At 69.9% G+C, this 44774-nt stretch carries 28 protein-coding genes and 2 pseudogenes; 21 read left to right on the forward strand and 9 right to left on the reverse strand.

Going from position 1 to position 44774, the window contains the following annotated elements; translation table 11 throughout:
- Positions 1 to 697, reverse strand: a pseudogene (locus K228_RS0117300) (right-handed parallel beta-helix repeat-containing protein); the annotation flags it as partial.
- Between the two features lie 635 nt (positions 698 to 1332).
- On the opposite strand from K228_RS0117300, the gene K228_RS0117305 reads away from it, so the two are divergent.
- The 5 genes from K228_RS0117305 (at position 1333) to K228_RS0117325 (ending at position 5598) form a co-directional block, all read left to right on the forward strand.
- Positions 1333 to 1716 carry an RNHCP domain-containing protein gene (locus tag K228_RS0117305; protein WP_025619566.1) on the forward strand — a complete coding sequence of 128 codons (384 nt, stop codon included), beginning with the start codon at positions 1333 to 1335 and terminating at the stop codon, positions 1714 to 1716.
- Positions 1717 to 1736: 20 nt separating this feature from the next.
- On the forward strand, positions 1737 to 2168 hold the full coding sequence (locus K228_RS0117310; RefSeq protein WP_025619567.1) for an RNHCP domain-containing protein: 432 nt from the start codon (positions 1737 to 1739) through the stop codon (positions 2166 to 2168).
- 161 nt (positions 2169 to 2329) lie between these two features.
- A complete protein-coding gene (locus K228_RS0117315) occupies positions 2330 to 3478 on the forward strand; it encodes a cytochrome P450 family protein (RefSeq protein WP_033777039.1) in 1149 nt (382 codons plus the stop codon).
- A 125-nt stretch (positions 3479 to 3603) separates the two neighbouring features.
- On the forward strand, positions 3604 to 4431 hold the full coding sequence (locus K228_RS0117320; protein WP_025619569.1) for a helix-turn-helix domain-containing protein: 828 nt from the start codon (positions 3604 to 3606) through the stop codon (positions 4429 to 4431).
- A gap of 243 nt (positions 4432 to 4674) precedes the next feature.
- On the forward strand, positions 4675 to 5598 hold the full coding sequence (locus tag K228_RS0117325) for an alpha/beta fold hydrolase (RefSeq protein WP_025619570.1): 924 nt from the start codon (positions 4675 to 4677) through the stop codon (positions 5596 to 5598).
- Between the two features lie 87 nt (positions 5599 to 5685).
- On the opposite strand, the gene K228_RS30425 is transcribed toward K228_RS0117325, so the two are convergent.
- The gene (locus tag K228_RS30425; protein ID WP_025619571.1) at positions 5686 to 7815 is read right to left on the reverse strand and encodes a cellulase family glycosylhydrolase; all 2130 of its coding nucleotides are present in this window, start codon (positions 7813 to 7815) and stop codon (positions 5686 to 5688) included.
- A 241-nt stretch (positions 7816 to 8056) separates the two neighbouring features.
- On the opposite strand from K228_RS30425, the gene K228_RS0117335 reads away from it, so the two are divergent.
- Positions 8057 to 8692: an ABC transporter ATP-binding protein gene (locus K228_RS0117335; RefSeq protein WP_025619572.1), complete on the forward strand. Its 636-nt coding sequence runs from the start codon at positions 8057 to 8059 to the stop codon at positions 8690 to 8692.
- Positions 8689 to 10221, forward strand: coding sequence for a DUF6297 family protein (locus K228_RS0117340; RefSeq protein WP_025619573.1), 1533 nt, complete (start codon positions 8689 to 8691; stop codon positions 10219 to 10221). The genes K228_RS0117335 and K228_RS0117340 overlap by 4 nt, the downstream gene beginning before the upstream one ends.
- A gap of 118 nt (positions 10222 to 10339) precedes the next feature.
- On the opposite strand, the gene K228_RS0117345 is transcribed toward K228_RS0117340, so the two are convergent.
- Positions 10340 to 11581: a phosphodiester glycosidase family protein gene (locus tag K228_RS0117345; RefSeq protein WP_025619574.1), complete on the reverse strand. Its 1242-nt coding sequence runs from the start codon at positions 11579 to 11581 to the stop codon at positions 10340 to 10342.
- 391 nt (positions 11582 to 11972) lie between these two features.
- On the opposite strand from K228_RS0117345, the gene K228_RS0117350 reads away from it, so the two are divergent.
- The 9 genes from K228_RS0117350 to K228_RS0117390 all read left to right on the forward strand — a co-directional run bounded on the left by K228_RS0117350 (position 11973) and on the right by K228_RS0117390 (position 31824).
- A complete protein-coding gene (locus K228_RS0117350; RefSeq protein ID WP_025619575.1) occupies positions 11973 to 12182 on the forward strand; it encodes an MbtH family protein in 210 nt (69 codons plus the stop codon).
- Between the two features lie 337 nt (positions 12183 to 12519).
- Positions 12520 to 17658, forward strand: a complete 5139-nt coding sequence (locus K228_RS0117355; RefSeq protein ID WP_025619576.1) for a non-ribosomal peptide synthetase — start codon at positions 12520 to 12522, stop codon at positions 17656 to 17658.
- Positions 17655 to 19016, forward strand: a complete 1362-nt coding sequence (locus tag K228_RS0117360; RefSeq protein WP_025619577.1) for an FAD-dependent oxidoreductase — start codon at positions 17655 to 17657, stop codon at positions 19014 to 19016. Before K228_RS0117355 ends, K228_RS0117360 begins: the two co-directional genes overlap by 4 nt.
- Before the next feature lie 5 nt (positions 19017 to 19021).
- A complete protein-coding gene (locus K228_RS0117365; protein ID WP_025619578.1) occupies positions 19022 to 19756 on the forward strand; it encodes a DUF6875 domain-containing protein in 735 nt (244 codons plus the stop codon).
- Positions 19753 to 23067 carry a non-ribosomal peptide synthetase gene (locus K228_RS0117370; RefSeq protein WP_025619579.1) on the forward strand — a complete coding sequence of 1105 codons (3315 nt, stop codon included), beginning with the start codon at positions 19753 to 19755 and terminating at the stop codon, positions 23065 to 23067. Before K228_RS0117365 ends, K228_RS0117370 begins: the two co-directional genes overlap by 4 nt.
- Positions 23064 to 27563, forward strand: a complete 4500-nt coding sequence (locus tag K228_RS0117375) for a non-ribosomal peptide synthetase (RefSeq protein ID WP_025619580.1) — start codon at positions 23064 to 23066, stop codon at positions 27561 to 27563. Before K228_RS0117370 ends, K228_RS0117375 begins: the two co-directional genes overlap by 4 nt.
- Positions 27556 to 28935, forward strand: coding sequence for an MFS transporter (locus tag K228_RS0117380; protein WP_025619581.1), 1380 nt, complete (start codon positions 27556 to 27558; stop codon positions 28933 to 28935). Before K228_RS0117375 ends, K228_RS0117380 begins: the two co-directional genes overlap by 8 nt.
- A 13-nt stretch (positions 28936 to 28948) precedes the next feature.
- A complete protein-coding gene (locus K228_RS0117385; RefSeq protein ID WP_025619582.1) occupies positions 28949 to 30013 on the forward strand; it encodes a methyltransferase in 1065 nt (354 codons plus the stop codon).
- 62 nt (positions 30014 to 30075) lie between these two features.
- Entirely contained in the window at positions 30076 to 31824 is a 1749-nt protein-coding gene (locus K228_RS0117390; RefSeq protein WP_025619583.1) for a galactose-binding domain-containing protein, read from the forward strand.
- Here the strand turns inward: K228_RS0117390 and K228_RS0117395 are convergent.
- A complete protein-coding gene (locus K228_RS0117395) occupies positions 31746 to 32243 on the reverse strand; it encodes a helix-turn-helix domain-containing protein (protein ID WP_025619584.1) in 498 nt (165 codons plus the stop codon). The genes K228_RS0117390 and K228_RS0117395 overlap by 79 nt on opposite strands.
- Positions 32244 to 32449: 206 nt before the next feature.
- Here K228_RS0117395 and K228_RS0117400 point away from each other — a divergent pair, with 206 nt between their 5' ends.
- Complete coding sequence (locus tag K228_RS0117400; RefSeq protein WP_033777037.1) at positions 32450 to 34459, forward strand: ABC transporter ATP-binding protein; 2010 nt, start codon at positions 32450 to 32452, stop codon at positions 34457 to 34459.
- Positions 34460 to 34477: 18 nt separating this feature from the next.
- On the opposite strand, the pseudogene K228_RS0117405 reads toward K228_RS0117400, so the two are convergent.
- Positions 34478 to 35140: pseudogene (locus K228_RS0117405) on the reverse strand (hypothetical protein); the annotation flags it as partial.
- Between the two features lie 101 nt (positions 35141 to 35241).
- Here K228_RS0117405 and K228_RS0117410 point away from each other — a divergent pair.
- Complete coding sequence (locus K228_RS0117410) at positions 35242 to 38004, forward strand: penicillin acylase family protein (protein WP_025619587.1); 2763 nt, start codon at positions 35242 to 35244, stop codon at positions 38002 to 38004.
- A gap of 57 nt (positions 38005 to 38061) precedes the next feature.
- Here K228_RS0117410 and K228_RS0117415 read toward each other — a convergent pair whose 3' ends face one another.
- Complete coding sequence (locus K228_RS0117415; RefSeq protein ID WP_025619588.1) at positions 38062 to 38820, reverse strand: SAM-dependent methyltransferase; 759 nt, start codon at positions 38818 to 38820, stop codon at positions 38062 to 38064.
- 242 nt (positions 38821 to 39062) lie between these two features.
- On the opposite strand from K228_RS0117415, the gene K228_RS0117420 reads away from it, so the two are divergent.
- The 3 genes from K228_RS0117420 (at position 39063) to K228_RS0117430 (ending at position 42182) form a co-directional block, all read left to right on the forward strand.
- Positions 39063 to 40475: an alpha/beta hydrolase gene (locus K228_RS0117420; RefSeq protein ID WP_025619589.1), complete on the forward strand. Its 1413-nt coding sequence runs from the start codon at positions 39063 to 39065 to the stop codon at positions 40473 to 40475.
- 154 nt (positions 40476 to 40629) lie between these two features.
- Positions 40630 to 41040, forward strand: coding sequence for a YciI family protein (locus tag K228_RS0117425; RefSeq protein WP_025619590.1), 411 nt, complete (start codon positions 40630 to 40632; stop codon positions 41038 to 41040).
- Positions 41037 to 42182 (forward strand): RNA polymerase sigma factor, encoded by a 1146-nt coding sequence (locus K228_RS0117430; RefSeq protein ID WP_025619591.1) that lies wholly within the window; start codon positions 41037 to 41039, stop codon positions 42180 to 42182. Before K228_RS0117425 ends, K228_RS0117430 begins: the two co-directional genes overlap by 4 nt.
- A gap of 16 nt (positions 42183 to 42198) precedes the next feature.
- Here the strand turns inward: K228_RS0117430 and K228_RS0117435 are convergent, their stop codons facing one another.
- The 3 genes from K228_RS0117435 to K228_RS0117445 form a co-directional block, all read right to left on the reverse strand.
- Positions 42199 to 42669: a Dps family protein gene (locus K228_RS0117435; RefSeq protein WP_025619592.1), complete on the reverse strand. Its 471-nt coding sequence runs from the start codon at positions 42667 to 42669 to the stop codon at positions 42199 to 42201.
- A gap of 109 nt (positions 42670 to 42778) precedes the next feature.
- Positions 42779 to 43801: an alpha/beta fold hydrolase gene (locus K228_RS0117440; RefSeq protein ID WP_025619593.1), complete on the reverse strand. Its 1023-nt coding sequence runs from the start codon at positions 43799 to 43801 to the stop codon at positions 42779 to 42781.
- Positions 43802 to 43991: 190 nt separating this feature from the next.
- Positions 43992 to 44774 (reverse strand): alpha/beta fold hydrolase (locus K228_RS0117445; RefSeq protein WP_025619594.1); only part of this gene is annotated, 783 nt, incomplete at its 5' end.

Below are 44774 nucleotides of genomic sequence, written 5' to 3' on the forward strand. Positions count from 1 at the left end.
TGATGTTGCGGGTGATGGTGCTGTGGTTGGTGGTGAGGTTGCCGCCGGGGTTGACGAGGATGCCGCCGCCGTTGTCGTCGGTCTGTCCGCCGGTGATTTTGAGTTTGTTGAGGGTGAGGTCGCCGCCGGTGTTGATGGTGAGGATTCTGAATCGGTCGGTGGCGGCGGCGCGTTCGATGGTGGTGTGTTTGCTGCCGTTGAGGGTGATGGGGGTGGTGATGGCGGGGAGTCCGGCGCCGTCGATGTCGGCGGTGAGCAGGTAGGTGCAGTCTGTGGCCAGGTCGAGGGTGGCGCCGCCGCGGGCGTTGGCGAGGGTGATCGCGGCGATCAGGGCGTCGGCGTCGCAGGGCACCGGGGTGCCCGGCGGCTTCTTCTCCTTCTCTCCCTTGTTCTTGTCGTCGCGCTTGCCCTGGTCGCGCTTGCCCTGGTCGCGCTTGCCTTGGTCGTTCTTGCCTTGGTCGTTCTTGCCTCGGTCGTCGCGGGAGGGCTGGTGGAGTTTCTTCCCCGCGCGGTCGTCGGTGGTGAGGGCGCGTCCGATGGGGTCGGTGGCCGGGGTGGCGGCGACCCCGATGGCGGTGAGGGTCAGGCCGGTCACGCCGACCAGCCCGACGGCCCACCACCGCCGCCGGGACCAGGCCCGGTGTCCGCCAGGGCGGTGGTCCGATTCAGGTTCGTGAGTGTGGTCCTGATGGTTCATCGCGGTGTCGGTGTCCTTCCCCCGTGGGCGGCGAGGAGGCGCCCACCCGAGGACAGGTCAGGCGGTGCTCCTCGGCTACCGGGCCGGCGGTAGCAATCACTCCGCACGGTAAGCCGACATAAGCTGATATTTGAGGGCAAATGCGAAACAACTGCCCTTATCGGGCATGGTGTGGCTGATGATGCTCCGCAGGGGCAGCCCATTTCCCGAGCGCGGCAGGGGGCGCGACAGCGGGTCTTCGCGATACAGCGGGCGCGGCGGCGGTCTCGCTTGCCATAGCGGGCGCGACGGCGGGTCTCCGCTGGTCACGGGGGTGAGGTGGATGCTCGATAATCCGGGTGACAGCGGCGGTGCGGGCTGCCTACCCTGGCGAAGTTCCGTCAAAACTGCTTTGGGCCGCCGCCCAGGAGGGGAGAGATTTATGTTCCAGCCCGCGCCGAGCGCGCCTCGCTGCACCGTCCAGTCGTCCGTCTCCTGACGCCGCTCCCTCCGAGCGGTGAGTGACCGGACGTTTACCTTCCGGTGCCTGACTCAGCCACCCATGCCCGGCCCGCGTGTGCCACGACGGGTGGGGGCGAGGCTTGCTCGGCCTGCTCTTGCTGTCACTTTCGACATCTCAGCAAGGAGCACTCCGGGTGTCCAACACCAAGAAGACTCTCTCGCGTACGTCGCAGAACATCCTGAAGATCGGTACGTTCTCCTGCATTCGGTGCGGCCTCACCGTGTCCGCCGCCGCCGGGGACGGCGTCCGGCGCAATCACTGCCCGTCCTGTCTGCACTCCCAGCACGTTCACGATCACGTCGAGGGTGGCCCCAGTGACTGTCAGGGCCGGATGTCGCCGATCGCCATCGCCGTGCTCCGCACTGGCGACTGGGTGGTCATCCACCGCTGCGTACGCTGCGATGAGCTGACCTCCAACCCCGTCTGCGCCGACGACAACCAGCTCATCTTGATGCGTATCGCCGTGCGCCCACTGGCACAGCCCCCGTTTCCGCTCGAAACCTTCGGCGACCTCTGAAGTGACTGGAGGTATCGACGATGCCAAGGCGTAGCAGAAGCCCGTACGAGCGGGCGCGAGCCAACCGGCGGCCACAGCGACACAAGGATGTTCTGCACCGTCAGGGTGGGCATCGGGCGAACGATTTCCGATGCGTGGGCTGCCGGCTGGACGTTTCGTCAGAGGCGCCCGGCACCACGCACCGCAATCACTGCCCGAACTGCCTGGCCAGTCTGCACGTGGACCGGCGAATCCCCGGCGACCGGGCCGCGGACTGCCGCGGTCGGATGGAGGCGTTGAGCATGTCGGTGCGGCCCGACGGCGAATGGATGATCATTCACCAGTGTCACTCCTGCGGTGAGCTCAGCGCCAACCGGATTGCCGGCGACGACAACGCACTGATCCTCGTACGGTTGGCGGTCAAGCCGTTGCGGGATCCCGGCATCGCCCGGCGCATGTTTCTCGTACCGTGATTGACCGATCGTCAGCTGACCGTTGAGGTCGGTCGGCAGAGTGGGCTCGGCGAGCTGATCCTGACCAGTTCGGCTCGCCGAGCAGCCCCAACCCCAGGTCGACTCGCCGAACGAGCTTCTGCCACTTCGGACTGTCGGCGGATCGCCGCTACTCTGGCATGATGTCCCAAGACCAGCCGATGAGGGCGGAGTTGGCCCCGGTTCCCCGTTCGGGCGCGCGACTCGGGCAGGAGTACGACGAGTTTCGAAAAGCCGGAGACGTGCATCAGGTGCTGCTGCCAGACTCCTCCCTGGCCTGGCTGGTCACCAACCCGGAACTGGTCTCCCGGGCGCTGGCCGACCCCCGCCTGGCCCTCAACCGAAGGCACAGTCGGGGCGGTTGGTCCGGTTTCGCGCTGCCGCCGGCCCTCGATGCGAACCTGCTTAACCTGGACGCGCCCGACCACACCCGGCTGCGCCGCCTGGTCGGTCCGGCGTTCAGCCCGCAGCGGGTCGCCGCACTACGTCCCCGAATCCGGCGAACCGCCGAGCGTCTCCTGGACACCCTGGTCGCCGCGGGTAGCCCCGTTGACCTGGTCACCGGCTACTGCACACCGCTGTCCGTCCAGGTCATCGCCGATCTGCTGGGCGTACCGGAAGCTGGTCGCGCAGACCTGCGGACCTGGACCGACACGATGCTCACCAGCTACCCGCCGGACCGGGCCGCGATCCGGCAAACGGTCGTCGAACTGCACGGCTACGTCGTCAACCTGATCGCCGCGAAGCAGCAGCAACCCGGCGACGACCTGCTGAGTGCCCTGATCACCATCGAGCAGGACGGGGACCGGCTCACCCGGGACGAGCTCACCTCACTGGCCTTCCTGATCTTGTTCGCCGGGTACGAGAACACCGCCAACCTGATTGCCTCGACCGTGCTACGCCTACTCGACCACGGTGGAGTCCGCGAGGTGCAAATTTCCGACGCGATTGAGGAGACGCTGCGCCTCGACCCCCCTGCGCCCGCCGCCATTCGTCGGTTCCCCACCGAGGAGATGACCATCGGGGGCGCCACCATCCCGGCCGGCGACACCGTGCTGCTCAGCATCGCCGCCGCCACCCGGGGGGCGGACGGCAACGCCACGCGGCTCGCCTTCGGCAACGGCCCCCACTTCTGCCTCGGCGCCGCCCTGGCCCGCGTCGAGGCCGAGGAGACGCTGACCGTGCTGGCTCGGCGGCTGCCCGGTCTGGCGCTCGCCGTACCCGTGGCGCAGGTCCGCTGGCGCCCGACCTTCCGCACGCACGGCCCCGCCGAACTCCTGGTCACTTGGTGATGCGCGGGGGCTGACCCCGGTGGCGCGGGGTCGACCGGTGCTGCGGGTCGACCGGTGGTGCGGGGTTGCCCCGGTGGCATCAGCCACTGGCTGGCCAGCAGGAGTATTGTGCTACCTCGCAGGTAGTGGACAGCGAGAAGTCGGCGACGGACGATGCTGGGATGACCATGACGAGACCGGCCGTTGGGGTGATGCTGCGGGACTGGCGCCGTCGGCGCCGACTCAGCCAGCTTGAGCTCTCCATCCGGGCCGACATCTCCACCCGACACCTCAGCTTCCTGGAGACTGGCCGCTCGTCGCCGAGCCGGGAGATGGTGTTACAGCTGGCGGATCGGCTGGACCTGGCGTTGCGGGAGCGGAACCGACTGCTGTTGGCCGCCGGGTTTGCGCCGGTCTATTCCGAGAACGCGCTGGACGCTCCGCCCATGACCGTCATCCGTTCCGCTATTCGGCAGGTGCTCGATGGGCACGAACCGTACCCCGCCGTCGTTGTTGACCGGGGCTGGAACCTGGTAGCGGCCAACGAGAGTCTGTCGGTGCTCACCGACCTGGTGGCACCCCAGCTGCTCGTACCGCCGGCGAATGTCCTTCGGGCGAGTCTGCATCCGGACGGGCTGGCCCCGCACATCGTGAACCTTGGTGAGTGGCGGGGGCACCTGCTACATCGGCTGAGCCGGCAGGTGGAGTTCAGCGGCGACCCGGATCTGGCTGACCTTGAGGAGGAGTTGCGTGGCTACCCCGGCGGAACCCATGTCAACGGCCCGATGGCCAACGACATCGTGGTGCCGGTGCGGCTGCGACGAGGCGGCCGAGTGCTCAACCTCTTTACCACGGTGGCAACCTTCGGTACACCGTTGGACGTAACCCTCTCCGAGCTGGCGATCGAGTCGTTCTATCCCGCCGATGAGGAGACCGCGCGAGAACTGAGAAGCCGGCGCTCGGCTTCCGGCTGAACCGCTCGGCTTCCGGCCGAAGCTGGCCCTGTGGGTGGGAGCGATGGGGTCGGCGACGTTTCGTGGGTGGGGCAGGTCGACAGTCCGGTCGCCGAAAAGGGCTCACTACTTTGCAGGTAATCGACAGGGTGTTGTCGGGCTGTCACTGTCGAGCTATAGCGAGCGTACTGCCGGCGAGAGAGGCGATGCGTGCTCTCCTCCGGTGGCTTCGCCGAGCCACGGGATGTCGACAGGAGTGAATCGATGCCTGATTTTACCGTCGCGCAGGCCGCCGATCTCTTCCGCGCCCGGCCTGACCGCCTTATTGATGTGGGTCAGGGTCAGGTTGCGATCCGTAGTATTGGGGAAGGGCCGGATGTGCTATTCGTGCACGGATGGCCAGTCAGTGGGGCAACGTTCCGTAGCCTGCTGCCCTCTTTCGTTCCGCGCTTTCGATGTCACATTATTGATCTCGTCGGGGCAGGCGACAGTCGCTTCGACCGGACCGCTCGCATCGATGTCACCACGCACGCGGCGGCCCTGCGGCGCGTCGTGGACACCCTTGCCCTGGACGACGTGGCGGTTGTTGGCCATGACAGCGGTGGGCTCATCGCGCGATGTGCCCTGGCGGGGGATCCTCGCGTCCGCTCCTGGGGTCTGATCGACACCGAGCAGCCGCAGGGGGCCCACTGGCGCCTCTCGCTACTGTTCGCCACCCGTCACCTACCCGGATTCGAGCGTCTGCTCACGGCGGCGTTAAACAGCCGACTGCGGCGAAACCGGTTCGTTCTCGGCGACGCCTTTCATGACCGAAACCTGCTGGACGGAGACTTCGCAGAGTTCTTCCTGCGGCCTCTCAAGGAGAATGCTGATCTGCGTTGGGCCTTCGGCCAGTTCCCTCGGAACTTCGACTTCTCGGCTTTCGACGCTATCGCTGACCTGCATTCCCGCATCACCGTTCCCGTCCAGCTGGTCTGGGGCGCCGACGACCCCTACTTTCCGGTGGCCTGGACCCGCGCGATGATGTCCGGTTTTCGGGGTGCCGTTCGCCTGCACGAGGTTCGGCGCGGCAAACTCTTCGTCCACGAGGAGTTCCCCGAAGAAGTAGCGGCCGCGCTGACGCCCACGCTGGCCGTGCCCCGCCCCGACTCAGGAAGAGTCAGCCCTGATCCGACCACGCGCGGGTGACCAGCCGCGGTGGTCGTGGCCGGCGGCGGGAGGCTTTCCCCAGCCTCACCCGCCGCCGGCCACGAGCCAGCCGCAGTCAGGCCGAGGTTAGCTGGTCGGGAAGTTGTCGGGGGTGCTGATCCGGCTGCGGAGAAGATTGCCGGAGGCGGTGAGGTTCGATGTCCCGGAGAAGTTGCCGCTGTTGCAGGTTCCGGGGTTGAACGCTCCGCTGCCCTCGTTGGCGTCGGAGTAGGTCCAGTTCGCGTAGCCGATCTTCAGCTGGTCCAGCAGGTTGATCCAGGCGTTGGTGCTACCCACGTCGACCCCACCATCGCCGGTGTAGTCGACGGTGCCGAATTCGGTGACGAACAGCGGGAGTGTCGCCGCCGCACGCTGCACCTCGGCGCGGTAGAGGTCCTGGTGGGAAGCGGCGTAGAAGTGGAACGCGTACATGATGTTGCTGGCGTTGACCGGATTGTTGATGACCTCGTCGGCGTTGGATCCCTCGGAGACACCGAGCGAGGACCAACCGCGGGTGCCGACGATGATCACGGCGTCCGGATCGTTGGCCCGGATCACCGGGATGACCTGCTCAGCGTAGCTCTTGATGGTGCCCCAGCCGACCCCGTTGGGCTCGTTGGCGATCTCGTAGATGACGTTCTTTTTGTCGGCGTTGCGAGAAGCGACGGAGGCGAAGAAGGTCTTCGCTCGATCGATGTTGTACATCGGGTCACCCGGCGTCAGCGTGTGGAAGTCGATCATCGCGTAGAGACCCCGCTCCTCGGCCTCGTCCACGAGCTCGTTGACCCGGTTGGTGAACCACGGCGGGTTGGTCTCGTAGCCCCCCTCCTGCACGTACATGGCGATCCGGAACAGGTCAGCCCGCCACTCGTCGGCCAGCACGTCGAGCGAGGCGTCGTTGTAGCAGTTGTTGAACCACTGCAGGCCGTGGGTGCTCATGCCGCGCAGCTGGATCGGTTGGTTGTACTGGTTGCACAGGTTCACACCGCAGACGTACAGCTGCCCGTTGACCGCCAACGGGGTCTGGTCGTCGCCCGGGGGCGTGCTGCCGCCGCCGACCGTCCAGACCTGGTTGGGCTGGGTGCCGCCACCACCGAAGCAGTCCCAGATCTGGATCCGGGTGCCGTTGCCGGTGCCCCGCTCCACCGCGTCCAGGCACTTGCCCGACTGCGGGTTGGTGATGGTGCCGTCGCCGTTGACCTGCCAGTTCTGGGCTCCGGTGCCGTTACAGGTGTAGAGCTGCACCCGGGCGCCGTTGGCGGTGGACCCACCGGAAACGTCGAGGCACTTGCCGGTCTGTGGGTTGACGAAGGTGTTGCCGGTGCGGTTCCAGAGCTGGTTCCAGTTTGCGGTGCAGTCCCAGAGCTGGATCGGCGTGCCATCGGTGGTGCCGAGGTCCAGGATGTCCAGGCACCGTCCGCTGTCCTGGCCGACGATCGTGCCGCCGTCACCCGGCGGGGGCGGGGGGCTCGTTCCGATGTTCACATCAGCGGAGAAGTTGTTGACGGCCAGCCCGACGCCGCCGTTCCACGGTTCGAAGCCCGCCTGCAGGCTGGTCAGGTACCAGTCGTTGGTGACCTGGGTCCGCGCGACGACGTCGTTGATGAAGTCCTTGACGTTGAATGACCAGCTGTCGATGGTCGCCGGTGCGAGGTAGGAGACGACGTCGTTACCGCCGTTGTTCCCCTGCCAGACCTCCCAGTTACGTCCCCCCACCGAGGTGTTGCCGACCGGGCCGCCGATCGGCTGGATCGAGCCCTGTCGGTGGAACCAGATCATGATCTCCATCTGGCTCACCCCGTCGGTCTTCGGAGTCGGGTCCATCCAGATGTCGTAGGTGGCGTTGTAGGTGCCGCCCGCATACCCGTAGCTGATCGCGGACGGGACGCTGCTGACCTGGCTCAGCTGCGCGGGCAGGTTGGTCCCGGGTGAGCAGTTTTGGTAGTGACAGCCGAGCACCACCGACGGGTAGGAGAGCGGCGGTCCGGAGGTGGAGGTGGACCCCTGCTGCGAAGTGATCTGGAAGCCACTGTTGGTGGTTTCGATGCACTGCTCGGCGGCGCTGCCCCAGCGGTTGTTCTGAACGATGTACTTGTCCTGGATGGTGGTTGTGCCGTACTGCTCACAGATCGTCGCGGCTTGTGCCGGTGCTGCGGCGACCAGTGCGGCGGTGGCCGTGACCGCGAGTACGGCCAGCGCCTGCAACAGGCGTCTCATGCCTTACCTCCTCGTTTCGGGGGTGCCCTTGGGAGCGCTCCAACCAACGGCACGTACCGATGTAACCATGTCGCGTCGGGATCGAGAAGAGCTGATGAAACTTGTTTCAGGCGTGTGTCGTGCGGGGTCTGGCCGTCATCAACGCTGATCTGTTCCGCTCATCGGACTTCTGCAATGATGTCCGGGCGAATCGCGCGAACTCGCGCGACGGGGGCGGAGGTATGACAGTGGGATCGCGCCGATGACCACGGTGGTTGACGTTCGGCAGGTGACGGTCCGGTATGGCTCGACGCTGGTTCTGGACCGCATCGACCTCCAGGTTCCCGAGGGCGGCGCCGTCGCATTGGTCGGCGAGAACGGGGCCGGAAAGTCCACTCTGCTGCGATGCGTCACCGGTCTGCAGGAGCCAACCGTCGGCGACGTCTCCGTCTTCGCGGCGGTGCCGGGTCGCGGTGCGGAGTTCTGGCGACAGGTCGCCACCACAGTGGAGTCACCGAGCTGGTACCAGGGCCTGACCGTGCGGGAACATCTCGACCTGGTCCGGGTGGTCAACGGCGGCGACCCCGACGATGGACACATCGCCGAGCTCTGCGTAACCCTCGGCCTGGCCGGGCTCTCCGACAGCCTGCCCAGCACCCTCTCCTCCGGGCAGCGGCAGCGCTTCCTGCTTGCCGCGACCCCCGTGCGGCCCAGCCGACTTCTCGTCCTGGACGAGCCCGAGCAACGCCTCGACACCCGGATCAAGGGTGCGGTCGCCGCACACCTGCGCTCGTACGTGGCGTCCGGTGGCACGCTCGTCATGGCCAGCCACGACGACGGGTTCCGGGTCGGCGTCGGCGCCGGTGAGGTCGTACTCATCCGTCCGGAGGCGGAGTGACCTCGGTCGCGGCCCCGGTCCGGCCGGCGGCCCCGGCCCCGGTTCATGCCCGCCGCTGGATACGCCGCCGCCGGATCGCCGCCGAGGGCCGTGTCGACCTCAGCACTGTCTACGTCGTGACCCTCACGGTGCTGATGGCCGCCGCGCTGGTCGGGGAGCCGGTGGCGCGGGTGGTCTGGCCGTCGGAGGTGTCCGGCGACCCGGCGGTGACCCCGTTCGTCGCAGCGGTGGCTGCCCTCGCCGCCTTCTTCGTCCTGCTGCGCCAGCTCGGCCCGCTCTCGGTCAGCCGCAGCGACGCCACCTGGCTGCTGCTCGCGCCGATATCCCGGCGTTCCCTGCTCGCGCCGGCGCTCGCCCTCACCACCGTCGCCGCGCTCGTCGTCGGGGCTGGCATCGGGATCACGGTGACCGGGCGCATCGTCGCCCGCCCGGTCGAGCTCCTGGCTCTGTGGGCCGGTGGCCTCACCGGCGCGGCTGCGGCCGTCTTCGTGGCGTTGCTCGCCATTGCCGGCCAGCCGCGGCCCGCCGCGGCCCGTTTCGCTGACGGCGGCGGCGTCGCGGTCGGCGCGGGCAGCCTCGTCGTGGCCGCCGCGCTGAGCGCCACCGGCGGGCCGGGTCTGCCCGCCGTGCCGGTGCCGCCCCTGGTCGTGCTCGCCGCCGGTATCGCCGCCCTGGTCGTGGGGCTGTTCCTGGTCGGGTTGACCGGGCGGGCGGTGGAGAGGTGGCCCGCCGCGCCGATCGCCGAAGCATCGATCAACGCGGGCGCGTACGCCGATGTCGCGTACGCGGTCGAACCCTCCTACCTGGCCGAGATGAGTGCCCGCCGGTTCTGGCGCAGCCGGACCCGGGTCCGGACGACGCGGCTGCTGCCGACCCGCTGGCTGTCTCCGCTCATCGCCCAAGATCTGATCATTCTGCGTCGGAAGGCGCCGCGGCTCTGGTGGCCGGTTGGCGCGGTAGCCGTCCCGGTCTACCTCGCGGACGGTCCCGCCTGGCTGCTGCTCGGCGTGGTCCTGATCGGCGCGCTGGGCGCCGCCGGCTTCACCGGGGAGTCCACGCACAGTGACGCCGCGAACCCGGCGATGCTGCGGCTGCTCGGTCTCACGGGTCGTCAGGTGACCGCCGCGCGACTCGTGGTCCCCGCCGTCATCGCCGGTGGCTGGCTCGCGATCACCCTGGCCGTGTTGCAGGGCCTCGGGGCACTCACCGGGCCGTGGTGGGTGCTCGGTCTGTTGGCGGGGCCGGCCGTGGCGGCGGGTGCCCACCAGCGGGCGAAGGCGAGTGCCGCCTCGGTCGGCACCATCTTGATCGATACGCCGCTCGGGGCATTTCCGGCCGGAATGCTGCTCTGGCTGCTCAACGGGGTTGACGTTCTCGCCGTGCTGACCCTGCCGGTCTCGGTCGGGCTGGTGATGGTGCCGGCGCCGGAGGTGCTCGGTTGGCCGTGGCTGCTTGCCCAGGCGGTCAGTTCGGCGCTGGGGTATGCCCTGCTGGTGCGCTTGTCCTCCCGCGCCACCGGCTCGCTCTGACCGCGTCGGTTCGCTCTGGCCGCGTCGGTTGCGCCAACCGTCGACGACGGGCCGGAGCGGCGGAGTCCGGCTGAGTCGGGGGGCTACTCCTGATGCGGTCAGCCGGACTCCTGGCCGGTCAGCGGTGGCTGAACTTGTGGTCGATGTAGACGAGCGCATCGCCGACGGGGCGCTCCTCGCCTCCGCTTGGCTGATTGACCAGAGTGCCATCGACAGACATCGTGGTTGATCCACCGCCATCCAGGTTGACCGCGTTGTGCATGCCGAGCGCGGCGGCGACCGTGGCGGTCTCGGTCATGGTGGTGCCCACGCTGGTGGTCTGTCGACCATCGATGGTCACGAGCATGACTTTGCCGTCGAGGGTGGTTCCGGCGATGGTGCGCGGGTGGCGCGCGAAAAAGCCGTCCGAGTCGGTTGGCGCGACGACCTGCCCATCCTTCATCAGCCGGTAGCGGCCGTTCACGGCGAACGTCCCGGGGCGCAGCGGAACCTTCTTACCCGCCTCGTCCTGCAGGGAACTGGAGTGCTTCACGCAGCCCTGCGCCACGGCGAGCAGGTCCACCGTTTCCCGCCCGGTCGCCTGTAGGGAGGTCTGGTCCGGGGCGAGGGCCGTGCCGCGGGTGTTCGTGGTCCGGACCACGCAGCCTCTGCGGTCGAGGACGACCTCGACACCTGGACCGGACGGCGTGCTGGCGGCGAACTCCGGCGTGAAGCGCACCGTGTCGCCGGAGTCGGCGCACTGAGTCGGGTCTGGAAGCTCAGTGCAGGCGTCCGGGACAACCGGCGGGTGGTTGATGTACTCCAGCGGGAGGCTGGTCTTGGCCTGGGTGTTGCGGATGCTGCCGGTCCACTGCAGCTGGCCCATGAGCATCTTGTGATTCTTGGCGTCGAGAACCAGATCTGCCTCCGCGGCGTCACCGGTGGGCTCGCTGAGCAGCTGCCCGCCGTATACCCCCAGGCCAACGGGGTCGCCGGGATACTCGGCGCTGGCGGTGAAGGTGAAGAAGGAGGCGTTTACTCCGGCCAGCGCGCCAGACTCGCGGACGAGGTCGGTGGTCTTTTCGACTCCGGCCAGGTCGGGTCCGTAGGTAGCGGCGAGGTGCCCCCGGCTCTGCCTGGGGTCGATCGCCAGAACGTTGACCACCCACGGTCCACGGGGGGTGTCGCCGATCTGGTCGACCGGCGCCGGCTCGGTGCCACGGACGATCCGGGTCAGCGTGACACCCTGGGTGAGCGTCTCGATGCTGCGACTCTCCGCCAGGTCGGAGTCGCCGAGGGGCAGGGTTGCCTCGTTCGCCGAAACCGGCGTGGGGGTGGCGGTGAGTCCAAGCAGGGCCGCTCCAAGCAGGGCTGTCGCCACGGTGGCCGCAGCGCGGCGTGGGTACTGAAAGCTGTTTATATCCGTTGCCATCCATGCATGCTGTACGGCGTCGGAAAGAGCCACAAGGGTAAGGGGGTGAAAGGCGTGCTAAAGGCTGGTTAGCGGCAGGTGAGCTGGTTTAGAAGGGTTGCGGCGCCACCCACTTAGCCGGACAAATAGCTACCAGCCGCTAAATTGCTCGAATTACCTGAAGTGGGCGTATGGTTATGCTTCCTGGTCTTGCTGATTAACCGATGGCGTTCCCATGCTTGGTCTGATTTCTGTGGGCGAACGGACGACCAAATGCGCGACGATCGGTCAACCCGGGCCAACCGAATAGGGCGGTATAGTTTCCGGCTAACCTGTGGCAGTACTCCCATGGAGAGTGTCGATGGAAGAATCCGAGGATCCGCGCCCTTACCGTGTCGTGGTGAACGACGAAGAGCAGTACTCGATCTGGCCCGACGGGTCGGAGCTTCCGGCCGGATGGCGCACGGTGGGCTTCAGCGGCGATCGCGCCAGCTGCCTCGCGCACATCGACGAGGTCTGGACCGACCTGCGCCCACGCGGGCTGCGCGAGTGGCTGGAGACCCAGGGCTGACCCGTGCCGCACCGCAACCGCTGCGGGCGTACCGGGAAACCGGGGCGCCCGCAGCGACTTATTTCGGCCCACCGTCACTTTCTTCGCCCGCGGTACTTTCATGTGACATGGGGTCAGGAGATGGTTACCAACGTTCCGAAAATCGCGGATCACCCGCCGGCTGGCCGCTAATGATCCAGGCCAGCGACGGTTGGTTGACAGAACCTGAAATCTTCTCGTAGTTTCTTCCCATCTCCGGCCCATGAGTTCCACTCAAGGCAGGGCCGGCGGAATTGCCATCCTCCGTTCCACTGCTTCTGTAGCTGTCTTTCGGTGTTGTGACGCGAAGGAGTGCACAGTGTGGGCAGGGCCCCTCGACACCGTCAACGACCCGACACCCACCACCGCAGTCGGCGACACCGTGCCGGACCTCGTGGCCGCCGCGGCGCGGCGGCAGCCGAATACGGTCGCGGTGGCCGATGGTGACGGGGAAACGCTCACCTACCGTGAGCTGATCGAGCGGGCCGACACCCTGGCCCACCGGCTCGTCGCCGGGGGCATCCGCCCGGACGAGCCGGTGGCGGTGGTCCTCCCCCGCTCGGTGGAGCTCGTCGTCACCCTGCTCGCCGTGCTCAAGGCCGGTGCTGCGTATCTGCCGCTTGACCCGGCCGACCCGCCAGCGCGGATTCGGCAATTGCTCGCCGTTGCCGGGGACCCGCCGGTACTGGCTGCCGGCGAGGTGCCCGGCGCCGGGCGATTGTTCCGCCTGGACCAGCTCGGTGCGGCCAGAGCAACGGGAGCCGCCGCGTCGCCGGGAGCCGCCGCGTCAACCGGTGCCGCGCCGCGGCGGCTGCACCCCGCCGGCCTCGCCTACATCAACTTCACCTCCGGCTCGACCGGCACGCCGAAGGGGGTCGCCGTTGCCCACTCCGCCGTGGTTCGCCTGGTCCATCAGCCTGGCTACCTGCGCCTGGGGCCCACCGAGACAGTCCTTCAACTCGCTCCGGTCGCCTTCGACGCGGCGACCCTGGAGATCTGGGGCGCGCTTTCCAACGGGGCCCGGCTCGTGCTGGCCCCACCCGGTGCGCTGGAACTCACCGGGCTGGCTCGGCTGCTCCGCCAGGAACGGATCACAGTCCTTTGGCTGACCGCCGGGCTCTTTCACCAACTGGTGGAGTTTGACCCGGACTGCCTCGCCGGGGTCGGTCAGCTCCTCGCGGGCGGGGACGTGCTCGCCCCGGAGGCGGTCCGCCGGGCACTGCGAGTGCGCGACGGGGCAGTCCTGATCAACGGATACGGGCCAACCGAGAACACCACCTTCACCTGCGTGCACCCGATGACCGATCCGGAGGCGGTGCCGAGCCCGGTGCCGATCGGCCGGCCGGTGCCCGGGAGCACCGTGTACGTTCTCGATCCGGCCGGACGGCAGGTGCCGGTCGGGGTCCCCGGCGAGCTGTACACCGGCGGTGCCGGAGTCGCCCGGGGATACCTCGGTCGCCCGGGGGCCACGGCGGCGGTATTCCTTCCCGACCCGTTCGACCCTCGCCCGGGGTCCCGGATGTACCGCACCGGGGACCGGGTCCGCTGGCGGCCGGACGGCACCCTCGACTTTCTTGGTCGAATCGACGAGCAGGTGAAGATCCGCGGGTTTCGGGTCGAGCCGGGCGAGGTCGCGGCGGCGCTGCGGGCCCACCCCGCCGTTGGGGACGCCGCTGTTCTGGTTGACGGGGAGGGGGAACGGCGCCGGTTGCTGGCATATCTGACCCCCCGTCCCGGCGCGCCGGCCCCGACCTCCCAAGAACTGGCCGGGTACGCGGCCGACCGGCTCCCGGCCCACCTCCGACCAAGGGCGTACCTGGTCCTTCCCACGCTGCCCCTGACCCGTAGTGGCAAGATCGACCGGCGGGCGTTGCCCCGGCCGGAGCCGCCCGCGGCTCGGCCCGGTACTGAAGTGACCGATCCGGTCCAGGTGCGTCTGGCGGCCCTCTGGGCCGAGCTCCTCGGTAGCAGCCCCTCCGCCCCGGACGACGACTTCTTCGCGCTGGGCGGGAATTCCCTGCTCGCCACTCGGCTGACCTTCGTCGTCGCCGACCGGTTCGGGGTGGACCTGCCGGTACGCCTCGTCTACGAACACCCGACCCTCGCCCGGCTGGCCGGCGTCCTCGACGAACAGGCCGGCGCGCGGCCGGTCCACACCGGGATCCGTCGATCGGCGGATGGACCGACGGCAGCGCGGTTCGGTGCGGGTACGAGCACCGAAGCCCACCTCCCGCCGACGTCGCTGAGCCAGCGCCGATTGTGGATGCTCGATCAGCTGGCGCCGGGAGCGGCGACCTACCACATCGCCTGGGCGGTCGAGCTGACCGGCCCGCTCGACGCGGCCGCGTTGGAATCAACGCTGGGCTGGCTGGTTGACCGGCATGAGACCCTCCGGACCCACTTCACGTCGGTCGACGGAGAACCAACCCAGAAGGTCGTGCCCGCCGCGCCGGTTCGGCTGTCGGTTGTGGATGCCGCCTCCGATGATGCCGAGCGAGAACTGGTGGACGCGGCGGCCCGGGAGCCCTTCGACCTGGCGGCCGGCCCGTTGGCCCGGTTCGGGCTCGTCCGACGGAGCCGTGGGAAGCACATTCTCACCGTCGTGGTGCACCATAGTCTCGCCGACGGTTGGTCGTTCGGGATCCTCTTCCGGGAGCTGGCCGCCGGGTATGCGGCAGCGGTCGCCGGTGCCCGCCCCGACCTGCCCGCACCGGAGGTGCGGTACGCGGACTTCGCGGTCTGGCAGCGGGAGCGGGCCGACCGTGGCGCCTTCGAGGCCGACGTCGACTTCTGGCACGCGGAGCTGGCCGGCGCCCCGACCCTGCTCGAGCTCCCCGCCGACCGGCCCGGTCCGGCTGAGCAGTCCGACGCCGGCGGCGAGGTGGTATTCGACGTCCCCGACGAGTTGACCGCCCGGCTGCGGGCGAGCCAGGATGGCACCCTGTTCACCCGGCTCCTGGCCGGCTTCCAGACCCTCCTGCATCGGCTCACCGGGGCCGACGACCTGTTGGTAGCGGTCCCGGTGGCCGGGCGCACCCGACCCGAGACCCGGAACGTGGTGGGCTTCTTCGCCAACACCCTCGCCCTGCGGGCCCGCTTCGCCGACCGGTCCAGCTTCGCCGATGTCCTCGCCCAGGCCCGGGCCTCGAGCATCGCCGCACAGACGCGGCAGGACGTGCCCTTCGACCAGATCGTGGACCGGCTCGCCCCGACTCGCAGCCTCGCCCACAGCCCGCTGGTGCAGGTGATGTTCGCCCTCGACGAGCCACCGCCGGAGGCCACGTCGGCGGGGCTGCGGATCGCCCCCCAGCTCTGGGAGAACGGCACGGTCAAGTTCGACCTCACCCTCACCGTGGAGGACCGCCCCGAAGGGCTGCGCGGTCGCCTCACCTACCGCACCGATCGCTTCGAGGCGAACCGGATCCGCGATCTCGCGCAGCGGTACCTCACCCTGCTCGCCAACGCCCTCGACCGGCCCGGCATCCCCGTCCGCGAGCTGCCTTTGCTCGACCCGGCCGAACGGGCGCGGATCCTGCGGGACGGCAACGACACCGAACTGCCCCTACCTGACGTGGCCAGCGTCGGTGAACTACTCGACCGGTTTCCACCGGCCGACCCGGTCGCGGTCGCGGTCACCGGCCCGGACGGCGCACTGTCCCACCGGGACCTCGCCACTCGCGTCAATCGCCTCGCCCACCTGCTGCGTGCCCACGGTGTCGGCCCGGATGTCCCGGTTGGACTCTGCCTCGGCCGGCACACCGACCTGGTGGCCGCGCTCCTCGCCGTCTGGCGGGCCGGCGGTGGGTACCTGCCGCTCGACCCGGCATTGCCCGTCGGTCGGTTGGCCACCGTGCTGGCCGACGCGGCTCCGCCGGTGCTGCTCACCGACCCTGCCGGGATACCCCTGATCGGCGATGCCATCGCCACTGCCGGCACCACCCCGGTGGTGCTCCGGGTCGACCAGCTCGACCCAGACCTGCCGACCGACCCGCCACCGGTCGTCGGCCACCCGGACGGCCTCGCCTACCTGCTCTACACCTCCGGTTCGACGGGTGCACCCAAGGGCGTCGCGGTCACGCACCGCTCGGTGATCAACCACCTGGTCGGCTGTCACCGGCTGTTCGGGCTCACCGCCGACGACCGGGTCGCGGCGATCACCACCCCGGCCTTCGACATCTCCGTGGTCGAGCTGGTGCTGCCACTGTTGGCCGGGGCGCGCGTCGAGATACTGGACGCGGCGACGGCCCGAGACGCCGTACTGTTGCGGGCCGCCTGCGTGCAGCGGGGTGTCACCGTCCTCCAGGCCACCCCGGCGACCTGGCGGATGCTGGTTACCGCAGCCGGCGTACCGGCCGGGGTGCGGTTGCGGATCAGCGGTGGCGAGGCGCTGACCCGCGACTTGGCCGACACGTTGCGCGCCGACGGTGCCCGGGTTGTCAACGGGTACGGGCCGTCGGAGACCACCGTCTACTCCTCGGCGGGGCCGGTGGGAGAAGACGGGCCGGTCGACCTGGGGCGTCCCCTCGCCAACACCCGGATCCAGCTGCTCGACTCCGCCGGCCAGCCCGTCCCAGACGGTGTGATCGGAGAGATCCACATTGGCGGCACCGGAGTGGCCCGGGGCTACCACGGTGACCCAGCCCGTACCGCGGCCCGGTTCCGCCCCGACCCGTTCGGCCCGATCCCCGGCGGACGGCTCTACGCCACGGGCGACCTGGCCCGTCGGCTCCCGAACGGGCGTCTTGTCTACCACGGCCGCGCCGACCAGCAGGTCAAGGTGCGGGGCTTCCGGATCGAACTCGGCGAGATCGAGTCAGCGCTGCGCGACCAGCCCGGCATCCGGGATGCCGTGGTAACCACCTGGGGAGCCGACTCCGACGTCCGGCTCGCCGCGTACGCGGTCACCGAACCCGCCGCCGCTGACCCGGCATCGGTCTGGCCGGCGCTCCGCGCTGGTCTGGCCCGGCGGCTGCCGGAGTACATGGTGCCGGCCACCCTGGTCCTGCTCGACACGCTTCCCCGCACCGCGAGCGGCAAACTGGATCGACGGGCGTTGGCCGAGCCCACCTGGCGGGAGACCACCGGGAGTGGCCCGACCGCCCCCCGTACCCCGGTCGAAGCGCAGCTCAGCGCGCTTTGGCAGGACGTGCTCGGCCGCACCGAGGTCGGCGTGCACGACAACTTCTTCGCCCTGGGTGGACACTCCCTCACCGCGACCCGGCTGATCGCCCGCATCCGCGCGACCTTCGGTGTCGAGCTGGCGCTGCGGAGCCTCTTCACCGCGCCCACCGTCGCCGAACTCGCGGTCCAGATCGCCGCCGCGGGCTCCCCCGGGACACCGCACCGGATCGGTCCTGCCGATACCAGCCCCAAGCATCTGCTCGCCTCGCTCGACGACCTCTCGGACCGCGAGGTTGACGAGCTCCTGGAAAGTCTGATCGCCGAGGAGGGCGTATGAATAGGCGCAGAGAACGTGTGGTCGTCGTCGGGGCCGGCCTGGCCGGTTCGCTCGCCGCGCTCTACCTCGCCCGCCAGGGCCACGAGGTGGATGTCTTCGAGCGACGTCCGGACCCCCGTTCCGCGCTGGCCCGACCAGAGGGTCGGTCGATCAACCTGGGGCTATCCGCCCGAGGCATGCGGGCGCTGGACGGGGTGGGGCTCCTTGCCGACGTACTCAAGCACAGCGTGCCGATGCGCGATCGGGTGGTGCATTCGCCCGATGGTGGAGTACGCGTCCAGCCGTACGGGGTACGCGAGCACGAGATTCTCCACTCGGTACTCCGGGAGGAGCTGATCTCACTGGTGGTGACCGCCGCCGAGGCCGAACCGGGGGTGCGGTTTCACTTCGATCGCCTTCTGACCGGCCTGGATCGGGAGAACGGCACCGTACACGTCACGCCCACTGCCGGCGGCGAGCCGACAACAGCCACCGCGGACCTGATCGTCGGTGCCGACGGGGCTTTTTCCACCGTTCGGCAACAGCTGCAGCACGGGCTGCGCGCCAACTACGCCCAGGAGTTTCTCCCCTGGGGATACAAGGAGTTGACCATCCCGGTGGGTGCCGACGGTCAGCCCCGGGTCCGGCTGGAGGCGCTGCACGTCTGGCCCGGTCACGAGGCGATGATGGTCGCTCACCCCAACCGGGACGGCTCGCTGACCTGCACGCTCTTCATGGCGCACGAGGGTCCGGTGAGCTTCGCCGCCCTCGACACCCCGACGGTGGTGCGGGACTTCTTCCGCCGGCGCTTTCCCGACGCGGAGGAGCTGATGCCCGACCTGGTCCGGGACATCGCCGAGCACCCGGTCGGGCACCTGGTCACCGTGCGGACCGCTCCCTGGCGGTACGCGGACCGGGTGGTCCTGATCGGTGATGCCGCACACGCTGTCTACCCGTTCTACGGCCAGGGCATGAACTCGGCCTTCGAGGACTGCGTGGTCCTCGACGACTGCCTCACCGCCCACTCCGACCGGGCCACCGCGCTGGCCGCGTACGAGGCAGCCCGGAAGCCGCACACCGACGTGCTTGCCGACCTGTCCACCACGAACTTCGAGGACCTACGAGATCGGGTGCACCGGTTCGGCTACAGCGCCTCCGCTGCCGCCGATCGACTGCTGGCCCGGCTGTTGCCGCAACACTGGGTGCCGTTGTACGCGATGGTGGCGCACAGCACCATCCCGTACGCCGACGCGCTGGCCCGCGCCAACCGTCAGAACCGCATCCTGCGCCAGGCCGGCGCCGGGCTCGTCCTGGCCATCGGCCTTGCCGTCACCGCCGGCGCCCGCCGCGTCGGTCGTCGTAGCGCGATCGGGCGGTGAGGGCTGTGCTGACGCATCCGATCAACGCCGAACAGATTCTGCTCACTGAGTCCGACCTACACGCCGATCCGCTGCACCCGCTGTTGGTCGGGGCGGTCGACCAGGTGCGGGCCGTGGTCGCCTGGGCCCGGGAGTACCTCTGTCAACCCCATCCGGAGCTGGGTCGCAAGGGCCCGGTCTGTCCGTATGCCCAGGGCTCCCTGGACCGGAAGATCTTCTACCTGGCCGTTCATCGGGGGAAGACCGTCGACGAGGCCGAGCTGGACGAGGTGCTCGCCGCCTACCGGGAGTGGTTCCACCACTTGGACCCGCTCACCGGTCCGTCCGCCCAGTTCAAGACGATCTTGCTGACGCTCCCGGACCTGCCGGACGATGTTGCCCAGCAGGTCGTGGATCGGACCCAGCAGCGGCTCAAGCCGCACTACACCGACCAGGGGCTGATGCTCGGTGAGTTCCACGACGGACCGCCGGCCAAGGGTGGCCTGTGGAACACAGACTTCCGGCCACTGCGGAGCCCGGTGCCGATGCTGGTGGTCCGGTACATGGTCGCCAGCGATCTGCCATTCCTCGCCGACGATCCGGTGACCTTCGCCAGCTACCTGCGGTATTTCGGGCGCGGGGGCCCGGCATCGCTGCGCGGGCAGGTCCAGGCGGCCGCGCAGCGGCATGGCCTGCCGATACCCGAACCCCGCGCCGATGCCGGCACCTCGCACCCCAACACGAATCAGGGGGTTCGATGACGACCGCCGACTCCACCACGCCCGGCAGCAGCGGCAAGCGTGCCCTGCTGGCCCGCCTGCTCGCCGAACGGGCCCAGGCGCCCCGTAGCTACCCGGTCTCCTTCGGCCAACAGCGGCTGTGGTTCCTGGACCGCTTCACCGGGGGCATCCCGGTCTACAACATCCCGGTCGCCTTCCAGGTGCACGGGCCACTGGACGTCGCGGCGCTGCGCACCGCACTGACCACGCTCGTCAACCGGCATCCGGCGCTGCGTACCACGTTCAGCGAATCCGGCGGCGAACCGGTGCAGGTGGTGCGACCGACTGGCGAGGTGGATCTCACCGAGACAGACCTGAGCGGGCTGCCGGCGGAGCAGCGTGAGGCCGAGGCCACCGCGCTCGTCCGAGCGCACTCTGGGCAACCGTTCGACCTGGCCGCAGGCCCGCTGCTGCGGGTGGCGGTGATCCGGACGGACCCGGACCGGCATCACGTGGCGCTCTGCGTGCACCACATCGTCTTCGACGCCTGGTCGATCGGGGTGCTCTTCCAGGAGTTGGAGACCGCGTACGCGGCCGCACTGGCGGGTGTCCCGGCCGACCTGCCCGAGCTGCCCACGCAGTACGCCGACTTCGCCGTCTGGCAGCGGGAGCGGCTCGCCGGTGACGCGCTGCGCCGACAGCTCGACCACTGGGTTTCGCATTTGCGTGGGGCACCAGCCCTGCTCAGCCTCCCGACCGACCGGCCCCGCGCGGCCAATCGCTCGTATCGGGGTGCCTGTCACTACGTCACCGTCCCGGCGGCGGCCGTTCGCCGCGTTGAGGAGTTCAACCAGGGTGCCGGGGTCACCATGTTCATGACCCTGTTCGCCGTGTTCCAGGCGGTGTTGTCCCGACACAGCGGGCAGGACGACATCGTGATCGGTACCCCGGTCGCCGGCCGGGAGCATCCCGACCTGGAGCGGCTGGTCGGCTTCTTCGTCAACACGCTCGCCCTGCGGGTGTCGTCCGCCGGCTCCCCATCGCTACGGCAACTTGTTGACCAGGTACGGGAGGTCACCCTCGTCGGTCTCGGCAACGCCGAGGTGCCGTTCGAGCGGGTGGTTGAGGAGATGCAGCCAGAACGCAGTCTGGCCCACGCACCGATCTTCCAGGCCCAACTGATCCTGCAGAACGTACCGCAGAACGCCTTCAGTCTCGCCGGCTGCACGACCACCTCTCTGCGGGTCGACAGCGGCACCGCCAAGTTCGACCTCACCCTCGCCGGTGAGCTGACCGACGAGGGCGCCCTGCGGTTGGCCTTCGAGTACGACACCGAACTGTTCGACGTCGGTACGGTTGACCGGCTGGCCCGGCACCTGTGCACCCTGCTGGACACGGCGGTCGCCGAGCCGGATCGTCCCCTGACCCGGCTTCCGCTGCTCAGCGGAGTGGAGCGGTGGCGTGCCGTGGTCGAGTGGAATCAGACCGACCGGGGCACGTTACCGGTCGACACCCTCCTGGACCTGCTCCCCACCGACCCCGCCGAGTCCGGTGCTCCACCTGCCGTCATCGGTCCGGACGGGGCCGTGGACCGGGCCGAGCTGCACCGGCGGGCCGGACAGATCGCCCGGCGACTGCTCGCCGCCGGTGTCGCCCCGGACACCCCGGTCGGCATCTGCCTGGATCGCGGGGTCGACATGGTCGCCGCGGTGCTGGGCGTGTGGCGGGCTGGGGCCGGCTACCTACCGCTCGACCCCACTCTGCCCCCGGAGCGGCTGCGCCACCTGCTCGCCGACTCCGGCACCCGGGTCGTGCTGACCCACCAGGCGGTCGTCGCGCGGCTCGGCCCGGTGCTGGCGGGTTCGGTGACGGTGCTGCTCGACGATGCCACCGGCGACCCCGGCCCGGCGGAGCCACTTCCGGCGGTCCCGGCGCATCCGGACGGACTGGCATACCTGATCTACACCTCGGGGTCGACCGGTCGACCGAAAGGGGTGGCGGTCCCGCACCGCAGCGTGACCAACCTCGTCGCCTCCTTCCACGACGACCTGGACCTGACGCCCGAGGACCGGTTCGCCGCGGTCACCACCCTGTCGTTCGACATCTCGGTGCTGGAACTGCTGGTGCCGCTGCTGCTGGGCGTCCCGCTGCTGGTCGTGGGCGCCGATGAGGTCGGCGACGGGCCGGCCCTGCGTCGTCGGCTCACCGAAGCGGGGATCACCGCCATGCAGGCCACCCCGGCGACCTGGCGCCTGCTGCTGGCCTCCGGCGGGGTGCCGCCGACGCTGCGGCTGCGCCTCTGCGGCGGTGAGGCCCTGCCCCGGGACCTCGCCGACGCCCTGCAGGCCGACGACGGGACCCTGTGGAACTGCTACGGGCCCACCGAAACCACCGTCTGGTCCGCGGCGGCCCCCGTGGCACCGGCCCCGGCCGCGGTGGACCTCGGTGCGCCGATCGCCAACACCCGGATCTACCTGCTCGACGAGGCGTACCAGCCGGTGCCGGTGGGTGTGGTGGGAGAAATTCACATCGGCGGGTCCGGTGTGGTGCGCGGATACCACGGTCGGCCCGGCCTGACCGCCGGTCGCTTCGTCCCCGACCCGTTCGCCGACCACCCCGGCGCCCGGCTCTACGCCACCGGTGACCTGGCCCGGCAGCGCGCCGACGGCCGGCTGGAGTTCCTCGGCCGCACCGACCATCAGGTCAAGGTGCGCGGGTTCCGGATCGAGCTGGGCGAGATCGAGTCCTTGCTCCGGGGCCACGATCTGATCGCGGACGCGGTGGTCGGCACCTGGGCCGGCGGGGACGGCGACACCCGCCTGGTGGCGTACGCTGTGCCGGAGTCCGGGGCCGCCCCGGACTCCCTCGCCGACCAGGTCCGCTCCGACCTGGCCGGCCGGCTGCCGGAGTACATGCTTCCCGCAGCCCTGGTGCCGATGACCGCGTTGCCGCTCAACGGCAACGGCAAGGTCGACCGGAACGCCCTGCCTGTCCCCACCTGGACCGACCCGCGGGTCGAGCGGGTCGCCCCCCGCGACGCCCTCGAGCAGGTACTCGCCGGAATCTGGCAGGAGGTGCTGCAGGTCGAGCGGATCGGTGTGCACGACGACTTCTTCCGGCTCGGCGGCCATTCCCTCCTCGGCGCGCAGGCGTTGAGTCGGATCGGCGCCGCGCTGGAGACGGAGGTGCCGATCCGGATCCTCTTCGAGGCGCCGACGATCGACGCGATGGCCCGCGCGTTGCGCTCCACGGAGGAGGTAGCCGGCCGGACCGACGCCGTAGCCGCCCTTCGAACGGAGGTGGCCGACCTCTCCGACGAGGAGCTGCGGACTCTGCTGGGCGGCCCGGAATGAACGACTCCGGGACCGATCGCGAACGGCTGATCCGGGAACTGATGGCCCGCCGGGGACTGGCCCGGCGGGCCCAGCCGGTCCGGGTGCCCCCTCGGGACCCGGACGCCCGGGTGCCACTCTCCCCGATGCAGGAGGGCATGTGGTTCCTCGACCAACTTCAGCCCGGAAGCGCGGCGTACGTGCTCAGTCAGGCAGTGCAGGTCACCGGCCGGCTGGACCTCGTCGCGCTGCAGTCCGCGCTTGACGAGGTCGTCGCCGCGCACGATGCCCTCCGGACCAGGTTCGTGCAGCGGGACGGGGAGGTGGAGCAGGTCATCCTGCCCACAACCGACCCGGCGGCCCGATGTCAGTTGATCGTGGAGGACCTGACCACGGTGGCGCCCGCCGACCGCGAGGCCACAGCGACCGCCGTCGCCAGTCGGGAGAGTGAAACGCCGTTCGACCTTGGCCGGGCGCCCCTGCTGCGGGTCCGGTTGGGGCGGCTGGACCAGGACGAGCATCTGTTGGTGGTCGCCCTGCATCACATCATCGCCGACGAGCGGTCCCTCGACATCGTGCTCATCGGGCTCCTCGACGGCCACCACCGTCGGCGCACCGGGGCGGCCGCCGCGACCGCTCCGCCGACCACACACTTCCCCGACCACGTGCTCCGGCAGCGGGACTGGTTGGCCAGCGCCGCCGCCGACCGGGCACGTCAGTTCTGGACCGACCGGCTGGCGGGCTGCTCCGGCGTGCTCGACCTGCCGACCGACCGGCCGCGACCCGCCGCCCTGACCTTCGCCGGCAGCACCCACGGCTTCGCTTTCACCGACGAGCTGATCGCGGCGCTCGACGGCGTGGCGCAGCGGACCGGCTGCACCCGCTTCATGGTTCTGTTCGCCGGTCTCCAGGTGCTGCTGGCCCGCCTCGCGGGCACCGACGACGTCTGCGTCGGCGCCCCGGTGACGTTGCGCACCCACCCCGAGCAGCAGGAGATGGTCGGCCTGCTCGCCAACAGCCTGCCGCTGCGCACCGACCTGTCCGGGGACCCGACGCTGGCCGAGGCGCTGGCCCGGGTCCGGCGTACCTGCGTGGAGTCCCTGGCGCACGCTGAGTTGCCCTTTGAGCGGATCGTCGAGACCGTGCGGCTGCCCCGCGACCCGAGCCGCAACCCACTGTTCCAGGTGATGCTGGTCCTGAATCAGGCCGGCGTCGCCGGCCCCCGGCCAGGTCTCGCCGTCCGCCCGGTGCCGGTGCTGCGGGAAACCGCCCGGATGGACCTCACCGTGGCGGTGTACGAGTCCCCGGCCGGCCTCACCGCCGTGGTCGACTACAACACCGATCTCTTCGACCAGGCGACCATCGACCGGTTCGTCGACCGGTTCCGGTCTGTGCTGTGGGCGTTGGCGACCCAGACGCACCTGCCGCTCTCCGCGCTGGAACTGGTCGGCCCCGCCGAGCGACGCGCCCTGACCGCCTGGAACAACACCGACCGGGCGTACCCGGGTGGCTCGGGGCTGCACGAGCTGGTCAGCGCGCGGGCGGCGGCCGACCCGGACGCGCCGGCCCTGCTGGACATCAGCCCGGGCGAGCCGGACCGGCCGGCGGTGACCTACGGGCAGCTGGACGCCGACGCCGACCGGCTCGCCGCGCACCTGCGCCGCTGCGGGGTCCGCCCCGACCAGCCGGTGGGGCTCGCGTTGGCCGCCGGCCGTGCCGCCGTCACCGGCGTCCTGGCGATCCTCAAGGCCGGCGCCGGTTATCTTCCGGTGGACCCCGGCCACCCCCCGGCCCGGCTGCGTGCCCTGCTCACCGCCGCCGGTGCCCCGGTCTGCCTGGCCGAGGCCGAGCTCGCCGCCGCCCTGGCCGCCGGGGCGGACACGCACGACGACCCGCCGTACGTCGGCACCGTGCTCGCTGTTGGTCCTGATGGCCAACCGGCGGACGCCGGCCCGACCGGGGAAACGGCGCCTGCTGCTCCCCGGACGGTCCACCCGGACCAGCTCGCCTACGTCATTCACACCTCTGGCTCCACCGGCACGCCGAAGGGGGTGATGGTCAGCCATCGCACCGCCGTCAACCTGGCCCTGGCCTTCGTCGACCTGCACCGCATCGGTCCGGGTGACCGGCTGCTCATGTTGCCCCCACTGAGCTTCGATGCCTCCGTCGGTGACCTTTTCCCGGCCCTGGTCACCGGGGCCATGATCGTGGTACACCGGCAGCCGGCCGCGATCACCGGCGCGGGCCTGGTCGAGCTGTGCCGGGCGCACGGCCTCACCCTGGTTGACACCGCCGCGCCGCTCTGGGCCCGCTGGGTCACCGACCTTGCCGCGCGCCCCGGTGCGCCGGACGTCGGCACGTTGCGCGCCATGATGGTCGGTGGGGAACCCGTGGACCTGGCGATGGTGCGCCGCTGGGCGGGACTCACCGGCGGCCGGGTCACCCTGCACAACCACTACGGCCCGACCGAGGCGACCGTCTGCGCCACCACCTACGCCACCGTGGACGGCGTCGAACTGCCCGGCCTGACCCGGTTGCCGATCGGCCGCCCGGTGCCCAACGTTCAGGTGCACGTCCTCGATCCCCACCTGCGGCCGGTGCCGATCGGCCTCGCCGGCGAGGTCTGGATCGGTGGCACCGCCCCTGCCCGCGGATACCTCGACAATCCCGGCGAAACCGCGAACCGTTTCGTCCCGAACCCGTACGGCCCCGCCGGGTCGCGGCTCTACCGCACCGGCGACCTCGCCCGGCATCGTGCCGACGGCAACCTCGAATTCCTCGGCCGGACCGATCAACAGGTCAAAATCCGGGGCCATCGGATCGAGCTCGGCGAGGTCGAGGCGGCCTGTGCCGCCCTGCCCGGGGTGCGCCGTACCGCCGTGGTTGTCGACCACGCCCCGGCCGGCCCTCGGCTCGTCGCCTACCTGGTCGGGGACGACACCACCCCGGTTGGCTCCGAGGCGAGGATCGCGCTGCGCCGCCGGCTGCCGGAGTACCTCGTCCCCACCGCCTTCATCCGGGTACCCGACCTGCCCACCAACCGGCACGGCAAGCTCGACCTGGCCGCCCTGCCCCGACCGGAGGAGACCGACCGACCGGCGCACGAGCCGCCGGCCACTCCAACCGAGAAGACGCTCGCTGGCATCTGGGCCGAGCTGCTCGACACCGGCCCGGTGGGCCGGCACGACAACTTCTTCGACCTTGGTGGACACTCACTACTCGCGGCGGGCCTGGCGACCCGGGTCCGGGCCGCGCTCGGGGTGGAGCTGCCGCTGCAGGCACTCTTCTCCGCCGCCGACCTCGCCGACCTCGCCGCCGTTCTTGACGGAGTCGAGCCCACCCGGGACAGCGACGTTGACCTGCTCCGCACCGAGGCGCGACTCCCCGCTGACCTGGTCGTACCGTCCGGGATGTCGGCTGCGCCGGTACGTGCGGTGCTCTGCACCGGGGCGACCGGATTCCTCGGGGCGTACCTGCTCGCCGACTGGCTCGCCCACAGCACCGCCACCGTGCACTGTCTGGTCCGGGCGGACACCCCGACCGCCGCCCTCGACCGGGTCCGCGCCAACCTACGCCGGTACGGCCTCTGGCGGCCGGAGTACGCCGGCCGTCTGATTGGCGTCCCGGGCGACCTCGGCGCACCCCGGCTCGGCCTGAGTGGTACGGACTTCGCCGAGTTGGGCGAAGGGCTGGACGCGATCGTGCACAACGGCGGCGTGGTCAACTTCGTCGCGCCGTATTCGACGCTGCGCCCGGCGAATGTCGGCGGCACGCTGGAGGTGCTCCGGCTGGCCAGCACCGGCCGCCCGAGTGCGGTGCACTTCGTCTCCACCCTCGGGGTCTTCGTCACCCCGTCGCACCGCGGCACTCTGGTGCGCGAGGGCGACGTCCCGGCCGACCGTGACGGGTTCCCCGACGGCTACAACGCCAGCAAGTGGGTGGCCGACGCGTTGGTCCGGGCCGCCCGGGAGCGGGGGCTGCCGGTCAGCGTGCACCGGCCAGCCCGGATCACCGGGGACGCCGACAGCGGCCTTGGTAACACCGACGACTACTTCAGCCGGCTGCTGAAGACCTGCGTGCAGCTCGGCGCCGTACCGGAGATCGACGACCCCGCCGACCTCGCACCGGTCAACTACGTGGGGGCCGGCATCGGGCACCTGACCCGGGCGGGAGTGATGACGGACCACCACTACTACAACAACCAGACCATGTCGTACGCCGCCTTGGCCGCCGCGCTGACCAGCTTCGGCTACCCGGTGACATCGGTGCCGTACCCGCGCTGGCGGGCGGCACTGCTGGATCGGCCGGACGCCGCGCTGGCCCGGCTCGCCCCGCTCTTCGAGGTGGATACCCCGGTTCGGACGCAGCCGGACTTCGATTGCACCGGCACCGAGGCGACCCTCGCGGCGGCCGGGATCACCTGCCGACCGGCCGACGAGCGGCTGCTGCACACCTACCTGTCGGCGTTCGTGGCCGCCGGCTTCCTCGCCCCACCGCCCGGGAGGGCCCATGGCTGAGCGCACGGTGCCCACTGTCCGGTGGGCCGCGGTCTGGTTCGGCCAGCTCGTCTCCCTGGTCGGGTCGAGCCTTACCGCGTTCGTCCTCGGGGTCTGGGTCTATCAGCGCACGGGTTCGGTCACCCAGTTCTCGCTGATCTTTCTTGCCGCCACCCTGCCGGCGGTACTGTTCGCGCCGTTCGCCGGGGCGCTGGCCGACCGTCGGGACCGCCGCGGCCTGATGCTGGTCGCCGACACCGTGGCCGCCGCCGGGACGGCGGCGCTCGCCGCGCTGGTCGTCGCCGACGCCCTCCAGGTGTGGCACATCTACCTGGGGACTGCGGTGAGCGCCACCGCGTCCACCGTGCATCAGGTCGCCTACCAGGCGATGACCCCGGCGCTGGTCGGCAAGCGACAGTTGGGCCGGTTCAACGGGCTGATGCAGGTCTCCCGGGCGGTGCAGATCGCCGCGCCACTGGTCGCCGGGGTACTCGTGGTGACCGTCGGGATCGGCGGGGTGATGGCGATCGACCTGGCTACGTTCGTGGTCGCGGCCTCGACCCTGCTGCTGGTCCGGCTACCCGCCGAGGTGACCCGCCCGGCCGGATCCGGTCCCGCCGAGGCGGTACTGCGGACAGCCGCCGCCGGCTGGCGGTACCTGCGGCAACGGCCGAGCCTGTTTACGCTCATGGTGGTCTTCGGCGCCTTCAACTTTCTCTTTGGTATCGCCGGGGTCCTGGTACAGCCACTGATCCTCTCGTTCGCCACGGCGGACACCCTCGGCCTGCTGATGTCCGCGGGGGGCGCCGGTCTCCTCGCCGGCAGCCTGGTGATGGGGGTGTGGGGCGGACCGACCCGCCGGGTCACCGCTGTCTGCGGCGGGCTCGCGCTCGGGGGAGTGGCTCTCGCACTGCACGCGGCGGCCCCGTCCGCCTGGCTGATCGGGGTGGTGGCACCGCTCTTCCTCTTCACCCTGCCGATCGTGAACAGCTCCACCATGACCCTGATCCAGACCAAGACCGAGCCCTCCGTGCTGGGCCGGGTGCTCGCCACCGCCCGGGTGATCGGTGACGCCAGTGTGCCGCTGGCGTACGTGCTGGCCGGGCCGATCGCCGACGGCCTTTTCGAGCCGCTGCTGCGCCCGGAGGGGGTGCTCGCCGATTCGGTCGGTCGGGTGATCGGCACCGGGGAGGGCCGCGGTATCGCGCTGCTCTTCGCGGTCACCGGGGTGGCGATGGTGCTCCTCGCCGTGCTCGCCTGGACCCGACCGGTGCTGCGCGCCGCCGACGATCTTCCTGACGCGCTCCCCGACGACACCCCGGGTCCTGACGATCTCCCCGGCGACACCCCGGGTCCTGGGACCGTCTCCACCGACCGCCAACCCGCCACCTGAAGGGAGCCCTGCCATGCCAGTGCCGTTGAGCCCGGAGGAGGCGCAGCAGTTCCACGCCTCCGACGCCGCCCCCGCCGCGTTTCTCGACCTGCTCGACGCGGTCTCCTTCCGTAGCGCCGGCGCCGCGCTTCGGTTGGGCGTCTTCGAGGAGCTGGCCGGCGGTCCGCTCCCGGTCGAGCGGCTCGCCGTCCGGACCGGCACTGATCCGCTCGGACTGCGGATCCTGCTCGACGCGTTGACCAGCTTCGGCTACCTGATCCAGGCTGACGGTCGGTACGCCAACAGCGCCAACACGACCCGCTGGCTCCTGCGGGCCGCCCCGGACAGTTTCGCGCCGGTGCTCGCCTTCTGGTCGGCGCTGCTCACCGGTTGGTGGCACGACCTGGAGTCGTCGATCTGCTCCGGCACTCCGACCGGTGACTTCTACGCCTGGCTGGAGCAGCGACCGGAGGTTCTGGCGGACTTTCAGACCATGCTGCGTCGACTCGCCGACGGGCTCAGTGCGGAGATCGTCGAGCTGCTGCCGGTGCCGGCCGACGCGCGTAGCCTGCTCGATGTCGGTGGCGGGCACGCGAGCTATCCGGTGGCCTTCCTCGCCGCACACCCGCAACTGCGGGCCACCGTGGTGGACCTGGCCGGTGCGCTGACCCAGGGGGCCGAGACCGTCGCCGCAGCCGGCCTGACCGACCGGTGCACGCTACGTGCGGGTGACCTCTTCGAGGCCGACTTTGGTACCGGTCACGACCTGGCGTTGCTCTTCAACGTCGTGCACGGCTACCAGGCGACCGAGACGCTGACCCTGCTGCGTCGGGTCGCCGCCGCGTTGCGCCCCGGCGGCCGGGTGGCCCTGCTCGAGCCGCTCGCCACGGCACCGGAGCAGCCGACGGCCGGTCTGGGCGCGGCGTTCGTCCGGATGTTCAGCCTGAACCTCTTCCACACCCAGGGCGGTCGGGCCTACGGCCACGACGAACTCGTCGGGTTGCTGCACGAGGCTGGCTTCATCGACGTGCGGCAGCAGGTGCTCAGTGGTTCGGAGACGGACCAGCTGGTGATCGCGCAGGTCAGGCCGCTTGACTAATTCGATAATATCGATGACGCTGAGAGCGCTCTCTGCCACCATCACCCGTCCGGGAGCCCGTCATGCCGACAGCTCGCCCGATCTCCCACCGTCCGCGCTACCGCCGCGCGCTGGCGTTCGCGGTCCCGCTCGTCCTACTCGCCACCGTCCTGACGCTTCCCGCCCAGCGGGCCAAGGCCGCAGCCGCCCTGCTCTCCCAGGGAAAGCCAACCACCGCCTCCTCGGTCGAACTCGACGACACTCCGGCCACCGCCGCCACCGACGGCGACCCGGGCACCCGCTGGTCGAGCGAATTCAGCGATCCGCAGTGGCTCCAGGTTGACCTGGGCGGCGCCGCCACGATCAGCCAGGTAACCCTGCGCTGGGAGGCCGCCTACGGGAGCGCCTTCCAGCTCCAGGTTTCGGCAAACCCCGCCGGCCCCTGGCAGACGATCTACCAGACGGCCGCCGGGACGGGCGGCACCCAGAACCTCACGGTCAGCGGCACCGGGCGCTACATCCGGCTCTACGGCACCGACCGGGGCACCGAGTGGGGCTACTCTCTGTGGGAGTTCGAGGTCTACGGCAGCAGCACCCCCACCTGTACGGGTAATGCCGCACTCGGTCGCGACGTGACGACCTCCTCGGTCGAGACCTCCACCACGCCGGCCGCGGCGGCCGTGGACGGCAACATCGCCACCCGCTGGTCGAGCGCCTTCGCCGACCCGCAGTGGCTTCGGGTCGACCTCGGCGCGGTCCGGACCATCTGCCAGGTCGTCCTGAGGTGGGAGGCGGCCTCCGCGCGGGCGTTCGAGCTGCAGACCGCCGACAGTCCGGCCGGACCGTGGACCACCCGCTACGCCACCACGACCGGCTCCGGCGGCGTGCAGACGCTCGATGTCTCCGACACGGGACGGTACGTGCGGATGTACGGCACCGCCCGGAACACCCCGTACGGCTACTCGCTCTGGGAGTTCGTCGTGCGTACGACGGAGTCGGAACCACCGCCGAGCGACGACTTCTGGGGCGACACCAGCACGATCCCGCCCGCCCAGAACGTCCTCACGGTCAAGATCCTGAACCGTACCAACGGACGTTACCCCGACAGCCAGGTGTACTGGAGCTTCGGCGGCCAGACCCGCTCCATCGCCGAACAGCCGTACATCGACATGCCGGCGAACTCGGCCGGCCGGATGTACTTCTACCTCGGCTCACCCACCAGCCAGTATCGGGACTTCGTCGAGTTCACCGTCGCCGCGGACCGCTTCAACGGCAACACCACCCGGGTGGACGCGTTCGGGCTCCCACTGGCGATGCGGCTGCGCGCCGGTGGCGGATACGACCGAGCCGTCGGGGAGACCGAGGCGATCTTCGCCGAGGACCGCGACCCGAGGTTCCAGCGGTTCTCGGACGCGATGCCGGCCGAGTTCAAGCACCTCGCCACGATCGAGGCGCCGTATCGCGTGCCGTCCCCCGGCAACACGCCCCAGTTCCGCTCGGGCGGACAATACGCCGACTACCTGAGCGGGTACGCGTCGTCGGTCGGGATCCCGGCCACCACCGCCCAGATCTTCGGTTGCTCCGGACCACTGGCGAGTAACCCGGACGGTTGTGCCGCGCTGAACCGGCACGTTGCCCACCTGCCCCGGTCGCAGTGGGAGGACCCAAGCCTCTTCTACCAGCAGGCACCGGCGAACTACTACGCGAAGTTCTGGCATGAGCAGTCCATCGACGGCCTCTCTTACGGCTTCCCCTACGACGATGTCGCGGACCAGTCCTCGTTCATCTCCGCGGGCGACCCGGAGTGGTTGATCGTCGCGGTGGGGTGGTAGCCGAGCCAGGTCAGCGCGACGATCGCGCGGTCCACATCGTGGCGCAGGAGACAGAGCCGGTGCACCAGAGCGGCCGGTGAGCAGCCTTCGGTGTCGTCCACGGCCTCCCACCACGTGGCTGGGGGGCCGCTGGTCGGGGCGGCACCGCGCGGCTGGGCCGTACGGTGGCGGTGCTCCCGGTGCGCGATGCGGTCATATTCGGCGGTGAGCACCCCACCGGTGCGCAGCGCCTCGTCACAGCGGGCCCAGAAGGGCCGTTCCGGGTGCTGGCGACCGGTCTCGGTGTTCGCCACGGAGCTGCGGCCGTACTGGACCAGTCGGGCGAGGCCGTGCTGGGTCTGCCCGGCGGCCCGGCGCAGCTCGGCGAGGCGACGGCCGAGGGCGCGACGGGCGGTCCTGGTGTCGTCGGCGTCGCGCATCGCTGCCACCCCCGGGTCGCGGTCACGATGAGCGAACACCGTAGCTGTCGGCGGTGACACTTCCGCCCGCCGCCGCCGACGCGTTCGGGTGATGTCGGCATCGATGTCGCCGCCACCGACATTGTCGGAATCGGTGTCGCGGCTACCGACATTGTCGGCGCGCGGTGCTGCGGGCGTGTCCCCCCGACCGGTCCTACGTTTCCCGCATGTCGACAACCAGCCTGCCCGACCGCCCGTCCGATCAGCCCAACCCGAACCAGCGAGACTCGGCCTTACCGGAGTTACGCCAGATGTGGTGGGAGACCGGGGTGCGAGCGCGGGCGCAGGCCGGTCTCTTCGCGGTCTTCTCCGAGCTGCCCCGACTGGTGGGCGCCGCGCTGGCCGTCAGCTGGCGGGCCGACCGGCTGCGCACCTCGATCGTGGCGGCCACCACGGTGGGCGCCGGAGTGCTGGCCGCCTTCGGGCTCCTCGCCGCGCAGCGGGTACTGGTGGAGTTGTTCGCCGGGGGGCCGACCGCCGACAAGGTGCTCGCCGCGCTACCCGCCCTGGTCGCCCTCGCGGCGGTGACCGCGTTGCGCGCCAGCATGGCCACCGCGATGGGGTACGCCCAGAACGGCCTGAGCCCGAAGGTCGACCGGGAGGTGGAACGGGGCCTGTTCGAGGTGACCACGGCCGTACGGCTGGAGGCTTTCGACGCGGACGCCTTCGCCGACGACATGGAGCGGGCCTCCCGAGGCGCGGACTCCACCACCGGCCTGGTGCAGGCGTCGGTGAACCTGCTCGCCGGCCTCACCGGCGTGCTCGCCGTCGCCGTTGCCGTCGTGGTGATCCACCCGCTGCTGCTGGTGGCCCTGTTGGTGGCCACGGTGCCGAACGGCTGGGCGTCGCTGCGCGCCGGGCACCTGCGCTATCAGACGTACGCGGCGGGTTCGGTGCGGCGGCGTCGGTTGTGGCTGCTGCACCGGTTGATGGCCGAACGCGACTCCGCCCCCGAGCTGCGCACCTACGGACTGCGGTCCTTCCTGCTCGACCAGTACGACCGGGTGATGGGGGTCGAGACCGGGATCCAGCTGGCCCTGGCCCGTCGGGTCACCACAACCACCACCGTCGGCGCGATGATCGGTGGGATCGCCACCGCCGTGGTCTACGTGCTACTCGGGGCCCTGCTGATCGAAGGGCACATCCCCCTCGCCGCCGCGGCCACCGGCGTCATCGCCGTGCAGTCCGCACAGCGATCCCTGGCGGTGGTCACCTTCCAGATGGACCGCGCCTACACCGAGGGCCAGCACTTCCGCGACTACACCGGCTTCATGACCCGGGCCGCCGACTATCTGCCCGAGCGGCGTGCCGGCGACGCCGACTACCTGTCCGAGCGGCGTGCCGGCGACGCCGACCGCTCGGTGCCGCAGCGGTTGCGCGCGGTCGAGGTGGACGCGGTCAGCCTGCGCTACGCCGACCGGGACACCGCCGCCGTTGACCGGGTCAGCCTGAGCATCGCGGCGGGGCAGACGGTGGCGTTCGTGGGGGAGAACGGCTCTGGTAAGTCCACCCTCGCCACTATGATCGCCACCCTGCGGACACCCACCGACGGGACCATCCGCTACAACGGTCGGCCCACCGACGACTGGGACACCGACGCGTTACGGGCCCGGATCGCGGTGGTGACGCAGGAATACCACAAGTGGCCGTTCACCGCCGCCACGAACATCGCCATCGGTGACCTCACCACCACCCCGCAGTCCGATCGCATCGAGGCCGCCGCCGACCGCGCCGTCGCCCACAACATGATCAAGGATCTGCCGCACGGCTACGAGACCCTGCTCGACCGGACCTTCGCCGGCGGCCAGGACCTCTCCGGTGGGCAGTGGCAACGCATCACGGCCGCCCGGGGCTTCCTGCGCGACGCTGACCTGCTCATCATGGACGAGCCCTCCTCCGCACTCGACCCTCGGGCGGAGGACGCCCTGTTCCAGGCCATCCGCGACCGGCAGGGCCACGGGATCACCATCCTCATCACCCACCGGCTGGCCAACGTTCGCCACGCGGATCGCATCTACGTCCTGCACCACGGCCGGCTCGTCGAAACCGGCACCCACGACGACCTGCTCGCCGTCGGCGGTCGGTACGCCGAGTTGTTCACCCTCCAGGCCGCCGGCTACGACACCCCCGTGCCGCTACCTCGCCAGACCGCTGCCGCCGCCAAGAGCGCGCCGTGACGCGGTCGGCGCCGATCTGAGCAGCCGGGCGATCGCGGTGGCGACCTCGCCCGGTGCGTTCAGCATGTGCAGGTGTCCGCCGTCGAGCCGGGCCGAGCGCCAGCCCCAACTCTCCGCCGTGAGCCGTTCCGGTTCGTACGCGTCGCCGAAGGCGAGATAGCCGGCGGGACGGTCGGACCAGCCGGGGGCGATGGCTACCTGCTGCGCGAAGTAGCTGAGCGGAAAGCGCTGTTGCTGTGCGGACACCTCCGCTCTGACCTGCTCGGACGGGAAGAGGGCGGCGACCTCCTCCGGCGGCCACCAGGAGGTCCAGACCGGCAGCTCGCCGTCCGGCCCGGCGCGGGTGTGCAGCATTTCCCGGAGGCCCTGTGGTGCCACCGGGGTGGTTCCCTGCTGGGGCGGGAGGATCGCGTCCACGAAGACAAGCCCGGTCACCGAGCGCTGCGCGGTGATGGCCGGGACGTAGAGGCCGGCGTTGCTCTGCGGCACCAGCACGTAGTCGTGGCCGGTGGGCAGGCTGTCCAGGTACCACCGCAGGATTTCGGCCACAGAGGTCCCGCTCGCTCCCGGCTCCCCGGCGACGATGACGTCCCGGCCGGCGGCGCGGAGGTGATTCCGCACCGGCTGCCAGACGGCGGGTCCGAGCAGTGCGCTGGGGAGAAGGGCGATCGTCGGATTCATCCGCTCCCGCCACTCGTTCGCGTCAATGACTGCCACTACCGGCGTACGTTACCCGAGCTTCAAGATCACCTAATGGCCCGTCAAACCTCTAGGATTTCGACGTGAATCCTGCACGTATTCTTTCGCCCCGGATACGTAAGATCGCGCTCTGGACCGTGGCGGTCCTCACCGCGCTGGCCCTCGTGCTCACCCTCACCGTCGTGTGGACGGTGCGGCGAGCGTTCCCGCAGCACGACGGTGCGCTTCGGCTGCCCAGGCTCACCGCACCGGTCACCGTGCACCGCGACGAGCACGGCATCCCGCAGGTGTACGCGGAGACCGCCGAGGACCTGTTTCGTGCCCAGGGCTACCTCCACGCGCAGGATCGGTTCTGGGAGATGGACTTCCGCCGCCATCTCACCGCGGGCCGACTCGCTGAGCTCTTCGGCGAGAGCCAGGTGGAGACCGACATCTACCTGCGGACGATGGGGTGGCGTCGGGTCGCCGAGCAGGAGTGGGACCTTCTTGGGCCGGACACCAAGCGCTACCTGCAGGTGTACGCCGACGGGGTGAACGCCTGGCTCGACGAAAACGACGGGGGTCGGGCGAGTCTGGAGTACGCCGTGCTTGGCCTGCAGAACTCGGACTATGAGAGCGAGGCGTGGCACCCGGTGGACAGTCTCGCCTGGCTGAAGGCGATGGCGTGGGACCTACGCGGCAACATGAAAGACGAGATCGCCCGGGCGGCACTCCTCGCCGAGGGCCTGCCCCGCCAGCAGGTCGAGGAGTTGTATCCGGCGTACCCCTTCGATCGGCACAAGCCGATCGTCGGTGGGGGTGGCATCGTGGACGGCGTCTTTGACCAGGAAGCCTCCCCGGCCACCCAGGCATCCCCGGCCCCGGCTGAGCGCTCGGCTCCCGCCGGGGCCGGAACTGCCGGCACCGGCGTGGGCGTGCTCGCCGCGGAGCCGGGCGAAGCAGCCACTGCCCAACCAACCACGGCCGTGGAGTCGACTGATCCAATCGTTGGTACGGCTACCACGGAGATGGTTACCGCGCTGGCCGGCGGGCTCTCCCGGCTGCCGACCATGTTGGGCACCGGTCGGGGAATCGGCTCCAACTCGTGGGTTATCGCCGGCGACCTGACCGACACCGGGAAGCCGATTCTCGCCAACGATCCGCACCTCGGCCCCAGCATGCCCGGCATCTGGTACCAGAACGGCCTGCACTGTGCGTGCGACATCAATGTCTCTGGATTTAGCTTCGCCGGCACGCCGGGGGTGGTGATCGGGCACAACGCCCAGATCGCGTGGGGCTTCACCAACCTGAGCCCCGACGTTACCGACCTCTACCTGGAGCGGGTGGATGGCGACCGGGTGCAGGTCGACGGAGAGTGGCAGCCGCTGGAGACTCGCACCGAGACGATCAGGGTCGCCGGCGGCGAGGACGTGTCCATCACCGTCCGGGCCTCCGGGCACGGCCCCCTGCTCTCCGACGCGTCGACCGAACTACGCGAGATCGGCCTCACCCCGCCGGTCGACCCGGCGGGTTCGCCGGCGTCGGTCGCCGCCACCCCGGAGCTGCACCCCGACGAGTCGGCGACCATCGATGACGAGCAGCGCGACGGCTACGCCATCGCGCTGAGCTGGACGGCGCTCGCGCCGGGCCGGACCGCCGACGCCATCTTCACGTTGAACACCGCGACGAACTGGACCGAATTCCGCGCCGCGGCGGCGCTGTTCGAGGTGCCCGCGCAGAACCTCGTCTACGCCGACACCGATGGCAACATCGGCTACCAGGCCCCCGGCCAAATCCCGGTGCGAGGTAAGGGAGACGGACGGTGGATGGCACCCGGGTGGGACTCGGCGTACGACTGGCAGGGCTTCATTCCCTTCGCGGAGTTGCCGAGCGTCATCAACCCGCCCGCCGGCTACTTGGTCACCGCCAACGAGGCCGTCATCGGCCCCTCGTACCCGCACCTGCTCACCACCGACTGGCACTACGGCTACCGCAGCCAGCGTATTCACGAGTTGATCAGCTCGGCCCGGGACGCCGGAGAGATCACCGTCGCGGACGTGCAGGCCATGCAGTTCGACAACCGCAACGGCTTCGCGCCGACGCTCGTCCCGGCGGTCGAGGCGGCTGTTGGCGCCGATGCCTCGGGCCTGGTCCGGTCCGCCACCGACCTGTGGCGGGAGTGGGACTACCAGCAGCCGGCGGAGGGGGAGCCGGGCACCGAGGACGGGCGCCGTTCCGCCGCGGCGGCGTACTACAACGCCGTCTGGCGGCACCTGCTCCTGGCGACCTTCGACGAACTGCCCGCGAACTACCGGCTCGACGGCAACGACCAGTCGTACGAGGTGGTGCGGGGTCTGCTCAGCCAGCCCGATTCGCGGTGGTGGGACCGGCCGGAGACCGAGGCCGTCGAGGGCCGGGACGACCTGCTGCGGGCGGTGGCCGAAGCGGCGGCGAGCGAGCTCTCCCGGGACCAGGGCGACCAGCCGGCCGACTGGCGCTGGGGCCGGATGCACACGTTGACCGTGCGGAACCAGTCCTTTGGCACCTCGGGCGTGGGGGTCGTCGAGTGGCTCTTCAATGCGGACCCGGTCAGCGTCTCCGGCGGCAGCGCGATCGTCAACGCCACCGGCTGGGACGCGGCCACCGGGTACGAGGTCAACGCCGTCCCATCCATGCGGATGATCGTTGACCTGGCGGACCTGGACGCCTCCCGGTGGATCCAGCTGACTGGCAACTCCGGGCATGCCTTCCACCGAAACTACGACGACCAGTTGGAGCTGTGGCGTACCGGGGAGACCCTGCCGATGCGTTGGGAGCGAGCCACGATTGAGGCTGAGGCGGCGCGGACGCTCACCCTGGAGCCGTAACGGCCTGGGGCGGGGGTGTCGACGTGCCGGAGGGGGACGATGTTCGGAGTCACTGCCTCACGGTTTGTAGGCCACACAGCCGTACATGAAGACCTTGTCTGGCTGTGGTCCCGGATTGCGCCAGGTGTCAACCGGCCCGACTCCGTCGCCGGTCACCCGCCAGCGCCCGAGCAGCGGATGAATCTGGTGTGGACCGCGTAGGTGTAGTGGCTTGTCGGACTGGTCGAGAATTCTCTCCTTGATAACCGGAAAGGTGGCCAGGGCCTCGCCGTCGAAATCCACTGCCAGGTAGCTGCCCCGGGATGCCCAGTCAAAGATATGGGAAAGTGCCTTCTGGGCGGCGTCATCGTCGAGTGACACGGTTATTCCGGTCATCACTATGCCGATAGGTGCGGTGGGGTCGAGGACCCGCTCCATCATTTCCTGATCGAGGGTGCCAAGATCTGTCGCATCGCAGTAGGCGTATCCCGCCCCCGGCGTGGTGGCGAGAATCTCGCTGCCCAAAGCGATGTTGATGGCGTCGATGTCGGTGTAGAGAACGCGAGCCTCAGGAAGGATCTCATGCACGTTGCCCTGTGTCGGAATGCCGGCACCGAGGAGCAGGAACTGATTGACTCCCTGTTCCGCGATCGCCTGGGCGGCGCGCCCGACAAACTCCTGCAACGTTTGGTAGACCTGTGGAAATCCTGGGTACAGAGCGCAGAATGCCTTGGCCGCCTCCGCGTCCGCCGGAAGGTGGTGTGCTCCGCCGCGCCAATGATCGATGATTCGTCCAGTATTTGGGACCTGCGCTTGTTGCACCATGGCATCTGTCATGACGAACTTCCTGTTTATGGGAAAGCCAGCCCAGTCAACCAGCTTGATCTGGTTGGCTAGGAGGATATTTGATGTATCCGCCATCCACAAGTGACTGTGCGTGACATTTGCCGTGGACTTTGTCGCTATCGGGTTTCCGACGTTCGCCGACCGAGATCCGGGTTTCATCCGGGTATTCACCCGATGCTTCGGAGTTGGGTGCGGGCAGAGGGTGGGCGGACGTTCAAGCGTCTGGAGGATTCATGCCCGTGCGTACGCTGACCATCGGTGTCGTCGCCCTTGCCGTTCTCGCCGGATCACCCGCACCGGCCCGCGCCGATCCTGCCCCCGCGCCGCCCACCCTGTCCTGGGGCGAATGCCAGGAGGAGTTACCAGCGCCCGCCCCGGACGGCACGGTGGAGTGTGCGCGGCTCCGTCTGCCGGTGGACTGGGCCCGACCACACGGCCCGACCTTCGAGCTCTCCGTGGCGCGTCGGCCGGCGCGGGAGCAGGCGCAACGGGTGGGCACACTGGTGTTCGGGCCGGGCGGCCCAGCAGACTCTGGAGTGGAGCGCATCCTCAAGGGGAATCGGTTCAGCGAGGAGTTGCTCGACCGGTTCGACGTGGTCAGCTTCGACCCGCGGACGGTGGCCCGTAGCGCCGCGCCGGAGTGCAGCCCGGACCCGACGCTGCCCAAGCCGCCGATTCCGCTGGGCAGTCAGGCGGACTTCGATGCCATGGTGGCCTACAACCAGGCGTTCTGGGAGCGGTGCCGGCCGACCACACCGGTCTTCGACCACGCCGACACGCTCAGCACGGTGCGCGATCTGGAGGCGTTGCGGCGAGCGCTGGGCGAGCGCCAGATCTCCTTCCACGGCAGTTCCTACGGCACCCTGCTGGGTCAGCAGTACGCCGAGCAGTACCCGCACCGGGTGCGGGCCGTCGTGCTGGAGGGCGTGTTCGACCACAGCCTGGGGCTGCGCCCCTTCGTCCGCACCCAGGCAGCCACCTTGCAGGATTCGTTCGACGAGTTCGTCTCCTGGTGCGACAGCTCAACCGAGTGCGTGCTGCACGGTCGGGACGTGCGGGCGGTCTGGGCCGAGGTGCTGGCCCGGGCGGATCGGGGCGAGCACGCGCCACGTACCGCCTTCGACGTCACCGCCGTGGCGCTCGGGCTGCTCGCCCGTCCGGACTGGCCGAAGCTGGCGGTCGCCGTGCGCGACATGGAGGGCGGCACCCCGCCCCCCGAGTCGGATCTTCCCCTCTCCGTCGCCGCCTTCTGCGCCGATTGGCCCGCCCCGGTCCGCGACTACACCGAGTACGCCGGCCTGGTCCGAGTGGCCGCGGCCGCCGGGCCGGATATCCGGTACGGCAGCGGGCTGCTGGCGGTGCAGACCTGCCTCGGCTGGCCGTCGCCGGTTCGGAACCCCCCGCACACACCGCAGGTGCGGACCCGTACCCCGCTGTTGTTGCTCAACGCCCTGCACGACCCCCGTACCGGCTACAACTGGGCCACCAACGTCGCCCAGCAGCTTGGCCGGCATGGCCGCCTGGTGACGTACGAGGGCTGGGGCCACGGCACCTACCAGCGCACCGACTGCACGATCGCCGTGGTGGATCGCTACCTCGTTGACCTGACGCTGCCCGCCCCTGGTGCACGGTGCTCGGCGGCCTGACCCCTCGTCGGCTGGCCGGCAAGAAGTCGCTGCCGGCCCCGTGCGGCAGGCGATCTGATCGATGAGTTCGCAGTAGTGTCCGCGCGGGGGCGTGGAGTTCTGCCCGCTCCCGCGCGGAGTTACTGCCGGAGATGTCGCCGGTTAGGAGGAGTTGATGGCCAAGTATCTGCTGCTCAAGCACTACCGCGGTGGCCCGGCGCCCGCCGTGGACTGGGCGCCGATGGACCAGTGGACGCCGGATGAGGTCGACGCGCACACGCGGTTCATGCACGACTTCGGGGCGCGGCTGGAGGAGACGGGCGAACTCGTCGACGCCCAGGCACTGTCGCCGGACGGCGCGTTCGTGCGGTACGACGGCGAGGGGCGGCCACCGGTGACCGACGGGCCGTTCGTCGAGACCAAGGACCTGGTCGCCGGGTGGTACGTCATCGACGTCGATTCGTGGGACCGCGCGGTGGAACTGGCGGGGGAGCTGTCGGCGGCCCCCGGGCCGGGCGGTAGGCCGATCCACGAATGGTTGGAGGTTCGACCGTTCTACGGCGTTCCGGCGGCTGTGCCGGAGTGAACAGGGAGCTGCTGCGGGAACTCGTACCAGCGGTGATCGGTGTCCTCGTCCGGCGCGGTGCGGATTTCGCGTCGGCCGAGGATGCCGTGCAGGACGCCCTGGTCGAGGCGGTGCGCGGGTGGTCGGAGAGCCCGCCGCAGGATCTCCGGGGTTGGTTGATCACCGTGGCCTGGCGCAAGTTCCTCGACGCCGCCCGCGCCGACACCTCCCGGCGGCGGCGCGAGATACGCGTCGAGGGCGAGCCGGTGCCCGACAGGGCCGAGGCGGTGGACGACACGCTGCAGCTGTACTTCCTCTGCGCGCACCCCGCTCTGACGCCGGCCTCGTCCGTCGCGCTCACGCTGCGTGCGGTCGGTGGTCTGACCACGCGTCAGATCGCGCGGGCCTACCTCGTGCCGGAGGCGACCATGTCCCAGCGGATCAGCCGGGCCAAACGTACGGTCTCGGGTGTCCGCCTCAATCAGCCCGGTGATGTCGCCACAGTGGTGCGCGTGCTCTACCTGGTTTTCAACGAGGGCTACTCCGGAAATGTCGACCTGGCCGCCGAAGCGATCCGGCTCACTCGTCAACTGGCCGCCCAGATTAACCACGAGGAGGTCGCGGGCCTGCTGGCGTTGATGCTGCTGCACCACGCGCGGCGTCCGGTGCGTACCAGCCCGGACGGCCGGCTCGTGCCCCTTGCCGAGGAGGACCGCAGCCGGTGGAACCGCCACCTGATCGCCGAGGGGGTCGAGGTGCTCCAGAACGCCCTCGCCCGCGACCGGCTGGGCGAGTTCCAGGCCCAGGCGGCCATCGCCGCGCTGCACGCCGACGCCCGGACGGTCGCGGAGACAGACTGGGTGCAGATCGTCGAGTGGTACGACGAACTCGTGCGCCTCACCAACAGCCCGGTGGCCCGGCTCAATCGGGCGGTCGCTCTCGGGGAGGCCGACGGCCCGAGGGCTGGCCTGGCCGCCCTGGCGGGGCTTGACCCCGCCCTGCCCCGGCACGCCGCCGCAGCAGCGTACCTGCACGAGCGGGCGGGCGACCCGGTGGCCGCGGCCCGGCTCTACGCCGAGGCTGCTTGCTCGGCGTCGAGCCTCCCCGAGCGCGACCACCTCACGCGACAGGCTGCCCGACTCAACTCGCAACCGCGGAGCTGATCAGCGGTCGGACGTGTTATCGCTGGGAGCGCAGGAGCCAGGCTTGGTGTTCGATGGCGTGGCCGGTGGTGATGAGGAGATCCTGGGTGATGGAGTCGTCGGCGGTGGCCTCGATTGCATGCCGGATTCCGGCGGCGGTGGTGGTGAGGAGGTCGCCGATCTTGTCGATGACGGTGCCGTCCGGTAGTGCACCGGTGTCCAACTGGGGTAGCCGGCTGGTGGCGGCGATGGTGGTGGCGCGTGCGTCGGGTGGTGTGCCGATGGCGGCGACGCGTTCGGCGATGCTGTCGGCGTGTTCGCATGCTGTGTCGGCGAGGGTGTCGAGTTGCTGGTGTAGGGGCAGGAACCGCGGTCCGGTGACGTTCCAGTGGGCTTGTTTGGCCTGAAAGGCGAGGTCGAGTAGGTCGCTGAGGGTCTGCTGCAGGATGACGCCGGCACTGTCGGGGGTGGGTGTGGGCGCAACGGTGGGGGCGGTGGTCGTGGACATCAGCGGATCCCTTTCGGTGTCGTGGCGGCGTGGGTGGTGCTGTTGGCGGTGGAGGGTGACGCGGGGATGGGCCGTCCGGTGTGGTCGGCCCATCCCCCGGTTGCGGTGGTTAGAGGCTGTTGACGAAGGTGAGTAGGTCGTTGTTGAGCTGCTGCTTGTGGGTGTCGGTGATGCCGTGGGGGCCGTCGGGGTAGACCTTGAGGGTGGAGTCGGCCACGATCTTGTGGGCTTCCTTGGCGGAGTTCTCGATCGGTACGACCTGGTCGTCGCCGCCGTGGATGATGAGGGTGGGTACGTCGAAGCGTGTGAGGTCCTCGGTCAGGTCGGTTTCGGAGAAGGCTTTGATCGAGTCGTAGGCGGCCTTGTGGCCGGCCTGCATGCTCTGTAGCCAGAAGGTGTCCTTCATGCCCTGCGATACCTCGGTGTTGCGGCGGTTGGCGCCGAAAAAGGGTCCGTCGGCGAGGTCGCGGTAGAGCTGGGAGCGGTCGGCGAGGGAGCCTTCGCGGAGGCCGTCGAAGACGTCGATGGGTACGCCGTTGGGGTTGTCGGGGGTTTTGAGCATCAGCGGGGTGACCGCGCCGACGAGGGCGATCTGGGCGATGCGGTCGGTGCCGTGTCGGCCGACGTAGCGGGCGACTTCTCCGCCGCCGGTGGAGAATCCGACGAGGGTGGCGTTTCGTAGCTTCAGTTTTTTGATGACGGTGGCGAGGTCGTCGGCGTAGTGGTTCATGTCGTTGCCCTCCCAGGTTTGGGAGGAGCGGCCGTGGCCTCGGCGGTCGTGGGCGATGACGCGGTAGCCGTTGTCGGCCAGGTGCATCATCTGGGATTCCCAGCTGTCGGAGTTCAGTGGCCAGCCGTGGCTGAAGATGACGGGTCGTCCGTCGCGGGGGCCCCAGTCCCTATAGAAGATGTCCACGCCGTCGCTGGTGGTGACGAAGCCCTCGTTACGGTCTGATCGCTTCCCGGCCGCGGCGGCGGGGTCGGCCTGGGCCTCACCGCTGCTGTTGGTGGCGATGGCGGTACCACCGACGGCGATACTGATCACGGCAACACCGGCCAGCAGCGCGGCCCACCCGGGACGACGGCGGGAGCTGGTCTCGACTGCGGGGGTGAGGGTGGTTTCGGGGTTCATGCGGGCTGTTCCTTTGTAGTGGCGGTCCGGGGACCGCATAGGGGTTGGTTCTCGGTGCGGTCCCGGTCCTGGGCAGGGTGGGACGGCGAACGTGGGTTGGTGGTGCCGTGTTGCTGCCCTGGGCGTCCGGCTCCGGGTGTGGTGCCGACGCCGGTTGTTGCCGGGGCTACGGCGTGTTTCCCCGGCGGGGCTACTTGGCGAGGAAGGTCAGTAGGGCCTGGTTGACGTCGTCGGCGTGGGTCCAGAGCAGGCCGTGGGGTGCGCCGTCGATCTCGACGTAGTCGGCCTCGGGTAGCTGCTTGTGGAACTCGCGGGCGGTGGCGTCGATGGGCAGGATGTTGTCGGCGGTGCCGTGCAGGATCAGACTGGGTACGTCGATCTTCGGGACGTCGGTGCGGAAGTCGGTGACCCAGGTGGGCACGGCGGCGCTGGAGGCGTACCAGGACGCGCCGGCGGCGACGTTCCAGCTGTTACGCAGCGCTTCTTCGGACAGGCGGGTGCCGAGGGTGTCGTCGGTGTTGAAGAAGTTGCGGTAGAAGTCGGTGAAGTAGGCGTAGCGGTCCGCGGTGACCGCGGCGAGGATGCCGTCGAACACCTCCTGCGGCACCCCGGTGGGGTTGTCGTCGGTCTGCAGCAGGAACGGTTGCAGCGAGGCCAGGAACGCGGCCTTGGCAACCCGGGCCGACCCGTAGCGCGACAGGTAGCGGGCCACCTCACCGCTGCCCATCGAGAACCCGACCAACACCACATCGGTGAGGTCGAGGGTCTCCAGCACGGTGTTCAGGTCCGCGGCGAAGGTGTCGTAGTCGTAGCCGACCGTGGGCTGGCTGGACTGACCGAAGCCCCGCCGGTCATAGGTGATCACCCGGTAGCCGGCCTTGAGTAGAGCCGCGGACTGCTTCTCCCACGAGTGCCCGTCCAGGGGGTAGCCGTGGATGAGTACCACCGGCTGTCCCTGACCGTGGTCCTCGTA

The organism is Salinispora cortesiana, from assembly GCF_000484695.1.
Lineage (GTDB): Bacteria > Actinomycetota > Actinomycetes > Mycobacteriales > Micromonosporaceae > Micromonospora > Micromonospora cortesiana.

What these genes read in the sequence shown, in the direction of transcription:
- K228_RS0117310 (WP_025619567.1), top strand. Translation starts at nt 1,737, where the DNA reads ATGCCAAGGCGTAGCAGAAGCCCGTACGAGCGGGCGCGAGCCAACCGG.
- K228_RS0117315 (WP_033777039.1), top strand. Translation starts at nt 2,330, where the DNA reads ATGTCCCAAGACCAGCCGATGAGGGCGGAGTTGGCCCCGGTTCCCCGT.
- K228_RS0117325 (WP_025619570.1), top strand. Translation starts at nt 4,675, where the DNA reads ATGCCTGATTTTACCGTCGCGCAGGCCGCCGATCTCTTCCGCGCCCGG.
- K228_RS30425 (WP_025619571.1), bottom strand. Translation starts at nt 7,815, where the DNA reads ATGAGACGCCTGTTGCAGGCGCTGGCCGTACTCGCGGTCACGGCCACC.
- K228_RS0117335 (WP_025619572.1), top strand. Translation starts at nt 8,057, where the DNA reads ATGACCACGGTGGTTGACGTTCGGCAGGTGACGGTCCGGTATGGCTCG.
- K228_RS0117350 (WP_025619575.1), top strand. Translation starts at nt 11,973, where the DNA reads ATGGAAGAATCCGAGGATCCGCGCCCTTACCGTGTCGTGGTGAACGAC.
- K228_RS0117360 (WP_025619577.1), top strand. Translation starts at nt 17,655, where the DNA reads ATGAATAGGCGCAGAGAACGTGTGGTCGTCGTCGGGGCCGGCCTGGCC.
- K228_RS0117370 (WP_025619579.1), top strand. Translation starts at nt 19,753, where the DNA reads ATGACGACCGCCGACTCCACCACGCCCGGCAGCAGCGGCAAGCGTGCC.
- K228_RS0117375 (WP_025619580.1), top strand. Translation starts at nt 23,064, where the DNA reads ATGAACGACTCCGGGACCGATCGCGAACGGCTGATCCGGGAACTGATG.
- K228_RS0117380 (WP_025619581.1), top strand. Translation starts at nt 27,556, where the DNA reads ATGGCTGAGCGCACGGTGCCCACTGTCCGGTGGGCCGCGGTCTGGTTC.
- K228_RS0117385 (WP_025619582.1), top strand. Translation starts at nt 28,949, where the DNA reads ATGCCAGTGCCGTTGAGCCCGGAGGAGGCGCAGCAGTTCCACGCCTCC.
- K228_RS0117390 (WP_025619583.1), top strand. Translation starts at nt 30,076, where the DNA reads ATGCCGACAGCTCGCCCGATCTCCCACCGTCCGCGCTACCGCCGCGCG.
- K228_RS0117395 (WP_025619584.1), bottom strand. Translation starts at nt 32,243, where the DNA reads ATGCGCGACGCCGACGACACCAGGACCGCCCGTCGCGCCCTCGGCCGT.
- K228_RS0117400 (WP_033777037.1), top strand. Translation starts at nt 32,450, where the DNA reads ATGTCGACAACCAGCCTGCCCGACCGCCCGTCCGATCAGCCCAACCCG.
- K228_RS0117415 (WP_025619588.1), bottom strand. Translation starts at nt 38,820, where the DNA reads ATGACAGATGCCATGGTGCAACAAGCGCAGGTCCCAAATACTGGACGA.
- K228_RS0117420 (WP_025619589.1), top strand. Translation starts at nt 39,063, where the DNA reads ATGCCCGTGCGTACGCTGACCATCGGTGTCGTCGCCCTTGCCGTTCTC.
- K228_RS0117425 (WP_025619590.1), top strand. Translation starts at nt 40,630, where the DNA reads ATGGCCAAGTATCTGCTGCTCAAGCACTACCGCGGTGGCCCGGCGCCC.
- K228_RS0117435 (WP_025619592.1), bottom strand. Translation starts at nt 42,669, where the DNA reads ATGTCCACGACCACCGCCCCCACCGTTGCGCCCACACCCACCCCCGAC.
- K228_RS0117440 (WP_025619593.1), bottom strand. Translation starts at nt 43,801, where the DNA reads ATGAACCCCGAAACCACCCTCACCCCCGCAGTCGAGACCAGCTCCCGC.